The sequence below is a fragment of the Hymenobacter terrigena genome, from assembly GCF_054776515.1.
The window spans coordinates 632,698-690,368 of the sequence record NZ_BAAHBU010000002.1 but is presented as its reverse complement, the minus strand read 5'-3'; the positions used below and the strand labels follow the sequence as shown (position 1 = coordinate 690,368).

At 62.6% G+C, this 57,671-nt stretch carries 36 protein-coding genes (2 of these 36 only partly in view); 26 read left to right on the top strand and 10 right to left on the bottom strand.

The annotated features are described in order from the left end of the window. Together ACYU7Q_RS09735 and ACYU7Q_RS09730 are read right to left on the bottom strand one after the other, a co-directional pair. Positions 1-425, bottom strand: the 5' portion of a protein-coding gene (locus ACYU7Q_RS09735; protein WP_460609261.1) for an NUMOD4 domain-containing protein. It extends 253 nt beyond the left edge of the window; 425 of the gene's 678 nt are visible here — the first part of the coding sequence; it begins with the start codon at positions 423-425; the stop codon falls past the left edge of the window. Positions 426-474: 49 nt separating this feature from the next. Next, positions 475-1,107, bottom strand: coding sequence for a response regulator transcription factor (locus ACYU7Q_RS09730; RefSeq protein WP_460609260.1), 633 nt, complete (start codon positions 1,105-1,107; stop codon positions 475-477). A gap of 1,008 nt (positions 1,108-2,115) precedes the next feature. Here ACYU7Q_RS09730 and ACYU7Q_RS09725 point away from each other — a divergent pair. From ACYU7Q_RS09725 to ACYU7Q_RS09710, 4 genes are all read left to right on the top strand, one after another. Further along, positions 2,116-10,020 carry a T9SS type A sorting domain-containing protein gene (locus ACYU7Q_RS09725; protein WP_460609259.1) on the top strand — a complete coding sequence of 2,635 codons (7,905 nt, stop codon included), beginning with the start codon at positions 2,116-2,118 and terminating at the stop codon, positions 10,018-10,020. A 725-nt stretch (positions 10,021-10,745) separates the two neighbouring features. Next, a complete protein-coding gene (locus ACYU7Q_RS09720) occupies positions 10,746-11,060 on the top strand; it encodes a hypothetical protein (RefSeq protein ID WP_460609258.1) in 315 nt (104 codons plus the stop codon). Between the two features lie 218 nt (positions 11,061-11,278). After that, positions 11,279-14,257, top strand: a complete 2,979-nt coding sequence (locus ACYU7Q_RS09715; protein ID WP_460609257.1) for a right-handed parallel beta-helix repeat-containing protein — start codon at positions 11,279-11,281, stop codon at positions 14,255-14,257. Between the two features lie 28 nt (positions 14,258-14,285). Beyond that, on the top strand, positions 14,286-16,973 hold the full coding sequence (locus ACYU7Q_RS09710) for a T9SS type A sorting domain-containing protein (RefSeq protein WP_460609256.1): 2,688 nt from the start codon (positions 14,286-14,288) through the stop codon (positions 16,971-16,973). Between the two features lie 112 nt (positions 16,974-17,085). Here ACYU7Q_RS09710 and ACYU7Q_RS09705 read toward each other — a convergent pair whose 3' ends face one another. Next, positions 17,086-17,718, bottom strand: coding sequence for a response regulator transcription factor (locus ACYU7Q_RS09705; RefSeq protein ID WP_460609255.1), 633 nt, complete (start codon positions 17,716-17,718; stop codon positions 17,086-17,088). On the opposite strand from ACYU7Q_RS09705, the gene ACYU7Q_RS09700 reads away from it, so the two are divergent. The 7 genes from ACYU7Q_RS09700 to ACYU7Q_RS09670 all read left to right on the top strand — a co-directional run bounded on the left by ACYU7Q_RS09700 (position 17,717) and on the right by ACYU7Q_RS09670 (position 29,549). Further along, positions 17,717-17,995: a hypothetical protein gene (locus tag ACYU7Q_RS09700; protein ID WP_460609254.1), complete on the top strand. Its 279-nt coding sequence runs from the start codon at positions 17,717-17,719 to the stop codon at positions 17,993-17,995. The genes ACYU7Q_RS09705 and ACYU7Q_RS09700 overlap by 2 nt on opposite strands. 396 nt (positions 17,996-18,391) lie before the next feature. Then, positions 18,392-20,938 (top strand): PAS domain S-box protein, encoded by a 2,547-nt coding sequence (locus ACYU7Q_RS09695; protein WP_460609253.1) that lies wholly within the window; start codon positions 18,392-18,394, stop codon positions 20,936-20,938. Positions 20,939-20,948: 10 nt separating this feature from the next. After that, complete coding sequence (locus ACYU7Q_RS09690) at positions 20,949-21,389, top strand: response regulator (RefSeq protein WP_460609252.1); 441 nt, start codon at positions 20,949-20,951, stop codon at positions 21,387-21,389. Positions 21,390-21,605: 216 nt separating this feature from the next. After that, positions 21,606-22,943 (top strand): NHL repeat-containing protein, encoded by a 1,338-nt coding sequence (locus ACYU7Q_RS09685; protein WP_460609251.1) that lies wholly within the window; start codon positions 21,606-21,608, stop codon positions 22,941-22,943. Positions 22,944-23,048: 105 nt separating this feature from the next. After that, positions 23,049-24,308, top strand: coding sequence for an ice-binding family protein (locus ACYU7Q_RS09680; protein WP_460609250.1), 1,260 nt, complete (start codon positions 23,049-23,051; stop codon positions 24,306-24,308). Between the two features lie 164 nt (positions 24,309-24,472). Beyond that, positions 24,473-28,084 (top strand): nidogen-like domain-containing protein, encoded by a 3,612-nt coding sequence (locus ACYU7Q_RS09675; RefSeq protein ID WP_460609249.1) that lies wholly within the window; start codon positions 24,473-24,475, stop codon positions 28,082-28,084. Between the two features lie 562 nt (positions 28,085-28,646). Further along, the gene (locus ACYU7Q_RS09670) at positions 28,647-29,549 is read left to right on the top strand and encodes a histone deacetylase family protein (protein WP_460609248.1); all 903 of its coding nucleotides are present in this window, start codon (positions 28,647-28,649) and stop codon (positions 29,547-29,549) included. Here the strand turns inward: ACYU7Q_RS09670 and ACYU7Q_RS09665 are convergent. The 3 genes from ACYU7Q_RS09665 to ACYU7Q_RS09655 form a co-directional block, all read right to left on the bottom strand. Further along, complete coding sequence (locus tag ACYU7Q_RS09665; RefSeq protein WP_460609247.1) at positions 29,542-30,243, bottom strand: methyltransferase domain-containing protein; 702 nt, start codon at positions 30,241-30,243, stop codon at positions 29,542-29,544. The two genes, ACYU7Q_RS09670 and ACYU7Q_RS09665, sit on opposite strands and share 8 nt — an antisense overlap. After that, on the bottom strand, positions 30,236-31,408 hold the full coding sequence (locus ACYU7Q_RS09660) for a type III polyketide synthase (protein ID WP_460609246.1): 1,173 nt from the start codon (positions 31,406-31,408) through the stop codon (positions 30,236-30,238). The genes ACYU7Q_RS09665 and ACYU7Q_RS09660 overlap by 8 nt, the downstream gene beginning before the upstream one ends. Before the next feature lie 187 nt (positions 31,409-31,595). Then, complete coding sequence (locus ACYU7Q_RS09655; RefSeq protein ID WP_460609245.1) at positions 31,596-32,714, bottom strand: NAD(P)/FAD-dependent oxidoreductase; 1,119 nt, start codon at positions 32,712-32,714, stop codon at positions 31,596-31,598. A gap of 226 nt (positions 32,715-32,940) precedes the next feature. Between ACYU7Q_RS09655 and ACYU7Q_RS09650 the strand changes: the two genes are divergently transcribed. Continuing rightward, complete coding sequence (locus tag ACYU7Q_RS09650; protein ID WP_460609244.1) at positions 32,941-33,273, top strand: T9SS type A sorting domain-containing protein; 333 nt, start codon at positions 32,941-32,943, stop codon at positions 33,271-33,273. Positions 33,274-33,556: 283 nt separating this feature from the next. Here ACYU7Q_RS09650 and ACYU7Q_RS09645 read toward each other — a convergent pair whose 3' ends face one another. From ACYU7Q_RS09645 to ACYU7Q_RS09635, 3 genes are all read right to left on the bottom strand, one after another. After that, positions 33,557-34,633 (bottom strand): flavin-containing monooxygenase, encoded by a 1,077-nt coding sequence (locus ACYU7Q_RS09645; protein ID WP_460609243.1) that lies wholly within the window; start codon positions 34,631-34,633, stop codon positions 33,557-33,559. Between the two features lie 17 nt (positions 34,634-34,650). Continuing rightward, the gene (locus ACYU7Q_RS09640; protein ID WP_460609242.1) at positions 34,651-37,455 is read right to left on the bottom strand and encodes a PAS domain S-box protein; all 2,805 of its coding nucleotides are present in this window, start codon (positions 37,453-37,455) and stop codon (positions 34,651-34,653) included. Between the two features lie 180 nt (positions 37,456-37,635). Further along, positions 37,636-38,994, bottom strand: coding sequence for a sigma-54-dependent transcriptional regulator (locus ACYU7Q_RS09635; RefSeq protein ID WP_460609241.1), 1,359 nt, complete (start codon positions 38,992-38,994; stop codon positions 37,636-37,638). Positions 38,995-39,370: 376 nt separating this feature from the next. Here ACYU7Q_RS09635 and ACYU7Q_RS09630 point away from each other — a divergent pair, with 376 nt between their 5' ends. From ACYU7Q_RS09630 to ACYU7Q_RS09565, 14 genes are all read left to right on the top strand, one after another. Beyond that, positions 39,371-41,614 carry a T9SS type A sorting domain-containing protein gene (locus tag ACYU7Q_RS09630; protein ID WP_460609240.1) on the top strand — a complete coding sequence of 748 codons (2,244 nt, stop codon included), beginning with the start codon at positions 39,371-39,373 and terminating at the stop codon, positions 41,612-41,614. Positions 41,615-41,956: 342 nt separating this feature from the next. Continuing rightward, the gene (locus tag ACYU7Q_RS09625) at positions 41,957-42,844 is read left to right on the top strand and encodes a DNA/RNA non-specific endonuclease (RefSeq protein WP_460609239.1); all 888 of its coding nucleotides are present in this window, start codon (positions 41,957-41,959) and stop codon (positions 42,842-42,844) included. A 344-nt stretch (positions 42,845-43,188) separates the two neighbouring features. Continuing rightward, positions 43,189-43,398 (top strand): hypothetical protein, encoded by a 210-nt coding sequence (locus ACYU7Q_RS09620; protein WP_460609238.1) that lies wholly within the window; start codon positions 43,189-43,191, stop codon positions 43,396-43,398. Positions 43,399-43,631: 233 nt separating this feature from the next. Then, a complete protein-coding gene (locus ACYU7Q_RS09615; protein ID WP_460609237.1) occupies positions 43,632-44,483 on the top strand; it encodes a dihydroorotate dehydrogenase in 852 nt (283 codons plus the stop codon). A 114-nt stretch (positions 44,484-44,597) separates the two neighbouring features. Beyond that, entirely contained in the window at positions 44,598-45,377 is a 780-nt protein-coding gene (pyrF, locus tag ACYU7Q_RS09610) for a beta/alpha barrel domain-containing protein (protein WP_460609236.1), read from the top strand. Positions 45,378-45,429: 52 nt separating this feature from the next. Then, positions 45,430-46,056, top strand: coding sequence for a type I phosphoribosyltransferase (gene pyrE / locus ACYU7Q_RS09605; RefSeq protein WP_460609235.1), 627 nt, complete (start codon positions 45,430-45,432; stop codon positions 46,054-46,056). A 54-nt stretch (positions 46,057-46,110) separates the two neighbouring features. Next, complete coding sequence (locus tag ACYU7Q_RS09600; RefSeq protein ID WP_460609234.1) at positions 46,111-49,164, top strand: phosphoribosylformylglycinamidine synthase subunit PurL; 3,054 nt, start codon at positions 46,111-46,113, stop codon at positions 49,162-49,164. A 119-nt stretch (positions 49,165-49,283) separates the two neighbouring features. Then, positions 49,284-50,141 carry a phosphoribosylformylglycinamidine synthase subunit PurQ gene (locus tag ACYU7Q_RS09595; protein ID WP_460609233.1) on the top strand — a complete coding sequence of 286 codons (858 nt, stop codon included), beginning with the start codon at positions 49,284-49,286 and terminating at the stop codon, positions 50,139-50,141. Between the two features lie 19 nt (positions 50,142-50,160). Next, entirely contained in the window at positions 50,161-51,579 is a 1,419-nt protein-coding gene (locus ACYU7Q_RS09590) for a phosphoribosylaminoimidazolesuccinocarboxamide synthase (protein ID WP_460609232.1), read from the top strand. A gap of 10 nt (positions 51,580-51,589) precedes the next feature. Beyond that, positions 51,590-51,973 (top strand): nuclear transport factor 2 family protein, encoded by a 384-nt coding sequence (locus ACYU7Q_RS09585; RefSeq protein WP_460609231.1) that lies wholly within the window; start codon positions 51,590-51,592, stop codon positions 51,971-51,973. Between the two features lie 29 nt (positions 51,974-52,002). Continuing rightward, the gene (purD, locus tag ACYU7Q_RS09580) at positions 52,003-53,292 is read left to right on the top strand and encodes a phosphoribosylamine--glycine ligase (RefSeq protein WP_460609230.1); all 1,290 of its coding nucleotides are present in this window, start codon (positions 52,003-52,005) and stop codon (positions 53,290-53,292) included. A gap of 23 nt (positions 53,293-53,315) precedes the next feature. Then, positions 53,316-53,984, top strand: a complete 669-nt coding sequence (purN, locus tag ACYU7Q_RS09575; protein WP_460609229.1) for a phosphoribosylglycinamide formyltransferase — start codon at positions 53,316-53,318, stop codon at positions 53,982-53,984. Between the two features lie 38 nt (positions 53,985-54,022). After that, complete coding sequence (gene purF, locus ACYU7Q_RS09570; protein ID WP_460609228.1) at positions 54,023-55,519, top strand: amidophosphoribosyltransferase; 1,497 nt, start codon at positions 54,023-54,025, stop codon at positions 55,517-55,519. A 102-nt stretch (positions 55,520-55,621) separates the two neighbouring features. Then, complete coding sequence (locus tag ACYU7Q_RS09565; protein WP_460609227.1) at positions 55,622-56,713, top strand: phosphoribosylformylglycinamidine cyclo-ligase; 1,092 nt, start codon at positions 55,622-55,624, stop codon at positions 56,711-56,713. A gap of 116 nt (positions 56,714-56,829) precedes the next feature. On the opposite strand, the gene ACYU7Q_RS09560 is transcribed toward ACYU7Q_RS09565, so the two are convergent. Next, positions 56,830-57,671 carry the end of a fibronectin type III domain-containing protein gene (locus ACYU7Q_RS09560; RefSeq protein WP_460609226.1) on the bottom strand. The gene runs 2,383 nt beyond the window's last position, so 842 of the gene's 3,225 nt are visible here — the last part of the coding sequence; its start codon lies off the right edge, out of view; its stop codon occupies positions 56,830-56,832.

Below are 57,671 nucleotides of genomic sequence, written 5' to 3'. Positions count from 1 at the left end.
CCGTCGCGGGGAAGCACGAAGGTCCGACGGGCATCATCAGGGGCGGGCAAGAAGTGCTGGGCAACCAGGCGATTGAGGCCGACTTGCGCTATTGTAGCCTCACAGCACAAGGTAACGGAGGGGTAACGAGTTGCCCCTGAGGGCCGTAGCAGGCGCTCCCGGGCGGTTCGCTTGTATTGCAAACTGACCACTTTGCCATGGGAGGAAACCCGGTAACGGTCGGCAAACCCAGCTACTGGCAGCCATACCTCGCCATTGGCAACCGGAACGAGCACATTCGCCAACAGGGTATGGCCATTGTCCAGCTCGACGGTTCCATCGGCTAACATCTCGACTACCACCGCATGTTCAGGCAAGCCTGCACGAGCATGCGCAAGTATGGCGACGGCATCGCCGGCGCGCAGCGTAGGAGTTACAAAAGACATGAAAAGCTAGAAAATACGGATAGGATGCGCGGCTGTCAGGCTGCAGCCGTTAAATAACTCCTCTCAGGTGCTGGGCGAGGAGTTGCGTACGGGAATTGACGTGCATTTTTCGGTAGACGTGCTTGACGTGAGTTCGGACGGTGAGGGTGGAGAGGTCGAGGCGGGTGGAGATTTCCTTGTCGCTGAGGCCGTCGACGATGCCCTGCAGGACCTGCTGCTCGCGGGGGGTAAGCAGGGCCGTGTGGGTGGCGGGGGTGGGGCGGAAGTGGCCGAGGACCTTGCGGCTGACCTCGCGGCTGAGCGGGGCCCCGCCGCGGGCGACCTCGCGCACGGCCGGGGCGAGCTGGTCGAGGGGGGTGCCCTTGGTCAGGTAGCCCGTGGCCCCGCAGCACAGGGCCTGGTAGATGTGCTCGACCTGGTCGTGGGCGGTGAACATGATGACTTCGAGGGCGGGGTACTTGTCCTTGAGCAGGGGCAGGGCCTGCGTGCCGCTGAGGCCGGGCAGGCCGATGTCGAGCAGCAGCACGCGGGGCAGCAGGCCGAGTTCGAGCTCGGCCAGCAGCTCCTCCACGCCGGCGGCCACGAGCACGAGGCGGATGTCGGGCTGCTGGGCAAAGTACGCCCGCAGCACCTTCACCAGCACCCCATCGTCCTCCACAACACCCAGCGTAATTAAGTCCATGTATTGCTTGTGTAAAATCTGATTTCAACCTAGGCCAACGTACTGGGAAAAGGAAGCCGCTGACTCTGAAGCCCGTGCGCTGGCCTGCGCGTAGTATCACCCTGAAATGATGATTCAAAAGTAGACGTTTTCAAGATGGCAATTGGCTTCGGAACTACCCAATTTGCGGGTGGTATTAGCCGAATTATCCTAGTTCGTCTTTGAAATAAGAATAATTGTTTTTGTATATTAATTTGTAATTCAAGCAAATATAGACTAATTATTGTTTATCCAGCGTAAAAAAAGCTGAAAATAATTCGGCTACTGCTGCCGCTTAATGGGCCTTTTCGCGGTAAAAGGTTGGCCAACACCCGCATATAGGGTAGGACTTTTGGAAGATATGCTGTTTTTGATTCGGAATTTTACAGGCTGATTATTTAGACCTTGTCTCTGTTGGATGCCTACGGGAGTTGAGCTGTTATTATTTGATTTATAAACCTGTGATTATAAGGATTTTAAATTATGCTGTATGAGGTTGCCCTTGCAGGTTTCTTGGTCATTAGCACACTTATTTCATTGTCTTGCGCCGCAAAGCAGTTAGTAACTACGCAAGCCGGCGGGTGCGCTGGCTATGCTGGCCGGGCAGAGGGCGCAGCTCGGAGTCGGACCTGCCTGTCAGCTTGTTGCCCTCAGTCCGGGTTTTTCATTCAGGTAGGGCATACCAGCCAGCATGGTGCTGGCGGTGCCGCTCGTCGCCAGCCGCCGCTCGCAGATGTTGCTAGCGCTAACGCTTGTAACTGCTAGATTACGAATTACTTGGTTGTCAATAGATTGATGTATTTAATGGAAATGATTGCCTTTTTTACTAAATAACCAATATTAAGTATTATGGGAAAAGCAATACCCTCCTCCGGCTTGCAAACAGGGGCGTACGCGAGTGCGGACTGTGGCTTCGGGCCACATCCGGCCGGCCGCCCGTTGCAGCCCACTCGCAGTGAGCGAGTTTGGCGTCCAGTTTTCACCTCGGCATTGCGCGTCTTGCTCCTGCTGCTGGGCTGGCTGGCCTTGGGTGCTGGCCCGGCGTGGGCACAGTGCAACCAAAGCAACCTGCTGAACTACGCTACCGCGGCCACCGGCAGCCGCAAAACCAGCACCGAAACAATCAGCAACACCAGTTTTACCTACAGCGGCTACACCTCGACTTCGCCCACCACGCGCACCTTTGCCGTGCAGACGATAGCCAACCTCAGCGGCACGTCGCTGGTGTGGCAGGAGGACAACCAAAACGTGCCCCTGCCCAATCAGGCATCTATTACACTGGCGTTTACGCGGCCCGTTGATAACCTGACCCTGCGCCTGCAGGACCTGGATGCCGACGCCAGCGCGTATTTCCGCGACAACCTGAAGCTGGATGGCTACCCCACGGCCACCGGCGGCAGCCCGGCTACCCTGGCCGCCAGCAACTTCACGCTGGGCAGCAAAAATGCCTTCGCCGGGGCAGGCACCAATACCGTGCGCGGCACGGCCGCGGCCGCGGCCGGCGACGCTACCGCCAACGTGACGGTGACTTTCACGACCCCGGTGCAGCGCCTGGTGCTCACCTATTCCAACGACTACGCCTACACGGCAAACGTCTCGCGGCAGCAAACCGTCGGCATCAATTCCATTGCTTGGTGCGCGCAGGCCGATGTGCAAACCAGCCTGACCGGCCCGACGCGGGCTCAGGCGGGCAGCACCGTGGCCTACACGGCCACTACGCGCAACGTGAGCGGCGACCAGGTAACCACCGTGCGCCCCACCGTGCAGCTGCCCACAGGCCTGACCAACGTGACGGGCGGCACCTACGTCTCCACGACCGGCGTGCTGACCCTGCCGGTTATCAGCAACCTGGCCAGCGGGGCTTCGGTAGCCCAGCCGATTGGCTACACCATGCCCGTTACGGTAGCCGTGACGGCGACGGCGAGCTTTACGTCCACGGCCAACGACCCGGTGACTGCCAACAACACCTCGGCCATTACCACGGCCCAGAACCGGACCCCGGTGGCCAGCAACGTGACCAACGCGCCGGCCATCCTGAGCAGTACCGTCAGCCAGACCAATCTGCTTTCCTTCAACGCCAGCGACCCGGACGCGACCGCCGGCAACACCACCATCACCTCGTTCACTATCCTGTCGCTGCCCACGCCTGCCCAGGGTACGCTGTATGTGAATGGCACGGCCGCCACGCTGAACCAGGTTATTGCGGTGCCCACCTCGGCCACCGCCGGTGCGCCGGGCTACCAGCTTTCCTTCGTGCCGAACGGCACGTTTGCCGGCAGCGCCAGCTTCACCTACAAGGCCACCGACGACACCAACACCAGCTCGAATACGGCTACTTACTTCGTGCCCGTGACCGCCGGGGCCGACCTGGTAACGACCGTGAACGGTTCGACCGCGGGCGTAGAAGGACAGTCGAAAACCATCAGCGTGACGACTGCCAACAATGGTCCTGCCGCCGCCACCAACGTGGTGCCGACCATCACGCTGCCGCACAAGCCGCCTTTCAGCACCGTGGCAGTTACCAACGGCAGCTACGACCCGACCACGGGCATCGTGACGTTTAATTCCATTGCCTCGCTGGCCAGCGGCGCGTCGAGCTTCAACACGGTAACCTTAACAGTACAGGCCGCTCCGGCGTCGTTTACCGTGACGGGGGCCAGCACCAGCAGCACCGCCGACCCCACGCCCGCCAACAACAACGGCACGGCGGCAGCGGCCATGCTCACGGTAGCAGTAGCCCCCATTGGGCCGGCCGGCGTGGCCAGCGCCTGCGCCACCCCCGGCTACGACGGCTCGCCTACCCTCACCACCAACCCCAATACCTACTACCCGGCTACCAACCAGACGGTGGCCCCGGGCGCTACCGCTTTCATGGTAGGCGCGGCCACGGGCAGCGTCCTCACGCCCATTGTAGCCGGCGACCTGCTGCTGGTGATGCAAATGCAAGGCGCGGAAATTGACGCGACCAATACCGATTCGTACGGCGACGGCGTGGCGGGGGGCTTTGCCTCCAATACATTGGCCAACAGTAATTTTACGGCCGGTCGATATGAATATGTAGTGGCGGCCGGCCCGGTGCCCGTGGGCGGCGGTACCGTCACGGTAACCACGGGCCTGAAAAACGGCTACGACAATGCCAACGCTACTTCGGCGGTGGGGCAGCGGCGCTTCCAGGTGGTGCGCATTCCGCAATACCAGAACGTGACCGTGAGCGGCACGCTGACTCCCCGCGCCTGGGACGGCAGCACGGGCGGTGTGCTGGCCCTGGACGTGACGGGCCAACTCACCTTCGCCAGTGGGGCCAAAATAGACGCCACGGGCAAGGGCTTCCGGGGCGGCGCGGGGCAGATGCTGACCGGTGCCACCGGCCTGAGCGGCACCGACTACCGCGCCGTGGCCCCCGCCTCGGCCGGCACAACAGTCGGGGCTCATGCCATGAAGGGCGAAGGCACCGCCGGCACGCCGCGCTACGTGAATACCGGCACCAGCCTGCTTGATACAGGCACCGATGGCTACCCCAACGGCAGCGCCGGCCGGGGCGCGCCCGGCAACGCCGGCGGCGGCGGCACCGATGGCAGCCCCACCCCGGCCGGCTCTGGCAACACCCAGAACTCCGGCGGCGGTGGCGGCGGCAATGGCTCACGCGGCGGCCGGGGCGGCAACGCGGCCAGCAGCAACGCGGCCGTGGGCGGCGAAACCGGTGGCGCCTTCAATCCGCCCAGCAGCAGCCGCCTGATTATGGGCGGCGGCGGCGGCGCGGGCGTGAGCAACGACGGCACCGGCGGCGGCCCCACGCCCGGTTACGCCAGCAGCGGGGCCGCGGGCGGCGGCATCGTGCTGGTGCGCGCGGGTTCGGTGGGCGGCTTTGGCTCCATTCTGGCCGACGGTGCTACAGCTGCCAGCACGGTAGTGCAGGACGGCAGCGGCGGCGGCGGTGCCGGCGGCTCCATACTCGTGACGGTGAACAACACTGCTACGCTGAGCCGGCTCAACCTGACCGCTAACGGCGGCAACGGCGGCAGCAACAGCGCCTCAACGGCGCACGGCCCCGGCGGTGGCGGCGGCGGCGGCATTGTGCTAACCAACGCCGCGCCCGCCAGCCTAAGCGTGGCGGGCGGGGCCAACGGCACCACTACCGACGGCTCGGCCTACGGTGCGAGTGCCGGCGTTGCCGGTATTGGCAACAGCCAAATCAGCAGCAGCATTGCGGGCAGCACGGCGGGCATTGCCTGCAGTGTGGATGTGACGGCCGTGATGACGGCCCCAGCCCAGGCCACGGCCGCCCAGACCGTGAGCGTGGCGGCCATTTTCGCCAACAATGGCGGCGTGGCAGCCAGCAGCGTGACGCGCATCGTCACCCTGTCCTCGGGCAGCAACGCCAGCGGCGGGGTGGTGACCAACGTGGTGGCCCCCGGCAGCACCAGCATCAGTGCCAATGCCACGACCGGCGATGTGACCATTACCTACCCAGGGGTGTCGCCGCTGAGCGCCGGTGCCAGCAGCCAGTTCAATATCTCGTACACCGCGCCCGGCACGGCCACCGTGGTGGCCACGGCCAGCATCACCACCGCATCGGGCGAGCCGGTGACGAGCAACAACACCAGCTCGGCCACCACTACCATCACCGGTTTTGCCGATGTGGTTGGGGTCATCTTCGGCCTGGGAACATCTACTACCGGACGGGCTTCGGCCACCTACGGCGTGCTGTTCGCCAACAACGGCCCGGCCGCCGCGCTCAACGTGACGCGTACCGTGACCCTGCCGCCGGGCTCGTCGCTGACTGCGGCTCAGCTGAGCGCCCTCACGGCGCAGGGCGCTACTTTCGACAGCAACACCCTGGTCATCGATTTCGGCAGCCTGGCTACGTGGAACAGCCGGGATGTCAGTGTGTTTCGCGTTGCCTACACCGCGTCGAACACGAGCGGCAGCACGGCCATTGTTTCCCGCATCACCACCACCTCGCCGGAAGATGGGGTAGGAGGGACCGGTGCCCCTACGGCTCCCGATACGTTCTCCTTCGCCATTGCCAACAATGCGGCGGCTGATGCGGCAACCGACGGCATCACGGTTTCGGCCGCTACGGTGGGACCGGGCCAGCAGGCGTCGTTTACGTTTAACTTCCGCAATTTTGGCCCCGGCGATGCCGTCAATGTTACCCGTTCGGCTCAGCTCACGCCGGGGCTCAGCATCGTGTCGGTGACTGGCGGTGGCACGTACGATGCTATCACGGGCCTCGTGACTTACCCCATGCTTGCCACTTTGCCCAACGGCAGCTCGGCACCCTCCACCGTCACTTTTCTGGCCCCGGCCATTGGCCCGGTCAGCAGCAGCGCCAGCATCACCTCCGGCGTTGGCGCGGTGTCGTCGGGCATTTTCAATAATAACGAGGCGACTGCTTCCATTGCCGTTACGCCCCTTGCCGACGTGGCCACGGCCATCAGCGGCCCGGCTTCGTCGCTCGTTGGCAATCTGGTAACATACAGCCTGATTGCTACCAATAATGGGCCATCGCCGGCGGCCGGCGTGGTACAAACCGTGCAGCTGCCCACGGGCCTGGCAGCTAACGGGGTATTTCTCTCCAACCAGGGCACTTATGATACGACCACTGGCATAGCCTCTTTCCCACCCGTAGCCGTACTGGCCAGTGGGAGTAGCATCAATAATACCGTCAGCTTTCTCATGCCGGCCAGCAGCTTCACGGCCACGGCGGGCATCAGCACCTCCACCGCCGAAGGTGGCGCGACGGCCAACAACTCGGCGACGGCTGCGACCGGGGCCGCCGCTGTTGCCACCTCCGACCCTCGGGCCAACGTGTATAATACCCTCGACCTTTCGAGCAAGAGCGTGGCCCCCGGTGCCTCTGTCACGTTCACCGTGGTTACGGGCAACAACGGCCCCAGCCCCGCCCAGAATGTGGGGCAGCAGCTTTCGCTGCCCACTGGCCTGAGCATTCCTGGCGGCAGCATTTCGGGTGGCGGCACGTACAATTCGGCCACGGGCATCGTAACGTTTCCGTCCCTGGCCAGCTTGGCCAGCGGCAGCAGCGTCACCAACACCGTGACGCTGACGGCCCCGGCCGCCGGCCCTTTGGTAGCCATAGCCAGCGTGACAGCCACCACCGCCGACCCGGTACCGGGCGATAACCAGGCCATACGCAACGTCGACATCATCAGCACCGCCGACGTGGCGACGACCATCATCGGGCCCGCTGTGGCTTCGGCTACCGAGGTTACGGTGTTCACGGTAAGCACCCGCAACAACGGCGCCGCCGCTGCCACCAACGTGGTGCAAACGGTGAGCATTCCGGCCGGCCTGGTGCCGGCCGAGGTGACCACGACGGGCGGGGGCGTGTATGCGCCTGCCACGGGCCTCATTACCTGGCCCGCCGTGGCGCAGCTGGCCGTGGGCGAGGTGCGTACTTACTCGTACAGCTACGTAGCCCCCGCTTTTAAATCGACCGATGCCAACAACCCGCGCGTGGTGGTGAGCCAGGCCGCCGTATCCAGCAGCACCCCCGATGGAGTTGTTGCCAACAACTCGTCGCAGGTGGCGACCCTGGTTAAGTGGAATTCGGATGTATCGGTGGCCATTTCCGGGCCGTCCCTTAATGTGGTGGGCAACCCGGTGGTCTTCACGGTTTCAACAACGAACAACGGACCAGCCCCGGCGGCGGTTGTCAACACCAGCGTGCGCATTGCCACCGGCCTCAATGTGGTGGCCAGCGGCGGCGGCATTTATGATAGCAGCACGGGCATTGTCACCTTCCCAACCATTACCAACCAGGCCGCCGGCGTGACGGGCGTGGTAACGAACACCATCACCGTGATTTCGCCGTCGAATCCGTTAGTTGGCGCGTCGGCCGCAGTTGATGTTCCGGGTACGACCAACGATACTAACCTGACCAATAACGCGGTTACTACCTACCTGCTGGTGTCGCCCATCTCCACGGCTCAAACGGACTTCCAGACCACCATTGTGGCCGACCGCACGTCGCAGCAGGCCGGCCAGCCCATCGTGCTGACCGTGACGGCTACCAATGCCAACGCCAGCGGCACCGCAGCCGACATGCAGGCGCAGGTGAGCCTGCCCGGTGGCCTGAGTGGCGTGCTCGTGTCGGGCGGCGGCACCTACGATGCCGCCAGCGGGGCCGTGACATTCCCCTTAGCCTCGGCCCAGCCGGCCAATACCACGCTCACCTACACCATCACGGTGAGCAACCCCGGCAACGACCCGCTGGTGGCCACGGCCAGCGTGGCCGGCAATGTGTCGGACCCCACGCCGGCCAACAACAGCCAGGTGGTGAGCGTGACGATTGTGCCGGTGGCTGACATTGCCACCTCCGTGAGCGGCCCGGCCACCATGCTGCCCGGTGCCCTAACTACCTACACGGTGGTAACGCTGAACCAAGGCCCCTCCCCAGCTAATGCCGTGGCCCAAACCGTGCAGCTGCCCACCGGCCTGAGCGGCGTCGCGGTATCGGGCGGCGGCAGCTACGATGCGGCGTCCGGCGTTGTCACGTTCCCCACCATTGCCAGGCAGGCCGTGGGCAAGGCGGGCGAAGTCATCAATACCATTTCTTTTGTATTTCCCACCACCGCTTCGACCGTGGTAGGCACCGTGAGCAGCGGCACTGCGGAGCCTGCCGGCACCACCGCTAACAATAGCTCCTCGCTGACTACGACCCTGACTAACCAGGTGCCGTTGGCCAACACCGTGACCAACATTCTGCAGGCGCCAGAGGGCAACACCGCCGGGCCGCTTGTGCTCACGGCCATCAAAGGCCTTGACGCCGATGGCATTGTGGCCTCCTTCACCATCACGGCGCTGCCGGCCGTGGCGGCCGGGGTGCTGGCGCTCAATGGAACCCCGATTACCGTTGGCCAAGTAATTAGCAACAGCGATGCGGCTGGTCTCACCTTCGACCCCGCTGCCGCCTTCGTTGGTAATGCGTTTTTTGCCTACTCGGCTACTGATAACCAAGGCGCTACCTCTGCACCGGCCCTCTACACCATTGCCGTGGCCCAGGACAATGCCGCCCGCTACACCAGCACGCCCCTCAAGGGCGGCACCAATCAGTACCAGAACGGCGACGTCATCGCCAATGTATTCGACGACAACAGCGGCGTTTATAATGCCGCCGCTGTCGTGACCGATAACGGCGTGCGCACCGCCACCGTGACTGGCGGCATCACCCTGCCCGCCGGCCTGGAGCTGGACCCCATCACCGGCCAAGTGCGTGTGCTCGACCGCACGCTGCTGGTGAGCGGCAACTACCCGGTCACCATCACTACCATCGACGCCAACGGCGGCGTGACCACCCAATCCGTACCGCTGCGCATCGGTGATTATCCGTTGCCGGTGGAGCTCACGGGCTTTGTAGCCACGGCGGTAGGGGCCGATGCTCAGCTGAGCTGGACCACGGCCCAGGAACTGAACAACAAGGGCTTTGGGGTGGAACGCTCGTTTGATGGGAGCAGCTTCGTGCCGCTGGATTTTGTGACTGGCGCGGGCACTACCACCCAGCCCCGGCAATACACTTACACGGAGGCAGGCGTGGGCCGGCAGCACCCCGGCACGGTGTACTACCGCCTGCAGCAGCTCGACCTTTCGGGCAAAGCCACCTACAGCCCCGTGTGGGCGGTGGTATTTGCCCCGGAAGCGCCCAGCCTTTTCCCGAACCCGGCTTATGCCTATACCACGCTCAATCTGAGCAGCTTTCCCGCCGCTACGTACGATGTAGCCTTAGTCGATATGGCCGGCCGGGTGGTGCAAGCCTATACCCTGGCCGGCGGGCAGGCGCACGAGCTGCCGCTGAGCGGCTTGCCCGCCGGCGCGTACCAGGTTATCATTCGCCGGGGCAGCCTGAAACTGGTGTGCCACTTGCTAAAGCAGTAATGCCGGCGATTCGGGCTGCCTCCTGCCTTATTCGTGCCAGCCCAACGTTGTCCGTACAGCACAGCGCCAAGAGTAAGCACCGATAGCAACTTGTTGATTAAGAGCAGCAGAACCGAGGCCTCGTGCATTAGCAGGGGCTTCGGTTCTGCTGCTCTTTTTGCATAAAGGAGGGCAGGGCCTGATGAAAGAAGCGGAGTGCGCTGGAGCATTGTCGTCACGGCTAAATTAAACCGGCAGCGGAGGAGCCTACTACCGCATTTAAGGTAGGACTTTTTCTATAAATGGGGATGCAGGCGCAATAGTTTTGTTTTTCTGCTTTCACCGCTTGCTGCCCTAACTCATTGAGCCTGCTAGTGCAATTGTTGGCAGTTTTTAACCTAATGTCAGCTTGATAATTAATTCCCTGAAAAAGCTAAAAACAACCCGTTTTGATATGTTGCGCTAGCCCGGCCGGCGGTTTTAGTTTTTTTCAAACCGGGCCGATGGCTGCCCGCAGTCCTAATAGTGAGCCTGACTGCAGGCCACAAATGACCAGTATTATTGCTTGCCGCCGACGTGGCCTGCGGCAGAAGTAAATAGGCTTATTTATATAAATGCCAACAGTAAGCCGGATATAAGTAGCTCGGCTATTGTCCGGCCGCTACCATCCGGTGGTAGCTCTCACGAAACCGCCAGCATTTTCCTCTTTCCATTGCTAACCAAGGGCCTGCTCCCGACCTAACGCTATGAACCAGTTCCGCATTACCCAGACCCGCCCGCTCACCAATGTGTTGCCCTACGAAGTAGAAGAATGCCACCGCGTGTGGTTCCTGCCCTGGTCGGTGTGGCGCCCGCTAAAGGAGCGCAAGTATACCGGCAGCAGCTACCGAATGGCCCCCCGGCGCTTTCAAACTCCCCAGGAGGCCCAGCTTTTCACCGAGCAGATGATAGCCCTGCGCATGAGCCAGGAAGCCGAGCAGTTGCGTGCACAGGACGAACGGCGCCAGCGGCAGCAGTTGCCACGGGTTGTTCAAGTGCTTCAACCCACGGTGTCCGCGTAGCCCCGCCCGAGCCTACCACAGCATGCAGCGCCCGCGATACCACCCGCAAGGGTGATGAAGAGCCCGTTTCCACCTCGGAGGCGGGCCATGGCAACGACTTGCTTTTGAACCAAGCCGAATGCCACTTCCGCTGCTATGTCGCGCTATGAATATGACGAAGCTGTTGCGGGTTAAAAAATTGATAATAAATAGGATATAACTACTTCTGCTGCTCTGCCATGAATTCGCAGGTACTACTAACCTCGCTGGCGACGCTGTTGCTAGCGGCCGGAACGGGCGGCAGTTCGGCGGCTCAAACCACTGCTCCGGCCGCCCTTTATGTGAATGACGGCGCCACGACCGGCGATGTTTTCACCGGCGCTGCTGGCAGCGATGCCACCGGCGATGGCTCGGCCGCCGCGCCCTTCGCTACCGTGGCGCGGGCGCTGACCCAGGCCGGCCTGACCACCCAAACCATTTTTATCGACGCCGGCACCTACGCCGAGCGTGTGGTGCTAGATAAGCCCGTGAGCCTGCAAGGGGCCGGCACGGCCACCGCCCGGCCCGCCAGCGCCACCATTTTTGATGGCGGCCTGGTGGCCAGCGGCACCCAAACCAGCGAAGCGGGGCTGCTGATTGCCGCCAATGGCAAGAGCAGCAGCGCCCCGCTCACGGTGGCTGACATCACGTTTCAGGCCTATGACTTCGGCATTCAGGCCACCGGCACCGCTCCCCAGGCCCACATCCTGCTGGAGGACGTGGAAACCGTGCACAACCGTCGCCAGGGTATTTTCTGGAGCAGCCTGAACGGCGTGCAGGACCTGACCTTCCGCCGGGTGCGGGCGGCCTACACCGCCGAAACCGGCAACTCCAACGCCAACGGTGCGGGCCGGGGCCTGTTTCTGACGAACGGCCCCAAGGCCGACATCCTGATTGAAGACGGGGTGTTTGAGATGAACCGCCGCGGGGGGGTTGACATCAACGACGGCAGCGTGAGCGGCCTGACGGTGCGCAACAACCAGATTACCCAGAACGCGGGCGGCGGCCTGATAGTGCTGGGCGCGGCCGGCCCACGCAACAGCAGCGGCGCGTTCACCGGCTTCGCAGCTCTCATTGAAGGCAATGCCCTGCGCAACAACGCCTCCAATGGCATGGAGCTGAAGGCCTGTACCGGCACCGGCCGCCGCAGCGGCGCGGGCAGCTTCGTGGTGCGCCAGAACTACATTGTGCGCACCGTGGGGGCGCCCACCAACCTGGGCGAGGACAATGCCGGGCTGGCTTTCATCGACCGCGACCGCAACGTTATTACGATTGGTGGCGGCCTCACCGGCGATTTGGTCACGGGCGGCGCTTTCATCGAGGGCAATACCGTGCGGGGCTATCTGGCCGATGCCACCAGCACGTCGTTCAACATCAACGGCTTTGGCCTGGTGCTGGAAGGCGCGAATAACAAAGTGTTTGGCAACGTGGTGGCGCAATGCCAGCGGGCCGTGCAGGTGCAGGACCGCCCGGCCAACAGCGCGGGCTACACGGCCTTTTTCGACGTGAGCCGCAACGGGCTGGTGGTGTCTTCGGGCGACAGCATCCGGGGCAACCGCCTCGACAGCTGCGCTACTGCTATCCGGGCGGTCAACCTGACCAACCCGGTCGATGCGTCGCTGAACTGGCTCGGGGCCAGTACGGCCACTGGCGTGCGCGGCACGGCCGGCACCGGCGGCCTGGTCATGACCCTGGGCGGCCCCGCCACCGGCTTCGCCGAACGCTCGGCCCTGGCCCCCACGGGCCTGATTGACTACTCCCCGTTCCTGAACAGTTCCGCGGATGCAGATTCAGCTACCGGCTTCCAGCCTGACCTCAGCTATCTCAATGCGGACCACTACAGTCCCCAAGCCGGTGCTGCCGCTCCTCTGGCGGAGGCCGTGGCCCTGGTAACCGAAAACGGCACGGTAAACCTGGAAGCGGCGGTGTACGATGAAAGCATTCTCATTACCAGAAACCTGACCCTGACCAATACCGGCGTCACCACCCTCCGGGACCTGGCCCTGGACAGCTTCGGCAAGGTGCTCACGCTGAGCGCCCCGATTACGCTGACCGGAACCCTCACCCTTGCCAATGGATTGGTGCACACCACGGCCCGCAACGTACTCACCCTGGGTGGCCAAGCAACCGCCACGGCGGGCACCCCCAATTCCTATGTGGATGGCCCGCTGCGCAAGGTGGGGCGGCAGGCATTTGTGTTTCCGTTGGGTGCTAATGGCCAGTGGGCGCGCCTCGGCATTTCGGCCCCCGCCACAGACTCCTCCGCGTTCACCGCCGAATACGTGAGCATGGCGTTTGCCAACCGCGCGGTTGCTCCGCCACTGAGCGAGGTAAGCCAGGTAGAACACTGGACCCTGACCAGCGCCTCGCCCACCGATGCGGTAAGCGTGCGGCTGTACTGGGAAAGTGCCATTCGTAGCGGCATTGATGATTTTTCGACCGATTTGCAGGTTGCGGCTTTCACCGGAGCCCAGTGGCAAACGGTGGGCAACGGAGGCTTGAGCGGCAGCCTCAATGCGGGGTCGGTGGAGTCGGCGCAGCCCGCCAGTGGGTTTGCGGCCTACACCTTAGGGTCGCTTTCCTCTGCAGTCAACCCTCTGCTCCCGCAGATGGTTGCTTTCTATGCCGTCCAGCCGTGCCCTGGCACCGTGAACCTGACGTGGATGTTCAACAATGAAACCAATACCTACGGCTACGCCGTGGAACAGTGGACGGTGACGGGCACCTGGCAGCAGATTGGCTTTGTGGCCAGCCGAGGCCTGACGGCGCAGCCCCGCACCTATACCTACTGTGACCAGCGCGCCCAGAGCCAGCCCCAGGCCTATTACCGGCTGCGCCAAACCAACGCGGCCGGGCAGGTTCGCTACTCGGTCATCGCCTCGGTGTTCCTGACCAGTGGCCTGCTGGCCACTGCCCCGGTCACGGCCGTGGCGGACCAGTTCACCATGTTCCCCAACCCGGCCCACGGCCGGGTAACCCTGTCGCTCCCAGCCGCAGTGCGTGGGAATGTTGTGGTGGAACTCACGGACCTGAGTGGCCGCCGCGTGCATGCCCAAACCCTGCGCGCGGGGGCGGCCCTGGAAGTGAGTTTGCCGGCAACCCTGTCGGCCGGCATCTACCTGCTGCAAGTGCAGGCCACCGGCTTTTCGGGCCGGCCCCAACGCCTCGTGATTCAATAATTCCCCATCTTATTTCTAATTATCTTCGATGAAAAATAAATACCTGAGTTTATGGGCTGCCCGTTCGCAGCACTTATTCGGCTTCTTTTTGCTGTGCCTGCTGCTGCCGGCGGCCCTGCGGGCACAGTCCGTGGCGGTGCAGCCGGCCCCGGGCAACACCCTGCCGCTGCAAAGCTTTGGCACCGTACCGGTTAACCGCACCTCGGCGCTCCAGTCGTTTTTGGTAAGTGGCGACAACCTGACCGGCAACGTGACGGTGGCCGCCCCGGAGGGTTTCCAGCTTCGCACCGGCAATAATGCTTTTTCTACCAGCAGCCTTGTTTTCAGCCCCGCAGCGGGCACGCTCAGCGCTACGGTGGTTGACGTCCGGTTTGCGCCGGTGGCCTCCGGCACCCGGCCCGGTGGCACGGGCACTTACGCCTCCGACGTGGTGGTTTCGACCCCCAACGGAGGAAGCACGGCCTCCGAAACGGTGGCTGTGGCCGGTACGGCTCCCGCCGGGCCGTATGTGTACGTTGACCCGGCCACGCTGGCCTTTGGCTCGGTATCCCAAAGCGGGTCAGGCCAGGTGCTGACGTTTGTGGTGGGCGGGGGCAACCTCGGCAGCACGGCCCTTACGGTGGCCACGGCGCTCACGGGCGGCACCACTTCGGGCAATGTGCAGATTCGTAACCCGGCGGTGACGAATAGCCCGTTCACGACCTCGCTCACCCTGACCCCGGTGGGCGGCCAGGTGCCCGAAACCACCCTCGAAGCCCGCATCGTGGGCCCGATTCCGAGCCAGAGCAATTTCACGGGCACCATCACGGCCACCAGCGGCGCGGCCGTGGCCGCGCCTAACAACGTGGTGCAAGTGACGGCCAACAACCCGTTCACGGGCACCAATACGTCGTCGACGTTTACCGTGAGCACGCCGCCCAGCACCCCCATCACGCCGGGCTACCCCAGCGGCGGCCAGCCCCTGCTGCCCTTCAATACGGTGCCGGAAAAAGCCTCGGCCAGCCAGACGCTGGTGGTTAGCGGCAGCTTCCTGGTCAGGGATATTGCGGTGAAGGCCCCCAACAACTTTCAGGTGTCGCTCGATGCCGCGTTTACCGGCCTGGGCAGCGGGGCAACGGGCACGGTTACGGGCAATTCCATCAGCATTACGCCGGTGGGCGGCACGGTGAGCAACACGACGGTGTACATCCGCTACGTGCCGCTGGTGGCGGGCACGGAAAGCGGCACGGGCATCACCTTCGACAGCGCCCCGGCCACGTCGATAGCCGCGATTGTGCGGGCCAACAGCATCGGCACCATCGAATCGCGCACCGTGTACAGCCCGGAAGGCCCGCTGGTCATCGGGGACGTCGTGCGCACGGCGCCCCAGCGCATTCGCATTCATGCCGAGCTGCTGCGCAGCCCCACCAAAGTGCTGGTTTCGGGCGAGTCGGTGGGCGCGCTGGGCAACCCCAACGGCTACGCCCAGTTCCAGATTTCAACCGACGGCATCACCTACACCGACCCCACCAGCCCGAGTACCAACTTCATTCAGCTCACCCCGGACCCGGCTACCAACATCATCGACCAGGACATTTACGTGGCCTATGCGCCCAGCCGCGTGGGGGCGGCCCAGGCTGTGCTGCAGTACCTGACGCCGGACGTGACGGCCGCCCCGGCCAACACCGTTACTACCATCGTGAGCAGCCTGCCGGGCCCCGATGCCAACAAGCTGCGCGGCACGGCTATCGACACGGAGCCCACGCGCGACACGCCCTTCACGGCGGCCCGCACCACGGGGGCCGCCTCGGCGTCCATCACTTTCAACCCCGATAGTGGGCTTTCGGGCTACGGCGAGTTTCACATCGTACTGGTGAGCACCACCCCCACCTTGACGCTCCCCGACGTGCTGCCCGTGGATGGCACGGACTACAATGCCGGCAACGGGGCCTACCAGGGCGTCGGCCAAAGCACGCTACAGGACACGCAGGGCAACAAGTACTACGTCGTATTCTCGGGGGGGGCGCCCACGGCCACCATCACCGGCCTGGCGGCCAACACGACCTATTACGCCTACGTGTTCGACTACAACAGCACGAACCTGAACTCGACTACCTTCATCAACAACGCCGAGAACTACAAAGGCCCGGCGCAGTCCACCGTTTTCGGAGCGGCCTTGGTAGGTTCTACGCCGCTGCCCGTTGAGCTGAGCGCCTTCACGGCCAAAGCCGACGGAACGATGGCCGTGCAGCTGGCCTGGGCCACCGCCCAGGAGCTGCACAACAACCACTTCGAGGTGCAGCGCAGCCTGGATGGCAAGACCTTTACGACCCTGGGCACCGTGGACGGAGTGGGTTCCAGCAGCACCGCGCACACCTACGGCTTTCGCGATGCCAAGCTGCCGGTTGGCGCAAGCATTCTGTATTATCGCCTGCGCCAGGTAGACAGCAACGGCCAGGGCAGCTACTCGCCCGTGCGCTCGGTGCTGCTGGGCCAAGCAGACCTTGCCCTGCAGCTGCAGGCCTACCCCAATCCTGCCCATGACCACGTGTCGGTTCGCATGCTCGGGCCGGTGCCCACGGCTCCCCTGCAGGTTTTCGATGCAATGGGCCGCCTGGCGCGCACCCAGCCGCTTGCAGACGCCGGTGCCGACACTTCCATTTCATTACAAGGCCTGCCCGCCGGCCTTTACATCATACACTGTGGTGCTTTGAGCCAGCGCCTGGTGGTACACTAAGAAGGTGGTGCATGTCCACGTTCCAATTGAAAGGGGCTGGCCAATGGCCAGCCTTTTTTTTGCTATTCCGGTTCCGACCACTGGCTGCGCCGTTGAAATGGCCTTGGCTGGGCTATAACAACCCCCTTAGGTGTTGCGAAAGAATTTGCGTACGGGAGTTGACGTGCATTTTTCGGTAGACGTGCTTGACGTGAGTTCGGACGGTGAGGGTGGAGAGGTCGAGGCGGGTGGAGATTTCCTTGTCGCTGAGGCCGTCGACGATGCCCTGCAGGACCTGCTGCTCGCGGGGGGTAAGCAGGGCCGTGTGGGTGGCGGGGGTGGGGCGGAAGTGGCCGAGGACCTTGCGGCTGACCTCGCGGCTGAGCGGGGCCCCGCCGCGGGCGACCTCGCGCACGGCCGGGGCGAGCTGGTCGAGGGGGGTGCCCTTGGTCAGGTAGCCCGTGGCCCCGCAGCACAGGGCCTGGTAGATGTGCTCGACCTGGTCGTGGGCGGTGAACATGATGACTTCGAGGGCGGGGTACTTGTCCTTGAGCAGGGGCAGGGCCTGCGTGCCGCTGAGGCCGGGCAGGCCGATGTCGAGCAGCAGCACGCGGGGCAGCAGGCCGAGTTCGAGCTCGGCCAGCAGCTCCTCCACGCCGGCGGCCACGAGCACGAGGCGGATGTCGGGCTGCTGGGCAAAGTACGCCCGCAGCACCTTCACCAGCACCCCATCGTCCTCCACAACACCCAGGGTAATCAACGCCATGCAGTTTAAAAAAGAAATCAAGACCAGCCAACCTCCACCACCAGACGGCACCAAAGCGCGCTATCGGGCGCTGCCTGGGCATTGGCATGAAGTTGAACTACAAAAGCGGGCGCGTCCTGGAGAAAGAAGAAAGAAGGGTACTCTCGAAAAGGTTCAGCTTACGGGGGAGCCGGCCGAAATGTTTGCGGGTAGCGGCCCAGCGAGTGACAAGCGTGGGACTGATGACGCCTGGCGAGTTGATTTTCAACTGGCTGCGTGCGGAGCTAACAGTGACTAGGTGCAAAATAGTTTAAACGTTTGTTTTGACCAGTGGGAGCAAGCCAGCAATTGGAATTGGCCGAAAAGGCAGCACCCACATCTTGGGTAGGCTTTTCGCGGTAAATTGTGAGTGAAAAGATGGAATTTTGTATTGGCGGTGGGCCCGGCCTGCGGTTTCGGGATAGACGAGGGCATCGGCCCTCTGCTCATGCCGCCTGGCCGCGAAGGCATTCGCCCAGCCATTGGATATTTATTAATTAACAGCTGGATGGTTGAACCCCTTCGGGGTGGCTAGGCTTTCAGTAGTGTTGCACTTAATTCAGGGAACTGGCGTCGGCGCCGTAACCTTGCTAAAATGGGCTGCTCCGCATTAGGGATGTTAGCCCCTGCACGATGATTTCCTTAGCACACTCCGATGAGCACCCCCGAAGACCTCGAAATTTTGAACACCATGATGAGCTATTCCCCGGACCTCATTTGTGCGCTAAGCCCCAACGGCCAGTTTCGGCACGTGAGCGATGCCTGTCGCTGGGCCTTGGGGTATGACACGAACGAAATGATAGGCAAGAATATAGCCGAAATTATCCATCCCGACGACGTTGCCACGGCCCTGAAAAAGTTTCTGGACGCCTTTGGAAATGCCGAGCCCGTGGGGTTCGAAAGCCGCTGCCTGGGCAAAGACGGGCAGGAAGTCCACATCGCGTGGTCGGCACTGCGGGCCGCTACCGACGAACTGCTGATTTGTGTAGGGCGCAGCATGACCCAGCAGGAGTACGCCGCCCAGCAGGCCCGCAAGCAGGAAATGCAGCACCAGGCCATCACCGAGAACGGCTTCGACATGGTGGGGGTAGTGGACGAGCTGGGGGTGTACACGTACGTGGGCGGGGCTACCCAGCGCATCCTTGGCTACCGGCCCGAAGACCTGTTGGGCCGCTGCGGATTTGACTTTTTTCACCCCGACGACCTGGCAAAGGGGCATGCCTGCTTTGGGCTGCTGGCTACTCAGGAATTTGTTTTCATCCCCGAATTTCGCTTCCGCACTGCCAGCGGCGAGTGGCATTGGCTGGAAACATCCGTCAGCACCCATGTGCAGGACGGCATCAAAAGCTACGTGGTGAGCTCGCGCGATATCACGGAGCGAAAACTCAGCAGCTTGGCGCAGGCCGAAAGTGAGCAGCGCTTTCGGGCACTGTTCGACAACGATTCCGCCCTGACTGTCTTTCAAGCGCCCGACGGCCGGATTCTGGATGCCAACCCAGCCCTGCTGGCGTTTCTGAAAAAAGATAAGAAAGACGTGCTCAATCGGCCGCTGCCCGAATTTCTGCCCGAGGTTGTACGTGCGCAGTTCAAGCAGGCTCACCTGGACGCAGGCCAGGGGACCAAAGTGACGTTCGAAACGCAGGTCCAATTTGAGGGCGAAGCCGAAAAAATATTGAAGGTGACCAAAACCCCCCTAGTTGTCAACGACGAACTTATTAGCATCCATACTTCCGTGCGCGACATTACCGAAATGGCCACTGCCCAGCGCCTCATCAAGCACCAGGCTGCGCAGCTCAATACCATGTTGGAAAGCATCAGTGACGCCTTTCTTTCGCTCGACAAAGATTGGAAGCTGACCTATGTTAATAGCCGAGCCGAGCAGCTGCTGGGAATAAGCCGCGAAGGTGCCCTTGGCATTAGCTTGTGGAAATTGTTTCCGGAAGAAGTGGGCGGCATTTATCAGCAACACTACCAGCGGGCCATCGACACGGGCGAAACGGTGCGGTTCGAATCCTATTTTAAGCCCCAGCAGATGTGGGTGGAGGTGAAAGCCTATCCCTTTGCCGACGGCTTGTCGGTGTTCTTTACCGACATTACCAAACGAGTCGAAGACGAAAAACAGCTTAAGTTAATGGCTTTGGTGGCCCGCGGCACCGATAACGGCGTCGTCATCACCGATGCGCAGGGGCGCACCGAATGGGTCAACGAGGCGTTCATCAAGCACACGGGCTATAGCTTGCAAGAGTTGGTGGGGCGCACGCCCGGCTCGGTGCTGCAGGGGCCCGAAACCGACCCCGTCACAGCGAGATTCATCCGGGAGCGCCTGCAGGGGCATGCCCCATTCTCGGCCACCATCCTCAACTACAAGAAGTCGGGCCAGAAGCTGTGGTTTGCCATGGACATCACGCCCATTCACAACGAAGCCGGGCAGCTAACCCAGTACGTGGCCATCCAGCAGAACATCACTTACCGCAAGGAAGTGGAAGCCAGCCAGGCCGCCATGACCCAGGATTTGTACCGCCACAACCGCGACCTGCAGCAATTCACCTACGTGATTTCGCATAACCTGCGGGCTCCCCTGGCCAACGCCCTGGGGCTGGCCACGGTGCTTACGAAGGCGGACAAGAACACCGACGTGTTTGCCACGACCCTGACCCACCTGCGCCAGAGCATGGTGCAGGCCGATGACGTGCTCAAGGATTTGAACCTGGTGCTCTCCATCCGCGACAAGAAGGACATACTGTCGCTGGAGCCGCTGGTGATAAAAGACGTTTGCCAGCAGGCGGTTCGAGACCTGGAAGATACCCTGCACGCGTGCGATGGCCAGGTGGCGCTCGACGTCGAAGACCACCTCATAACCCGGGGCAACCGCGCTTACCTCTACAGCATTTTCTACAACCTGCTGTCCAATTCCATCAAGTACCGTTCCGAGGAACGCACCTTGCAGGTCGACATCGATTGCCGCACCGGGGCGCACGGCGGGGCCACCATCACCTTCACCGACAACGGCTCCGGGTTCGACATGTTCAAGGCTGGTTCCGACGTCTTTCAGCTCTACAAGCGTTTCCACACCAACCAGCGCGGCCGGGGCATTGGCCTGTTTCTGGTCAAGACCCACGTCGAGGCCATGGGCGGCAAGATTGAGGTGGCCAGCGAGGTGAATTTTGGCACCCGCTTCACCATTCATTTGGATAAGCGCTAATTCTGGTCGCATGCTCACCTACCTCATCGACGACGACCCCGTTAGCCTGTTCGTGGCCGAGCAAACGCTGCGCCTGGAGGGCTTCATTGACCCGATTATCTCTTTTGCCGGCGCTGAGGCAGCCCTCGCGTATCTGTTGCCCCGGATAGCATCTGAACCGCCCGGGTTCATCTTTCTCGACTTGAACATGCCCGTGATGGACGGGTGGGCATTTCTGGAAGCGCTGGCTCCCCACGCCGCCGCCCTGAAAAACTGGTGCCGGATTTATCTGCTCACCTCTTCGCTGGCCCTGGCCGATACGGAAAAGGCCCAGGCCCACATGCTGGTGCAGGGCATCATCCACAAGCCGCTCGACGAAGACGCCATCCGGGCGGCCGTTCAGGAAAGGGGCGCGCAGGTCTCGGCGGCCACGCGTAAAGGCATCGCGCCGGTTGGCAAGGGCAGCGCGTAGCGTTGGGGTAGGAGGGCTACCGCATTTCGGGTAGAACTTTTGCGGGATAACGAAAAGGGGAACAGATAATTTTGTCTCTACCTAACTCTGTTATCTATGAACCAACACGTTACTTTTTCTGCTCGTGCCGCTGCCCCCCGGCATTGTGGTGCAACAAGTGCCAAATCAGCTCAAAAGCGGGGGATTAGTTTACTGAAAGGGGCCGTACTGGCCGTATTGTGCTCCTCGCTGCTGGTGGCGCGGCCCAGCCAGGCCCAAAGCCCTAAGTGGCAGTGGGCCGCCCAGTCGACGGGCAGCGGCATTGGCCAGCTCAAAAGTCTGGCGGTAGACGCAGAGGGTAATTCGTATCAAGTAGGATTTTTTACAGAAAGCATCAAATTCGGCAACACCACGTTGGTTAGCCAGGGGCGGAGTGATGTTTTCGTGGCCAAGCTCTCCCCGGCCGGTACCTGGGACTGGGCTGTGGCCGTGGGCGGGGCGGGCAGCGACAACGCTGCGGGCGTGGCCATTGACGCCGCCGGCCGCATCTTCATCGGCGGAAGCTTTAGCGACGAGGTGCACCTGGGCTCGGTGGCGCTCACCAGCCAGGGCAGTATGGACGTGTTTGTGGCCCAGATTAGCCCACAGGGTACCTGGCAGTGGGCCACGGCAGTGGGTGGCAGCGGTCTGGACCGGGCCTGTGCCCTGGCCACCAGCGCCACCGGCGAAGTGGTAGTGGGCGGCCAGTTTGCCGAAACGGCTGCTTTTGGTGACCGTCGACTGGTGAGCCACGGCGGAGAAGATGCTTTCGTGGCCGCGCTCACGCCAAACGGCACCTGGCAATGGGCCATCGGGGCCGGGAGCCCCGAAAATGACGAAACCAGTGCCCTGGCGATTAACGCAGCCGGCGACATCTACGCAACCGGCTACTTCAGCAACAGCGCCCGGTTTGGGGCCTCTGTGCTCACCGGGCAGGGCATGGACGATGCCTTCGTGGGCAAAATCAGCCGCCACGGGCAGTGGCAGTGGGCCACGGCGGCCACCGGTACCAACACGGCCTACGGCAAAGGCATCACCGCCGACCCCGTCGGCGGGGTATTCGTCACGGGTTCGTTCTCGGGCAATGCGCAGTTTGGCGCGACCAAGCTCGCCAGCAACTCCAGCGACGACGGCTTTGTGGCCCGCCTCAACGACGCGGGCCAGTGGCAGTGGGTGGCCGTGCTGGCCAGCGACTACCTGGAGAGCATCGTGGGCATTGCCCTCGACAGGATGGGCAAGCTCTACGTGGCCGGCACGTTTAGCCGCACCATTCAGGGCGGGGCCTTTCAGCTCACGAGCCGGGGCCAGCAGGACGTGTTTGTGGGATATCTGGACCGCCAGGGCTCCTGGCTGGGCCTGGCCGCCGGTGGCGGGGCCGCCGCCGACGAGACGCAGGCCCTGGCCCTGGCACCAAGCGGCGAGGTCTTCGTGGGCGGCGATTTTAGCTCGGCGGCCACGTTTGGCGGCACGCAGCTCCAGTCGGGCACCCCGTCCGCGCAGGTCTGCGTTGGGCGGGCCACCGTGCCGCAGCCCTAAGCCAGCAACATCATTACAACGGGGCACGAAGGTTTTGCGATGGCAAATGCCACCGGAGTGCCTCGCTATGCGCCACTACATAAGACTATTACAATTCGGATTGACATGAAAAAACTACTGCTATCTGCTCTGGTTTCAATCGGCTTGCTGGCCGGTGCTCAGGACGGCTTTGGACAAACTGTTTCTTTGGGAGCGGCCGGCTCTTTTGCTTTATTCACGGCCATTGGCAATTTCAGCAGCACGGGCGCAACTACTATTACGGGGGATATTGGCACCAACGCCGGAACCCTGACCGGCTTTCCGCCCGGAGTCCTGACGGGTAATTCCCATGTCATGGACCTTGTTTCGGAGGACGCGGCCAAAGATGTAGACGGCGCCTACACGTATTTGGCCGACTTTAATACCGGAAGCGTGCCCGTAACCCCCCTGGGCCAGGGCCAGGTGCTTACCGCTGGCACGTATCGCGTGGGAGCCGGCACCACGCTGGCGGGCAATCTGAACCTGGACGGGCAAGACAACCCCAACGCGGTATTCATCATTAAAATCGATGGCCCGCTTTCCGTTGCGGCCGCTTCCAATGTGCGACTCATCAATTCCACGGCGTGGCAAAACGTGTATTGGGTGGTGAATGGGCAAGTCGATATTGGCGCTAATGCGGCCTTCAAAGGCATTATTCTCGGCAATGGCGGCATCAACTTAATGGCCAATGCCTCGCTGCAGGGCCAGGGCCTCACCCGGACGGGAGCCATTACGCTAGACAATAATGCCGCTACAACTTCTTCGGTAGCAACGCCCCTGCCGGTGCAGCTCACGAGCTTCAGCGCCGAGCGCCGGGAGGGAAATGCCCTCCTGCGCTGGACCACCGCATCGGAGATGAACAACGCTTATTTCGCGGTCCAGAGCAGCACCGATGGCTCCCAATACACCACCATTGGGAAAGTGGACGGCCATGGCAGCACCAGCATGGCGCAGGCCTACACCTGGACCGATGCGCGCCTGAACCACTCCCCGGCGGCGGTCATTTATTACCGGCTGGCGCAAGTGGATGCGGACAGCTCCAGGCACTATTCGCCGGTGCGCACCCTGGCCACTGCCCCAGTGAGGGGCCAGGGCCTGCAGGTGCAAGCTTATCCGTCGCCCTCGCAGTCGCCGTGCAGCCTGCGCATCGACGGTGCACAAGAAGGCCCGGTCACCCTGCGCCTGACGGACGCCCTTGGGCATAAAGTAGCCGAGCACCAGCTTCTGCTGGTAGCCGGGAGCAACTCGCTCCCGTTGGCAGAAGCCAATGGCTTGCTCCCGGGCATCTACCTGGTGCAGGTGGAGCAAGGCACCGTGCGCCGGACCGTCCGACTGGTACGCGAGTAATTCCGGCCGTTCAGGTCGGGTGTTGCGGCTGCCAAAAGTCGGCCGCAACACCCGAACAGACCGAGCGGATTTTGCGGGTCAGTCAGCTGACAAGCCGCTTTGAGTGAGCATTGCCTACAACATCAAGATTCAGAATTCCCAACCCCTCACTGCTTCTGGTACTCATGAAAAAAAATGTACTACACGCTGCAGCGCTATTGGTGGTGCTGCTTTTCGGCACACTGACCGGCGCAGGACAAACGGTCACGGACCCGTCTGGTACTCCAGGGTATGACGCTGCCAAGGTTGCGGCCGCAACGGCCAGCCACCGCGCGACCGGCGCTACCCCAGCTACCGGCAAAACCAAGACCCCGGCACACCGAACCGGTGCCGGCTGCTTCATTCCTTTCGACGCTTCGTACGATACACTGCCTCGCAACGACGACGGTTCCTTTGGGCCCATTGCGCTGCCCTTCGACTTTCACCTGTACGGCACCGTCTACAACCAGGCGTGGATTAATACGAACGGCAACCTGACGTTTGCGGGGCCTTACAGCCGGTTTTCGTCGTCGGGCTTTCCCTCGACGGTGCCCATGGTGGCCCCGTTTTGGGCCGACGTAGATACGCGCAACCCCGCCAGCGGGCAGATTCACTACAAGCTCAGCGCCACCAACCTGATTGTGACCTGGGACAGGGTGGGCTACTACGGCAACATGGCCGACAAGCTGAATACCTTCCAAGCCATTATTGGCTCTGACACCGATGTCCTGCTCGGGCCGGGCCAGAACGTGAGCCTGCGCTACGACGACATGCAGTGGACCACCGGCTCGGCGTCGGGCGGGGCCAGCGGGTTTTTGGGAGTGCCGTCTACGGTAGGCGTCAACAACGGCAACAACGTGGACTACGTGCAGGTAGGGCGCTTCAACCTCAACAACTCGGATTACGACGGCCCCGGCGGCGCGTACGACGGAATAAACTACCTGGATTACCAGTGCTTCGGGTTCAACGTGAGCAATGCGGGCAACGTCCCGCCCTCGGCCAACAACCTGCCGCTCAACAACACCGTGAACGTGGCCTGCGGCCAGACCGTGACGCTGGACCCCCAGTTTCTGGGCCCGGAGGTAAACCAGAACGTGACTGTGGCTGTGAACACGGGCGGCCTGTGCAACACCACCGTGACCACCACCGACGGCACCACGGCCAGCGCGCACATTGTGATAACGGGCAGTGCCTGCAACGCGGGCTCTCACCCGCTGGTGCTCACGGCCACCGACAACGGCAGCCCCACCGGCGTGACCACCGTGACGCTTAACGTGGTGGTGGCCAGCTGCTGCAACCTGCAGCTTAGTGTTTCTCCCACCCCCGTGGCCTGCCCCGGCGGCAGCGACGGCGCGCTGGACCTGGCGGTGAGCAACGGCGTGGCCCCGCTCACCTACCGCTGGAGCAATGGCGCGACCACCCAAGACCTGGCCAACGTGCCCGCAGGCAGCTACACCGTGACCGTTACCGATGCCAATAACTGCTCGGCTACGGCTACTTACACCCTGGGCCAGCAGGACGATGTGGCCCCAACCGTGCTAACCCGGAACATCACGCTGCCGCTGAATGCCGCCGGTACCGCTACCCTGACGCCCGCCGACGTGGACAATGGCAGCACCGACAACTGCACCTTTGCCCTGGCCCTCGACCGCACGGCCTTCGACTGCTCCAACCTGGGCCCGAATACCGTGACCCTGACCGCAACCGATGCCGCCGGCCATGTCTCCTCGATGCCCGCCACCGTAACCGTGGTGGATACCTTGCTGCCCACCATTACCGCCCCGGCGGCCGTAGCCGCCACCACCGATTCGGGCCAGTGCTCGGCATCGGGGGTAGCATTGGGGAGCCCCATTGTCGGCGACAATTGTGCCGGGGCCGTGGTCACCAATAATGCCCCGGCCGTTTTCCCCAAAGGCCTGACCACTGTAACCTGGACGGCGACCGATGCTTCCGGTAACGTAGCCACTGCTACCCAGGCCGTGACGGTGACCGATACGACGGCCCCCACCGCCGTGGCCCAGAACGTGACCGTGCAGCTCGATGCTACCGGCAGCGCCAGCATCACGGCCGCTCAGGTGGATAATGGCTCGGCCGATGCCTGCGGCATTGCCACCGTCACGGTTTCGCCCAATACATTCACTTGCTCGAACATTGGCCCTAATACCGTAACGCTAACCGTGACTGATACCGATGGCAACGTGAGCACGGCCACCGCCACTGCCACGGTCGTGGATAATGCAGCGCCCACGGTGCGCACCCGCCCCGTTACCCTCTACCTCAACGCCGCTGGCCAGGCCACCCTGACGGCCGCGCAGGTCAACAACGGCTCCTCCGACGCCTGCGGCGTGGCTGCCGTTTCGGTAGGTACTACCTCGTTCGGCTGCGCCAACCTGGGCGCCAACAATGTAACTGTTACCGTCACCGATACGCACGGCAATGTGGCGAGCGGCTCCGTGGTGGTAACCGTGGCCGACACCATTGCCCCAACCATGACTAAGCTGCCGGCTAATATCTCCACCATGGCGATAATAAACAACTGCTCGGCCATTGTGCGCTGGACCAATCCGCTGATTGCCGACAATTGCGGCGCAACCCTGACCTCCTCGCATCCGAGCGGTTCGGCCTTCCCGGTGGGCACCACCACGGTTGTTCTGACGGCCACCGACCTTGCGGGCAACCGCACCAGCCGGTCATTCCTGGTAACAGTGCTGGGCTGGCCGATGCAGGCCAGTGTGAGCAGCCCCACCACCGGGCAGAGCGACGATGATGACCACGGCAGCTGCGGCAGCCATGACGACGACAACTCCTCTACCGGCTACAACGTGGGCTGCTTTGGCGGGCGGACCGGCACCGCCACGGTCAGCGTGAGTGGCGGCTGCCAGCCGTACCGCTACCTGTGGAGCAATGGCCAGACCACGGCCACAATAAAAGGACTGGCCGCCGGCAAGTACACTGTCACGATTACCGATGCCAACGGTGCCCAGGTAGTCCGTACCATTACCCTTACGCAGGCACCGGCCATTGTGGCCACGGCCAGTGCCAGCCCGCTCACTACTTTTAGTGGAGCCCAGTCGCGCACCATCTACCGCGGCTATGGCACCCAGAGCCTGACGCTTCAGGCAGCTGCTACCGGTGGCGTGGGCGGGTACACCTACACCTGGGCCCCGGCCACGGGCCTGAACCGTACCACGGGTAGCACCGTTACCGCCAGCCCCACCGTGACAACGACTTATACCCTCACTACCCTCGACGCGAATGGCTGCACGGCGGCCACGAGCACCATCACCGTGAACGTGCTGGATGTGCGCTGCGGCAACAAGAATGACAAGGTTATCGTGTGCCACAACGGCAACGAAATCTGCATCGCGGCCAGTGCCGTACCCGCCCACCTCAACGGGCACCCTGGCGACAAGCTGGGCTCCTGCGTAATTCTAGCAAACCGGAGTGCCGGTGCCGGTGCTAATGCCCCTGACGCCCGCCCCGCTGACTTGTTGCAGGCCCCGGTTCTGGAAGCTTACCCCAATCCGCTTAGCACTGGCACAACCATTCGTTTCCGCCAGGTGGAGACGGCTCCGGCCCAGGTTCGCCTCTACGATGGACAAGGACGTATGGTAACCGTACTCTTCAATGAAGTGGCAGAAGCCGGCCACGACTATTCACTCCCGCTAAACGCGGAAGGGATGCCCACCGGCATTTACCTCTGCCGATACGAAAGCGCCGGCCAAACCTTGGTTCAACGGCTGACCATCGTCAAATAAAGCAAGGCAACGGCTGAGATACCGGCTCCCAGACCACAACCTGACATTAGCATATGGACAGGTTACTTGCCAAATAATTAAGCATCCGACCAGATATTCATTGACAAAGCCTCGCCAGATTCTGGTGGGGCTTTGTTGTTTGGATGAGGATGCCTAGTGCGGGTTAATAACTTAGGAGGATGCTTTGATTGGCCTTAACGAGCATTAAATAGGCAAATGCGATATAATGAATGCCTTCGAGGGTGGTGAGCCGTTCGTAGTCGCGCGCTAATCGTCGGAAACGAGCGGCACGGGCAAAGCCTGGACCGGCCAAGTGGGGGTGGAGTGGCCAGGAATTCAGGCCAGCCAACCCAACCCAGAGACATCAAAAAATGCCCCGACTTCTGCAGCCGGGGCATTTTTTGATGTCTCTGGGGTTTCCTCAGCTTTGCCAGCAGCTGGTGGCCGTATTCGCATTGGCAAGAAGCACACCGGCGCGCACAAAGACAAGAGTTTAGGGGCGGTTTGACGTTATAAAATGGCATAGCCAATTCCGCCGCCCGTCCTCCCGACTTTTGCCCCAATGCTTTCCATTGCTTTCGCGCCCTGCTACGCCCACCCGCTGCCCACCGGCCACCGCTTTCCCATGCTCAAATACGAGCTGCTGCCCGAGCAGCTCCTGCACGAAGGCACCGCCACGGCCGCCGATTTCTTCGTGGCCCAGCCGCCGCCCGACGAGGATATCCTGCGGGTGCATGATGCCGATTATTTCCACCGCCTGCGTACCGGCCAGCTCACCCGGCAGGAGGAGCGGGCCACCGGCTTTCCGTGGTCGAAGGCATTGTTTGAGCGCGAAATCACCATCCTGGGCGGCACTATTGAGGCGGCCCGGCGCGCGCTGCTGCACGGCGTGGCCTTCAACATTGCGGGCGGCACACACCACGCGTTTCGGGCGCGGGGCGAAGGGTTTTGTTTGCTGAACGACCAGGCTGCGGCGGCCGCCTGGCTGTTGGCTCACGGCCACGCGCAAAAAGTCCTCATCGTGGACCTCGATGTGCACCAGGGCAACGGCACGGCCGCCATCTTCCAGCACGAACCCCGGGTGTTCACCTTTTCCATGCACGGCGGCCGCAACTACCCCGCCCGCAAAGAATCCTCCGACCTCGACCTGCCCCTGCCCGATGGCACCGACGACGCCCATTACATCCAACTGCTGGCCGAAACACTCCCGCGTCTTCTCGACGAAGTGCAGCCCGATTTCGTGTTCTACCTGTCCGGCGTGGACGTGCTGGCCACCGACAAGCTCGGCCACCTGGCCCTCACCCGCGAAGGCTGCCGCCGGCGCGACGAGCTGGTACTCGGCCTCTGCCATCGCCACCGCCTACCCGTAGTAGTGTGCATGGGCGGCGGCTACTCCGAGCGCATCATCGACATCGTGGAAGCCCACGCCAACACCTACCGGGTGGCGGCTGGACTATTCACTTGATGATAATCACCTGCCAGCGAAAGGCCCAGCGCCAGCGCAACTCGTACTTCGTGATGCCGGCCCGCGCCAGCAGTGCCACCCAGTCCTGCCGCCGAAAGGCCCGAGCCACCGACAGCGGCGCATCGTGCCGCACGAGGTAGGAGCCGCCCAACAGCCGCGTCAGCCACTTGATGCTGTGGTAAGCCAGCCAGTGCCGGTGCAGGTCGTTAATAATGACGGCAAGCCCGGCCTGCTGGTGCCATTGTTGTAGCAGCGCCACCAGCTCCTCATCCGTGAAATGGTGGCAGAACAGGCTGCACGTCAGTACATCGTAGGGCTGAGCCTGAAATTCAGGGGAAAAAATATCGAACTGCCGGTAGCTGATTTCGGGATATTCCCGGCTTTTGGCCGTGGCGTATTCCAGCATGAAGGCATTGGCATCAATGCCCGCCAGCTCAACGGAAACGCTGCTTTTGCGCGCCCAGCGGGCTATGTGGCGCAGCGTGTCGCCGCCGCCGCTGCCCAGGTCGGCCAGGCGCAGGGACCGGCCGGTTGGAAACCGGTTTTTCAGGCGTTGCAGCGCGTTCAGCACCGGCGCATAGCCGCCCAGCCAGGTATTGATGGTTTCCAGTTCGTCGAGGTTCTGGCGCAGGGCGTCATTCGCCAGCGTCAGGTCATCCATCAGTTCCGGGCCTGAAGCTCGTTCTTCAAACATTCGCCGCGAGCAGTTGGGCCGTTTCTACTGCCGCGGCTTCCCGTTGCTGGGGGCTCACGGCCAACTGCAGGAGCATGGCCTCCATCGTCAGGCCTGGACCGAAGGCGAAGCTGAGTACGGGCGCGCCGTTGTCGGCCGGGGTGGCGTGGGCCAGCACATCGCGCAGCACATACAGCACCGTGGCCGACGACATGTTGCCGTAGTCGCGCAGCACGCGGTAGGCGTGGCAGTTGTCGTCGTGGGTCAGCCCCAGCTCGGTTTCGATGGTTTCCAGAATCTTGCGCCCACCCGGGTGGATGGCGAAGTGCCGGATGTCGCCCAGCTCCACGGGCAGGCTGGCCAGCAGCCCATCCGTCAGGCTGCGGATGCCGCGCTGAATCAGCTTCGGCACGTAGCTGCTCAGCGTCATTTCAAACCCGAAATCGTTGATGTGCCACGCCATGTCGTCGTGTCCATCGGGCTCCAGGCCGCAGTGGAAGGCCTGCAGGGCCAGGCTGGGCACGCCATTTGGCAGTGGCGCGGCCTGCACCAGGCAGGCTGCCGCCCCGTCGCCAAACAGCGCGTTGCTGACGAGGTGGTCTTCCTCGGGGCTTTTCTGGAAGTGCAGCGTGCACAGCTCCACGCTCACAATCAGCACGCAGGCCTCGGCCTCGGCGCGGCAGAAGGCATCGGCCAGCTTCACAGCATTTACAGCGGCGTAGCAGCCCATAAAATTCACGCAGGTGCGGCGCACGTCGGGGCGCAGGCCCAGGGCCTGCACCAGCTCAATGTCCAATCCCGGCGCGTACATGCCCGTGCAGCTCACCGTCACCAGGTGGGTGATGTTGGCTGTTGCTACGTCGGGTACCTGGCGCAGGCACTCGCGCACGGCTTCGGTGGCCAGCGGCAGGGCTTCGCGGCGGTACACGGCCATGCGCTGGCCCACGCTCGGGAAGGGCTCCAGGGTGGGCGTGTTGGGGAAAAACGTGTAGTCGCCGTTGGCCCGGCCGTAGTCGGGCAGCACCGAGTAGCGCTGCGCAATGCCCGAAACCCGGTACAGCGCCCGCAGCTTGCGCGTGTCGGCCTCGCCAAATTCCAGGGCCTGGGCCATGAAATCGGCGATTTGCGGCTGCGCGATGCGGTGGGCGGGATTGGCAGTGCCAATGGCACCTAAGTAACTCGGCATTCCGGAAAGGATTTTCGGATTCGGATAATCGGATGAGGCCAACGCGCCTACCGGTTGAAAGTACGGGCGGGCCCGCACATTGGCTCATTACTTACGGAATAAGGCATGATGTTGCACATTCGGCCCTCAAAAAAGGCCAATAACATTTCGGCCTCCGTCCTGCAACCCACCGCGCCGCCAGCAGGTTTTAGAACGGCTGGCCGTGGGTGCGGCGCATCAGCGCCCGTACGGCCCCCGGCCAGTGGCGCAGGCCGCCCACCACCGCCTCGCTCAGCAGCGGCCCACCAAAAAGCTGCTGCACCGCCCGGCCCACCCGCAGCCGCGCCCCAAACTGCGCCTGCCAGGCCCGGGCATAGTCCGTTTCCATCTGCGGGCGGCTGGTGTGGCCCGCCAAAAACCCGGTTGCCGCCTCCGCTGCCAGCGCCGCGCCGTGCAGTGCCATGGCCATGCCGTTGCCGCACAGCGGCGTGATGAGGCCAGCCGCGTCGCCGCACATCAGCACGTGTTGCTCCACGGGCTGCTTGGGCGCGAAGGATATTTCGTTGATGACCTCGGGCTGCGGATACAGTACCTCGGCCGCATCCAGAATTTCGCGCAGGCGCGGATTGCGGGCCAGTACTTCCCGTTCCAGCGCCGGAATGGTGCCGTGGTCCTTCAAATTCTGGCGCGTGCTGAGGTAGCAAAAGCACAGCTTGTCCCCCTCAATGGCCGAAATGCCGGCGTAGCCATCGGCGAAATTGTGCAGCGCAATCACATCGCGCGGGAAGCCTGGCAGGCGCAGGTGGTACTTCACCCCGAGGTAGGGCGAGCGCTGCGTGAAAAACGGCCGTTGCAGCTGCCGGTCGAGGTTGGCGCGCTTGCCGTAGGTGCCCAGCACCACGCGGGCCGTGAGGGTGCGGCCGTCGGCCAAGGTCACGGTGTGGCGGTCGGCAGCGGGGTCAAAAGCCACGTCCGTTACCGTGCTTTTGAGGTGAAAGGTGACGCCCGCTGCTAAGCCTTTCTGGTAGAGAAAGTCATCGAGCACGTAGCGGCTCACACCGAACCCGCCCAGGTCGAGCGGGCTGGTGAGCGTGCGGCCGCCCGGCGATGATAGCAGGAATTTAGAAATGGCGGCAGGGACCAGTTCGGCCGGGTCGGCCCCGAGGCGACGCAGGTAGGGCAGTACCTCGTTGCTCACGTATTCGCCGCACACTTTATGGAATGGGTACTGCTTGCGCTCCACCACCGCTACCTGGTGGCCGCGCCGGGCCAGGTCCAGGGCCGCGGCCAAACCGGCCAGGCCACCGCCAATCAATAAAATATCCATTTAACTGGTCGGTGAAATAGGAACAATTGAAGCGAAAGTAGCGTAGTCTATCGAGGTTTTTGGATATTTTGGTGTAGCTTACTGCACAAGCGCCGTATCTTTGTCAACCAAAAGCAACTTTTTCCGTTACTGCAACACCCGCCACTCTTTCTACCCACCACTAATTAATACTATGATGCAACGCCTACTTTTACCTCTGCTATTATTTGTCTGTCTTAGCCTCGGTATGGGACCCTTGCTGCGCACGGTGCCCACTGCTTCGGCTGCTGCTATGCACCGTCACGGCCAGCAAACCCGCCCCGGCGACGACAAAACGCTGCTGGTGTATCCCAACCCCAGCACCGGTATCGTTCACCTCACCATCAACAACTTGCAGGGCAAGAAAGTGGAGCTGAGCGTGCTGAACGTAATCGGCTCGGTCCTGTACCACGAAACCGTAACGGAATTCAACGATAAATACTCGCGCACACTTGATTTGAGCAAATTCGCCAACGGCCTTTATTATGTGCGGCTGGAGTCGGACAACACCAGTCAGATGTGCAAATTGGTTATTCGCTAACCGGGAATTCGGTCAATTATCAGCTAATAAAAAAAGCAGCTTTCGGGCTGCTTTTTTTATTGTCAAAAACGGGGAAATTACTGGGCCCGTACCGGAACGGGCTTGAGCATTTCATCCACGTTAGATACGGTTTTGAGTAAGAGGATGGCGGTGACCAATAAGAGGCCAAGCATGAAAATAAACATAATGCTTCAGAAAAATCTAGTGGACAAAAAGCAGCCCGATTCAGCAAGCTGCATCTGAGGTATTCAACCCCGAAAAGGCTGGCCAGGTTTCAATAAAATTAGGGCATTTGCAGCAGGGCCTGCACCACGCGCCGGGCATCGGCCCCGATGCCGTTGAGTAGGGCCGAGTTGCGGCTGTCGAGCCAGCCAAGTCCCAAAAAAGCCACGCCGGGTGCGGCGGTTATTCCTCGCTGGTGCCGGGGCCGTCCATCGGCCTCAAAAATGGGCAGCTCCAGCCAGTCATAATCTGGGCGGTAGCCGGTGGCCCACACCACGGCATCGAGTGGGGGCGAGGCCGTCCGCTGGCCCTGAATAGCGCCCGTAGGCAGTGCCGCCGTGGCCCGGCCGATGAACGTGGCCGCGGGCAGTCGGCGCAGGCGGGCCAGGTCGCCGCTCACCACGGGCTCGGGTTGGCCCATCATCCAGCGGCCCAGGGCCGTGTGGCGCGGGATGCGCATCATCCCCGTGATGGCCAAAATAACCCACATGAGTTGGTTGTTGGGCATGGCCGGGATGTTGTCGTCGAAGGCCACGAAAACGGGCCGGCCGGTGGCCGCAATGTCGGCCGCGATTTGCAGAGCCGAGTTGCCGCTGCCCACCACGGCCACCGGGCCGGTACCAGATAGCTGGCTGGGGCGGCGGTAGTCGCAGCCGGGCAGCTGGGCCACGGCGGTGGGTAGCTGGGCGGACCAGGCCGGGATGTTGGGGGTGGTATACGGGCCGGTGGCCACAATCACCCGCCGGGCCGCGTAGGTGCGGCCGGTGGCCGAGTGCGCGTGGTAGCCGGGCTGGCCCGGGGCGGCCGTCAGCCGAATTACGCGCTGGTTGGCATCGAGCGGAAACGCGAAATGCGCGGCGTAATCGCGCAGGTAGGCACTGGTTTCGGCCCGGGTGGGGTAGCGGAGCCGGTTGCCGGTCCAGGGCCGGCCGGGTAGGCCGCTGGCCCACGCCGGCGAGAACAACCGCAGGGAATCGTAGCGGGTGTCCCAGGCGTAGCCGGCGGTGGGGGCCGCGTCCAGCACCCGGAAATCGACGCCGTGCCGCTGGAGGTAATAAGCGGCCGCCAGCCCGGCCTGCCCGGCCCCAATCACCAGCGTATCGGTATGAATGAGTGGCATTGAAGCAGCCTTGGGCATGGGCAGGGCCATCAGGGCTAGGCTTGCTGCTCCGGGAATTCCGTGCGGAGGCCGGTCATCACCTGTTCCGTGACGGTGCGGATAAGAGTGACCTGCCGGGCGGCGTGGGCCGGGGCGGGCGGGGCTGCACCGAAGGCTTCGGCCTCCCGGATGACGTGGCGCAGGCTTTCCACACCCAGGCCATCGAGGGAGCTTTTGAGGTGGTGGGCGGCGTCGCCGAGGGATTCCCAGTCGCCTTTGGTCAGGGCTTCGTCGAGGGCGGTGAGGATGGCGGGCGTGGTTTCGATGAAGGCCCAGGCCAGGCGGCGCACGATGGTTTCGTCGTTGCGCACCAACTGGCGCACATTGCTCAGGTTGTAGAGGGGGGAGGCAGAAGGCATAGTCGTGGTAAAGTAAGTAGGCGCAGGTTCGCTGACTTGGTTGTGGCGCGCCAGCACGGTCTGCATGGTTTCGAGAAGTTGCTCTTCGCGGTAGGGCTTGGCAAGGTAGCCGGCAAAGCCAGAGGCTTGCAGGCGCTCGGCCTCGCCGGCCTGGGCGCGGGCCGTGAGGGCGATAACCGGCGTGGCGGCCCGGGCAGGGTCGGGGTGTTGGCGCAGGGCGCGGGCGGCAGTTTCTCCGTCCATGCCCGGCATCTGGATATCCATTAAAACCAGGTCGAAGGTGCGGTGCTCAAACAGCTTGATGGCGGCCGGACCACTGGCGGCGGTGGTTACCTGCCAGCCCCAGTTGCGCAGCACGGTTTCGGCCAGCAAGCTGTTCACCAGGTTGTCTTCTACCAGCAAAATACGGCCGGCATCGGCCTGGGGCGCGGCTTCGGCCGGGGTTTCGGGGGCCATTGGGCTGGCAGCGGCCACGGGCTGGAAGGCCAGGGTGAAGGCAAACGTGCTGCCTTGGTCTACCTCGCTGCACACGCGTAGCGCGCCGCCCATAAGCTTCACCAGGCCTTCCGAAATGCTCAGGCCCAGGCCCGTACCGCCGTACTCGCGGTCGGTGCTGGCGGTGGCCTGGGTGAAGGGCTCGAAGATTTTATCCAGCGTGTCAGGGGCAATGCCCGGGCCAGTGTCGCTTACCATGAATTGCAGCCACACGGTGCCCGCCGGCTCGGCGTGCTGGCGGGGGCCGGGCACCACCTGGCAGCGCAGGCGGATATTGCCGGTTTCGGTGAACTTGATGGCGTTATTGACCAGGTTGAGCAGTACCTGGCGCAGGCGGTGCGCGTCGCCCAGCACCGGCACGGCCAGCGTAGGCTTTTCGATGCGCAGGCGCAGGCCTTTTTCGCGGGCGCGGGGCCGCAGCAGGGCCGCGCAGCCGCGCAGCAGGTCCACGGGCGCAAAGGGCATGGCCTCGGGCTGGAGCTTGCCGGCACCGAGGCGGGCGGTGGTCAGCACGTCGTTCAGCACGTTGAGCAGGTGCTCCGCCGATTCGCCCAGCAGGCGCAGGTAGTCGTGCTGGCTACGGCTGAGGGTGGTTTTCACCAGCACCCCCGTCAGGCCCAGAATGCCGTGCAGCGGCGTGCGGATTTCGTGGCTCATATTGGCCAGAAAGTCCTCTTTGGCCTGGGCGTCCACCTGGGCCGTGGCAATGGCGCTTTCCAGGGCCTGCTGCGTGCTTTTGAGCTCGGTGATGTTGCTGTCTATGCCCAGCACCTGGGCGGTGCCGTCGTCCTGCACGAACAGCCGCTTCACGCTGCTGAACCATTCGATGCGGCCATCCGGGTTCGTGAACGATTCCTCTCGCGTGAGGTCCTGGCCGGTGGCGAGCACCTGCAGGTCCTGCTGCCGGTAGCGGGCGGTATCCTCCGTGGCCGGAATATCCGGCTTGCCGGCGCGCACCAGCTCTTCTGGCGTCAGACCATACAGCGCGGCCAACGCCTGGTTGGCCAGCAGGTAATTGCCGTGCTCGTCTTTTAAATAAATAGGATGCGGCAGGGCATCAATCACCTGCCGGAATAGGCGGTGCTGCTCGGTGAGGCGGGCGGTGGCCAGGCGGTGCTGCTCGTCGGCCGCCCGCTGCTCGGTAATGTCTTCGGTCACGCTGATGATGCTGGTGGTCTGCCCCTGGGCATCGCGGCCAAAAGGGGCATGGGCACTGTGCAGCCAGCGGAGGGAGCCGTCGCGGTGGCGGGCCGTGAATTCGATGGTCCGTACCTCGCCCTCGGGCAGTTGGGCCACGGCCTGCATGGCGGCCTGGTAGCGCGCCAGCGACTCGGCCGGCAGCAGGTGCGGAAGCAGGCGACCGGGCAGAAAAGCCAGAATTTCTTCGCTGGTATAGCCCAGCAGGGTTTCGATGCGGCGGTTGGTGTAGGTGGTGCGTTGCTGCGGCAGGTCGAAAACCGCCACCAGATTGGGTACCAGGTCCAGCACCTGCCGCAGCAGGTGGCGGTTCTGGCGCAGCTCATCCACGGCGGTGCGGTGGCGGGTCACGTCCTCGGCGCTGCCCGTAATCTCCCAGGCCTGGCCTTCGGGGCCCAGCACGCTGGCCCGCATCCGCAGGCGCAACAGGCGCCAACTGCCATCGTGGTGGCGCACGCGGCAGTCCCAGGTGGCGGCCTTGTTGCGCGCCAGCAGCTGCTTGATATCGGATGTTAGGAGCTGAGCCAGGGAATCCGGGTGCATCACCTGCTGGGGCAGGCCCGTTCCCATGGCCAGTAGTGCTTGGGCCGTATAGCCTATCACGCTGTGGCAATGCCGGTTGCAGTGCAATAGCTTGCGGTGGCGCAAATCGTAGCTGAACAGAATCAGGGGGACACCATCGGCCAGTACCTTCGTCGGCAGCCCCTGGCCTGGTTGAGCGGTGGCATTGTCGGCGGGCAGGGGTGACACCGGCTGCGTCGCGCGTTCGGCTACCCGCCGGGTCGCCGGCGCAGCTGCCCGGCGAGGCAGACGAGGATAACGGAAGCGACGCATCAAAACAAAGCTAAGCGTAACGTAACATAATGCCGCAAGCAAATAGAATGCGAACCAATAAATTCGGAGCAGCCCCGCTAGCCCGTCAGGCGGTGCTTAGCCGAGGTGCAGCTCCCGTTGCTGTAACATACGATAAATAGTGGACTTGCCGATATTCAGGCGGGCCGCCACGGCCAATACGTCGCCGTTTAGCTCATCGAGGCAGCTCTGGATGATGGCCCGGTTTTGCTCGCGCAACGAAAGCGGACTGCCGGGCCCAATAGTGGCTTTGCCGGGGCGCAGGGGCAGGTCTGCGCCATGAATGAACTCGCCGTCGGCCAGCACGGTGGCCAGTTCCACCACGGCCTTTAGTTCGCGCACGTTGCCCGGGAAGGGGTGCGCCTTCAGCTGCTCGCGCGCCGAGTCGGTGAGTTGGCGCGGCGGCAGGTTGTTGAGCTGGCAGAAATCGCGCACGAACACCTCGGCCAGCAGCAGCACATCGCTTCCGCGCTGGCGCAGCGGGGGCAGGGCAATCGGCAGGCCCAGCAGGCGGTAGTACAGGTCTTCGCGGAAGCGGCCGGCCTGCACTTCGGTCAGCAAGTCGCGGTGCGTGGCCACAATCAGGCGCACATCGAACGGAATGGCCTGGTTGCCGCCCACGCGGGTCACTTCCCGCTCCTGCAGCACGCGCAGCAGCTTGGCTTGCAGGCTCAGGTCGAGGTCGGCGATTTCGTCCAGAAACAGGGTGCCGCCGTTGGCTTCTTCCAGCCGGCCCACCCGCCGCGCCGCCGCGCCGGTAAACGCGCCTTTCTCGTGCCCAAACAGCTCGCTTTCCACCAGCTCGCGCGGAATGGCGGCCATGTTCACCGCCACGAAGGGCTGGCTGGCCCGGCTCGATTGAAAGTGAATGGCCTTAGCTACTAATTCCTTGCCCGTGCCGGTTTCGCCGCTCACGCTCACCGTGATGGTGGTGCGGGCCGCCTTGGTAATAAGTGTCTGCACCGCCTGCATCGACGCGTGCTCGCCGAGAATGGCCTGGCCGGCCCCGTGGCGCGCGCCAATTTGCTGGCGGAGCTGGGTGTTTTCGCGGCGCAGGCTCACCTGCTGCTCCACCTTGCCCACCAGGTTCCAGAGGCGGTCAAGGGTGTTCTCGTCCTTCACTAGGTAGTCGTAAGCTCCCTGCTGCAGCATATTGACGGCCGTGCTCACGTCCTCCTGGCCCGAAATCACCACCACCTCGGTGCCCGGTAGCCGCTCCCGAATCTGGCGCAGCAGCTGCTCGCCCTTCGCATCGGGCAGCGAATAGTCGAGCGTGATGAAATCCGGCCGCTCGCCCAGTTGCTCGAGGCATGCCCGCGCCGTGGTGAAGCGCGAAACGCTATGGTTCGGGTTCTGGCTCAGGCGGTGCAGGAGCAGTTCGCCATACCACTCATTGTCCTCGACGACAAAAATCTTGAAAGGTAGAGCCGGGTTCATGCAGAAGGTGGTATAGGTGCCTGAAATAACATCGCGTCAACCGAAAAACACTAGTTGACTAGCTGATTTACGGCAGATAGATAAAAGGTTTCATTGGAAAAATTATATTGCAAAAATACGTAAAAAATAACACATATGGCAGAAAAAGCCCTTAATAAGGCATATACGAACTCAAAACGGAATCGGATTGCGGTGGGATTATTGATAAATTCCCAATTAAGGACAATATTCCAATAATGGGAGATAAATTAAATATTATATGAATTATATGTAATCGGGTAATAGGCCGGGAAGGGGGTTGGGCGGACATGGCCACGGAATTGCAGGACTGGAGAAGGCACAGGGCCAAAGAGTTAAATATTTTTTGCAAACCGTTATGGAATCCCTTACTCCAACTTCCGTCCCACTGGCCCGGTTACGGGCCTGGCTGATTGCCGCTCTGCTTGTGGCATTGGCCCTGACTACCGCCGGCGCGGCCGGTGCTCCCATTTATTCCACCACCGGGGTGGCCTCGGCCAGCAGCAGCTGTTCGGTGCCCGCGCTGTGCGCCCTGCTGGGCGGTGGGGTCAGCAACCCGGACCAAGCTGCCAACGGCACTTCTACCACCGACTATGCCACCATCACGAAGTTTGCCACGGTTGGCAAAAGCGTAAGCCTGCGCCTGGGGCTCGATCGCCGGGCCGGTGCCGGCGACCGCGCCGGGATGCTGGTAGCGCCGCCGGCCAGCTTAGCCGGCGTGAGCGCGCTGGGCACCTATACACTGCGTACGTACCTGCGCGGCAGCAGCACCGCCCTGGAAACCCAGCTAGTATCGCTGGCCGTGGTGCAAAGCCTGCGGGTAGCGGCGGGCACCGACCGGCCGGTCCAAATGGAGTTTGTGGCCCAGCAGGCGTTCGATGACATTGAGCTGGAGATTGGCGGTACGGTGGATGCGCTGTACCGCCTGAATGTATACTATGGCTACGCCGTACAGTCGCTGGTGCAGCAGCCGGTGCGCGGGCTCACCTCGCACTTCCCGGCCGGCAACCTTTCGCCCTACTACAACACGGCCATCACGCCCGGCGATGTGGTGAGCGTGTGCGGCAACACCAACATCTACAATCCGGAGTACGCGGTTGATAACAGCCTGACCAACCATGCCACTTTTGGCACGTTCATTTCGGCCAATTGCCCCTCGTCGCTCAGCGTCAAACTCGAAAGCTCGAAAACGGCCCCGGCCGGTTACTACGCGGGCTTCGTGCTGGGCAGTTCCGGGGCGATTGATTTGGCGGCGCTGTCGGCCCTGCGCATCACTACTTATAAGACCATCAACGGCGTATCGGTGAAGCAGGAATCGGCCACCGGGGCCAACCTGCTGGATGTGAAGCTGCTGCCCGACGGCAAATATCAAGTGAGCTTCCCCACCAACTATGCGTTCGATGAGGTGAAGATTGAGCAGATTAGCGCCCTGGCGGCCCTGGATAACCTGGATATCTATTATGGCTTCGGCGTAGAGCCCGCGGCGTTTAAGGGCACCACGCGCTACCTGTCGGACTTTGGGCAGCCGGTATCGAACACCAACTACACCACCAATACCACGGGCGTGCTCTGCGTGGGCTGTGGCGTGAGCAACCCCGCCGGCGCGGCCGATAACGACCCCGCCACCAAAGCCGTTATCAACATCGGCGGCGGTCTTGTATCCACCGCCGAGCTGAAGCTGGACCTGCGCGCCCCGGGCAGCACCGTGAAAACCGATGTTGGACAAGCGGGCTACCGCGCCGGCATGATTATCAGCAACAACAGCGGCCTGCTCGATGCCAGCGTACTCGACCGCCTCACCCTGAGCACCTATGATGCGGCCGGCAACCTGCTGGAAAGCGCCGCGGGCTCGTCGCTCCTCTCGCTGAACCTGTTGCCCGATGGCCGGCAGGAAGTCTCGTTTCTCACCACGAAGAACTTCGCTTCCATTCAAATCAGCGCGTCCTCAACGGCGGCCCTTGGAGTGAACATCAACGTGTATCAGGCCTTCGCCGATAACCTGGCCGGGGGCATCATCACCACCATTATACCGCTGCCCGTGGAGCTCACGGCCTTTGTGGGCAAGTGGACCAACGGCGCGGCCGAGCTGAGCTGGACCACCGCCACCGAAAAGGACAGCCGCTACTTTGCCGTGGAACGCTCCACCGGCGGCGAGTCCGCTTTCGAAGCCGTGGGTCAGGTAGCAGCGGCCGGTAACAGCACTAGCCCCCTGGCCTACAAGCTCCGCGATGCCCAAGCTGGCAAGATGGGCGTTGCCACGCTCTACTATCGTCTGCGGCAAGTGGATAACGACGGCACCCAGACCTTCTCGCCGGTGGTAGTGGTGACGGTGGGCAAAGCCATAGCCGTGCCGCAGTTCGAAGCCTATCCCAACCCCGCTCCCGATGCCCAGACCGTGCGCGTGCAGGGCCATAACCTGCCCGTAGGCAGCGTGGTGCAGACTTACTCGGAAATGGGCCAGCTGGTGAGCCAGCAGCCTGTAGGCGAAGCGACCACCACCTTGGTGTTGCCCAAGCTGGCTCCCGGTCTTTACCATGTAGTGCTGCGTGATGCCGCCGGGCAGCGGCTGGCTACGCAACGGCTGGTGGTAAGTGGCCGCTAGCCAAAAGCTGCGGCCGTAAGCAGGAAGTCCCGCTGGTAAGTCAGCGGGATTTTTTGTGCCCAAGCACCCTGACTGGCAGCGGGTTTGACCAGCAGCGCTCCGCAATTAACATGCGCTTCCTAAAATGATGGTAATCCGGAAAAGGCCGGTGCGAAGGGTTTTGCAGAATAATGTTTTGTTAGAATATGACTCTGCGAAGACGAAGCTCAAATGCCAAAATGTTGATGGTCTAAGATTTAGGCGATTGGTAATGTATCGGTAACATTACGGTGCTGGTGAGGCAATTCCAACGAAGGAATTTTGCGGTCACCATTCATCATCTCCCATTCCCCATCCTTTTTTATGAAGCAAACGATTACCCGCATCAGCAGCGCCGCGCTGCTTCTGGCCTTGGCCGCGTCGTGTTCGCGCACCGAGCAAGTGGCCCCGAGCCAGCAGCCCACCGCCGCCACCGCCAACCAGGACGCCACCCGCGACAACAACCTGGCCATGGGCAACCCCAGCGGCGCCGTGACCGACGCCACGAACTCGCCCAACAACTACCTGATGACCAAAACCCAGTACACCATGTCGTATAGCCGCGACAAGGGCAAGCCGAACTGGGTGAGCTGGCACCTGAGCAGCGCCTGGCTGGGCAGCACCGCCCGCCAGGACAATTTCGCCGCTGATGCTTCCCTGCCTTCTTCGTGGTACCACGTGGGCAGCACCAGCTACTCGGGTTCGGGCTTCGACCGGGGCCACAACTGCCCCAGCGCCGACCGCACCGGCTCGGTGGCCGATAACACGGCCACGTTCCTGATGAGCAACATGATGCCCCAGGCCCCCACCAACAACCAGCAAACCTGGGCTGGCCTCGAAAACTATGCCCGCACGCTGGTGGGCCAGGGCTATGAAATCTACATCATTGCCGGTAGCTACGGCAGCGGCGGCACCGGCTCGAACGGCTACGCCACCACCATCGATGCCGGCCGCATCAGCGTGCCCAGCAATTGCTGGAAGGTGATGGTGGTGCTGCCCGAAGGTAGCTCCGACGCCAGCCGCGTAACCGCCAGCACCCGCGTTATCGCCGTGAACATGCCCAACACCAATACCATCGGCACGGCCTGGGGCGCTTACCGCACCACCGTGGATGCCATCGAATCGGCCACGGGCTACAACATCCTCTCGGCCGTGAGCAGCACGGTGCAGGCCACCATTGAGTCGAAAGTAGACACCGGCCCCACCAGCTGATATTGCGCTTGCAGCCCAGTTTTCGGCTGATTTATTACGCTGGTAATAAGTAAGTGAATCGGAAATTGAAAAGCCCATGAAATACACGGTATTTCATGGGCTTTTTGCTGCCTGCTAAATGCGGCTGGGTGCTACACTTACGGAATAAACAGCCAAAGTTACGGCGGGTTGTGCTTGCAAAGCAATTGGTTACGAAGGCCTAATTTTCTTCGGGGCGAAAAAAGACAGTGAAATGTACGCTGATTAGCCAGTTACGGCGGAAACAAAAAATGAAAATAAACGGCGCAATAAAAACGTAACATTACCAAAGTTTGCCTGACGAAATGATTCCGTAATTTTGCCTCGTGCTTCAACCCAAACACCCGTTGATGAAGCGCGGGACTCTGCTCAGCAGCGACCCGCGAGAGGACCAGAAGGCCTTCGCCGCTGTGGGTCTTTTCGATTTTGCCTCCGGTATTTCCGCTGTTTTTTTTGGTTGTTGCCCCGCCACCGTTTCGGATTCCGAGACGGTTTTTTTATGCGCGGTCGGTTCGGTTTGCTTCCCAGCCTTTTAGCCCAAGCCCTTTTTTAACCAATACGTCATGGACACCAACACCCTCGCCCCCAGAGTAGCTGCGGCGACCTTCGCCTCGGCCCATGCCAGCAACCGCGAATGCGTTCCGTTCCTGATTAACCGCGATAACGTAATTTAAGGAATCCTTTTGCCGGTTCGCCGGCCGAGCGTCACCCGTACTTGGTCCAGCCTAAGTGCGGGTGAAAGTTCGTTTTTATTATTTATACGATACCTATGAAACTCGGGGCCATTACGTTACAAAATGCAGTGTGCCTGGCGGCGGCACCTTGGGACCTCGCCGGCGAGGGCTACGAGCACTTGGGCGCGATTTTCACCAAAACCGTGACCATGGAGCCCCGCGCCGGCCTGCCCGGCGACGAAGGCATCCTGCAAGTGGCCGACCAAACCCTGCTCAACCGCACCGACCTCCGCACCGAAGGCGCCGAGTTGCTGGTGCAGGAGCACCTGCCGCGCCTGCGCCGCTTCGGCGTGCCGGTATTTGTGAGCGTGATGGCGCCGGGTGTGCCGGGCTTCCGCAAGATTGCGCGCTACCTGCAGCGCGAGGCCGGTGAGCAATTGGCCGGGCTGGAAGTGTACATCACGGTGCCGCCCGGCGGCTCCGGGGCCGATGTGACGGCGCGCTACGTGCGCGAAGCCACCGAGGCCGTGCGCAACGAACTGCGCGACGACGCGGCCGTGATTGTGAAGTTGCCGCCGTGGCCCGACCACATCCGGGGCCTGGCCCTGGGCGTGCAGGAGGGCGGAGCCACTGCCGTGGCCGCTACCAACACGCTCAAGGTGCTCCACCTGCCCACCGACCTTGCTGCCGCGCCGCTAGTAGGCGGGCTTTCGGGCGAAGCGCTCCGGCCCTTGGCCCTGCGTTGCGTGTGGGAGCTGGCGAATGACGAAAAGCTGACGCTGCCCATCTTTGGTACGGGCGGCATTTTTACGCTGCGCGACGTGCAGGACTACCTGCGCGTGGGCGCCCAGGCCGTGCAGGTGGCCAGCGGCGAATGGCTGGCGCCGGGCCTCACGGCCCGCTTGGCATCGGAAGTGATGCACAATGCTGATGTTAAGAATGGATAGCTCGAACGTCGCGCCGAGCGCAGCGAAGCATCTCGCGTGCTTCAACTAATTATTGATTCTCTCCTGACTCTTCCCCCTCCCCAAAATCCCACCCACACCTCTTCGCGTATCGCCATGCAAAAGCTCCTCACCCGCGTCGAAACCATCAATTCCCTGCTTTGCGTGGGGCTGGACCCTACGGGCGATGACGCCCAGGTGGCCCAGCGGCTGCGCGAAGTCATCACCGAAACCGCGCCCTACGCGGCCGCTTTCAAACCCAACCTTGCTTTCTTTCTGAGCCGTGAAAATGGCGTGGCCCTGCTCAAGGAAACCGTGCGCAGCATCCCGAAGGACATTCCGGTGATTCTGGACGGCAAATTCGGCGACATTGCCAACACGGCCGAGCAGTACGCCCGCTTCGCTTATGACATTATTGGGGCCGATGCCGTGACGGTGAACCCCTACATGGGCGACGATACCATCCGGCCGTTTGCCCGGCCCGGCAAAATGGTTTTTTCGCTCGCCAAAACTTCCAACAAACCCATTCACGGCCTGCAGGACGCGGCCATGACACGCGGCGGCTCCATCAGCGACTGGGCCGCCCGCCTGGCCCGGCTCATGGACGAGGAGCTGACCGAGTCGACTATCGGGCTGGTGGTAGGCGCTACGGAGCCGGCCGCCGTGGCCAAAGTCCGCGCCGCCTGCCCGGACCAGTGGTTTCTGGTGCCGGGCATCGGCGCGCAGGGCGGCGACCTGGCCGCCACGCTGCGCGCCGGGCTGCGGGCCGACGGCAGCGGCCTGCTCATTAATTCCTCGCGGGGAATCTGGCAGGCCAAGGATGCCGGAGCCGCTGCCCGCGAGCTGAAAGACCAAATCAACGAATTCCGGGCCGTGACGAGCCCGACCCACGCCTGAACCAAAAAGCCGCTTCACCGCGGCTTTTTGCATAGTAGCCTTTTTGAATCAGATGACTGAAAACCCCGAAACCCATTCGTCCATTGCCCTCGATGCCGAGCTGCTGGAGCAGCAGCTGCGGCAGGAAGATGCCCTGCTGCGCGGACACTTCCGGCTGTCGTCGGGCCTGCATTCAGATACTTACGTGCAGTGCGCCCGCTTTCTGCGCCGCCCGGAACTGGCCGCGCCGGCCGCTGCCGCGCTGGCGGGCCAGATTCAGGCCGCTAGCTTGCAACCCGACGTGGTAGTGGGCCCCGCCATGGGCGGCGTGGTGATAGGCTACGAGCTGGCGCGCCAGCTGGGCGTGCCCGGCATCTTCACTGAGCGCGACGCGGACGGACAAATGACTCTGCGGCGCGGTTTCACCATCGAACCCGGCGAAAGAGTTGTTATTGCCGAAGACGTGGTAACGACCGGCAAAAGCACCCTGGAAGTGGCTAAAGTGCTGCGCGCTATGGGCGCGGAGGTGCTGGCCGTGGCCTCGCTGATTGACCGCACGGGCGGAAAAGGTGGGCTGGATTTCCCGCATTTTGCGCTGCTTTCGGTGCAGGCCGCGACCTTTGCGCCCGAGAGTTGCCCATTGTGCGCCGCCGGCGTGCCGGTGGTGAAGCCCGGCAGCCGGCCTGAAAAAGCGTTTTAGGACCACGAGGAGAGATTTACGGAGGATAAAGGAGGAACCTAGATTTTGGCAGAATTGGAAAACACCACCCACACCATCCAGCTCACGCTGAAACCCGGCCAGCACGACGGCGACGGCCAGCGCGTGGCCGAAGCCGCCGCCCGTCACCTGGGCCTGGCCACCGGCCGCGTGCGCAGCGCCGCCCTCTACACGGTGCGCTACCCGCTGAGCGAAACCCAGCTGCGCGACTTCGCCACCCGTTGCCTCGCCGACCCGGCGCTGCACGACGTGCGCCTGAACGAGCTGAGCGGCGCCGACGGCTACGCCACTTACATTCTGGTAGCCCGCCGCCCCGGCGTGACCGACGACGAAGGTACCTCGGCCCAAAATGCCCTCGCCGACATCCTAAACGAGCCGCTGGATGTGCACACCCAGCACATTTTCAGCAAGAAGCTCTACCTGCTCGAAAACGACCTGCCCGCCGACGACCTGCGCCGCATCGCGGAAGAGCTATTGGGCAACAAGCTCATCAACTGGCTGGAGGTTGGCCGCGTGGCTGACGGCATCCGCGACTACACGCCGCGCCCCGGCGGCGGCGCCGAAGCCATTACCGAGGTGGTGGCGCTGAACGGCCGTAGCGATGCCGAGCTGCTGCAGCTCTCGAAGGAGAATATCTATGCGCTGAACCTGGAAGAAATGCGCGCTGTGCGCGACTATTTCGCCGCCGCTGAGACGCAACAGGAGCGGAAAGCCGCCGGCCTGCCCGCCGACCCGACTGATTGCGAGCTGGAAATCATTGCCCAGACCTGGTCGGAGCACTGCAAGCACAAGGAGTTTGCGGCCCTCATCAACTACAAGGACACCGAAACGGGCGAGGAAAAGCAGATTGACTCACTCTTCAAAACTTACATCAAAAACGCCACCTCGGAGGTGGACCGGCAGCTGCGCGCCAACGGCAACGACTGGCTGATTAAGGTGTTTTCGGACAACGCCGGCGCGGTGCGCATCAACCCCGAGTCGCTGTTCGTGTGGAAGGTGGAAACGCACAACTCGCCCTCGGCCATCGACCCCTACGGCGGGGCCATCACGGGCATTCTGGGCAACAACCGCGACCCGCTGGCCACCGGCATCGGCGGCGCGCGGCTGCTGTTCAATACCAACGTGCTGTGCTTCGGCAACCCCGAATTTGACGGGCAACTGCTGACCGGGCAGCTGCACCCGCGCCGCATTCTGGAGGGCGTGCGCAAGGGCATCGAGGACGGCGGCAATAAGTCGGGCGTGCCCACGGTGAACGGCGCCATTGTGTTCGACGACCGGTACGCCGGCAAGCCGCTGGTGTACTGCGGCACCGGCGCAGTGATGCCCATGCAATTCGCGGGGCTGGACTCGTGGGAAAAGAAGATTGATGCCGGCGACCGCATCATCATGGCCGGCGGCCGGGTGGGCAAGGACGGCATCCACGGCGCCACGTTCTCCAGCATCGAGCTGGACGAAACCGCGCCCGCTACGGCCGTGCAAATCGGTTCGCCTATCACCCAAAAGCTGGCGATGGATTTCCTGCTGCTGGCGGCCCGCCGCGGCCTGCTAAAATGCAGCACCGACAACGGCGCAGGCGGTCTGTCGTCGTCGGTGGGCGAGCTGGCCGGCATATCGGGCGGCGCAGTGGTGGAGCTGGAGCGCGTGCCGCTGAAGTACCCCGGCCTGCGTCCCTGGGAAATTTTCGTGAGCGAGTCGCAGGAGCGGTTTACGCTGGTGGTAGAGCCGGGCAAAATGGCCGAGCTGCTGGCGCTGGGCCAGGAAATGGAAGTGGAACTGACCGATATTGGCTTCTTTACTTCGGATGGTTTCCTGGACGTGCGCTTCGACGGCGCGCCGGTGGCCCACCTGGATATGCACTTCCTGCACGACGGTGTGCCGCGCAAAACCCTGGAAGCGGAGTGGACCAAACCAGCCGCCGCCGAGCCGGAAATTCCGGCCCAAACCAACTACACCGAAACGCTGACGCAGCTGCTGGGCTCGCTCAATATCTGCTCGCGCGAGTCGGTCATTCGCCAGTACGACCACGAAGTGAAGGGCCGCACGATTGTGAAGCCGCTGATGGGCGCCACCGGCCAGGCGCCGCAGGACGCGGCCGTGGTGCGGTTCAATTTTGAGAGCTGGGAGGGCGTGGCCGTGAGTAACGGCATCCTGCCCCGCTTCGGCGATTTAGATGCGTATGACATGTCGGCCGGCTCGTTTGACGAGGGCGTGCGCCAGATTATTGCGGTAGGAGGGAAGCTGCCCAACCTGACGCCCGGCGACGGAATTTTCTGGTCGGTGAACGACAACTTCTGCGTGCCCGATTCGGTGTACGACCCCGCCACAAACCCCGATGGCAAACAAAAGCTGGCCAAGCTGGTGCGCATGTGCGAGGCCCTGCGCGACGCTACGGCGGCCTACTGCATCCCGCTCACCAGCGGCAAGGACTCGATGAAAAACGACTTCAAGGCCGACGGCGTGAAGATTTCGGTGCCCCCCACCGTGCTCTACTCGATGACGGCCAAGATGGAAGACGTGCGCCGCGCCATCACCTCCGATTTCAAGCAGGCCGACGACGTGGTGTACCTCCTTGGCGAGACTTACGACGAGCTGGGCGGCTCCGAATTCTACGCCCTGCACGGGCAGCTGGGCGCCAATGTGCCGAAGGTGGACTTCGCCCGGGCCAAGGCCCTCTATACCCTCATCGGCCAGGCCAACGACCAAAGCCTCATCCAATCCTGCCACGACCTGAGCGACGGCGGCCTCGCCGTAGCGCTGGCCGAAACCACGTTTGGCTACGGCTACGGCGCAGTAGTGGAACTGCCCGAAACGGGCTTGCCGCTGGCCACGCAGCTGTTCTCTGAGTCGCATTCCCGCTTCCTGGCCACGGTAGCGCCGGAAGACGTGGTGGCGTTCGAGCAGCTGCTCGGCGACCGCGCCACGCGCCTCGGCATTGTGACGGCAGATGGCGAGCTAACCGTGCGCCACGCGGGCAAAACGGTTATCTCGGCCAATACCGCCGCCCTGCGCGCCGTCTGGACCAACGGACCTGTTAACCATCTACTTGGCGTCGTGTCTAACGACAACCTCAGCCATTCCAACTCGCTCTAAAAGCACAAGACCCTTTTCCATTGGCCCAAAAGACTTTTGAAATGGTACAAGACTCGGCTCAAGGAGCACATAAAGTTCAATCGGAGGCACAAACCGCCGCTTCGAATGCGGCTGGCACGGTGCGCGCACTAATTCTGACTGGATTCGGCATCAACTGCGAAGAAGAATTCGCCGCCGCCTACTGCTTGGCAGGCGCGGAAGCCACCATCGTGCACCTCAACCAGGTGCTGCACGGGCAGGTGAGCATCCACGATTTTGATATCCTGAACTTCCCCGGCGGCTTCTCCTTCGGCGATGATTTGGGCTCGGGCGTGGTGCTGGCCAACAAGCTGCGCTACCGCCAAACCAGCGCCGACGGCCGCACGCTGCTCGTCGACATCAAGCAATTCATCGCCGATGGCAAGTTCGTGCTGGGCATCTGCAACGGCTTCCAGGTGCTGGTGAAGCTGGGCCTGCTGCCCAATATGGGCGGCGACGTAACCCCCGAAGTGACCCTGACGCACAACGCCAGCGGCCGCTACGAAGACCGGTGGGTGACGCTCCGCGTGAACCCCGCCTCGCGTACGCCCTTCCTCAAAGGCATCGATAAACTGGAGGTGCCCGTGCGCCACGGCGAAGGCCGCCTCGTGGTGCCCGACGACGCTACCCGCGCCGCCATCGAGGCCGCCGGCCTCAACTGCCTGAGCTACATAGACGCCAACGGCGACGGTACCAGCGAATACCCCCTCAACCCCAACGGTGCCGACCTGAATTGCGCCGGCCTCACCGACCCCACCGGGCAGGTGTTCGGCCTCATGCCGCACCCCGAGGCATTTTTGGCCGCCTACAACCACCCCGACTGGGCCCGCCGCCGCCGGCAGAATCCCACTGCTTCGGAGGAAGGGGAGGGGCTGCAGATTTTCAAGAATATCGTGGCGCACATCGCCCAAAAGAATACCGCCCCGGCCCCGGCTGTGCAACTCGCCAACCAAAACTAGCCTCCCAGAAACGTAGTTAATGAACACCCTCACCCACTTCGCTTCTCCCCAACTTCCATTGCTGCACCGCGGCAAAGTGCGCGACAGCCTGCGTGCGCCCTCCGGCGACCGCCTCATTATCGTAACTGACCGCCTCTCGGCTTTCGATTCGGTGCTCGAAACGGCTATCCCGCACAAAGGCGCGGTGCTGAACGGCTTGGCGAACTTCTGGTTTGAAAAGACGGGCCACATCATCCCCAACCACGTCATCAAGCTCATCGATGCCAACGCCATGCTGGTGAAGGAGGCTGAGCCCATCAAGGTAGAAATGGTGGTGCGACAGTACCTGACGGGCTCGATGTGGCGCGGCTACCAAGCCGGCCAGCGCACGTTCTCGGGCGTGACCGTGCCCGATGGACTGACCAAAAACCAGCCCTTCCCGCAGGCCATTGTGACGCCTACGACCAAGGAGGAATCGGACCGCGAAATCACCCCCGAAAACCTTGAGAGCGAAGGCTGGGTGACCAAGGAGCTATACGACCAGATGGCCGTAAAATCGCTGATGCTGTTTGCCGTGGGTTCGCAGCTGCTGGCCGAAAAAGGCATTATCCTGGTGGACACCAAGTATGAGTTTGGGCTGCTGAATGGCAAGCTGATTCTCATCGACGAGATGCACACGCCCGATTCGTCGCGTTTCTGGAGCGCCGAAGACTACGCCAGGAACCCCGAAACGGCCGAGCAGATGGACAAAGAGTACGTCCGGCAGTGGCTCATTGCCAACAAGAAGGACGGCCAGTACCCCCGCGCCCTCACCCCGGAAGTGGCCCAGGAAGCCAGCCGCCGCTACCTCGACATCTACGAACGCATCGTGGGCGAGCCCCTGCCCACGGCCGAAACGGGTGTCGCCGACGCGCCCCACACCGGCCGCCAGGATGCCCGAGCCCGTATGCTGGCCAATCTCGTGGCCGCTGGCTTGGTTAAGGATGCCTGGGTGAACATCGTGATGGACTCGCCCGCCGACAAGGAGCACTGCGAGAAAATCCGTCAGCAATTCGAGGGCTACGACGTCTTCACCCAACTGCGCGTGACCTCGGCCCACAAAAACGGCGAAGCCATTGCCGGCATGGCCAAAATCTGGAACAACAGCATCGAGCCCGGCGTCCTCATCGCCGTGGCTGGCCTGGGCAACGGCCTCGGCGGCGCGCTGGCGGCCAACGTGAACGTGCCCGTGATTTCGTGCCCGCTCTACAAGGACTACGCCGAGCTGGCCATGAACCTGAACTCGTCGGCCATCATGCCCAGCGGCACGCCCAGCCTCACCGTGGTGCGCCCCGACAACGCCGCGCAGGCCGCCCTCCGCGCCCTGAACCTGCCCCGTCTGCGTGAGCGTTTGAGCAAAGACATCCTCGCCACCAAAGCCGAGCTGCGCGCTGCCGACGAGGAATTTAAAACGCTGTAGTTGAAATCTGATGGAAGCCACCGCACCGAAGCAACTTGTTGAAACCTACATCGAAGCGTACAACCGCTTCGATGTAGCCGGCATGCTAGCACCCTTGCACGAGGAGGTAGTGTTCCGCAACGTTTCCAACGGCGAGGTGAATCTGACCACAACCGGCAAAGCGGCATTTCGGCAGCAGGCCGAGCAGGCCACGCAGTATTTCTCCGAGCGGGAGCAACGCGTCACCGATTGGCAGGTGAATGCCCAACGGGTTGAAGTGGCTATTGATTACCTGGCGGTTGCTGCCATTGAATTTCCTAATGGCCTGAAACCCGGCGACGCTTTGCACCTGCAGGGCAAGTCCGTTTTTGAGATTGAAAACGGCCAGATTATTTCCATCGAAGACATTAGCTAGCCCCGGCGCCGGCCTAATTCTGTATCCCCTTGACTGACTCCAAAACCCTTCTCCTCCTCGGTTCCGGTGCGCGCGAGCACGCCCTGGCCGAAAAGCTGACCCGCGACGGGGCCACGGTGCACGTGCTTCCCGGTAATGCCGGCATCCCCAACAGCCACCCCGAGGTAAATCCGCTGGATTTTGAGGCGGTGAAAAACTTCGCGCAAGCCCACGATGCCGAACTGATTGTGGTGGGGCCGGAAGCTCCGCTGGCGGCCGGTATCACCGATTTTTTTGCAGGGTCAGACATCAAAGTATTCGGCCCAACCCGCTCGGCGGCGCGGCTGGAAAGCTCGAAGGTGTGGAGCAAGGAATTCATGCGCCGCCACGGCGTGGCCACGGCGAAAGCGTGGCCGTTCCGGAGCGACAACATTGCCGCGGCCCGCGCCAAAGCGGCCGAGCTGGGCGGGCACATAGTGGTGAAATACGACGGCTTGGCCGCCGGCAAGGGCGTGTACGTGTGCTCGTCGCCGGAAGAAGCGGAAGCGGCTTTTGATGATTTGCAAACGAGCTATTCGGGCTGGTTCTCCTTCCTGCTGGAAGAAAAGCTGACCGGTCCCGAAATCAGCATCATCGGCCTTACCGATGGCCGCACCATCCGCCTGCTGGCCACCTCGCAGGACCACAAGCAGTTGCTGGCCGGCGACCTTGGCCCCAACACCGGCGGCATGGGCGCCTACTGCCCCGTGCCCTTCGCCGATGCCAACGTGCTGGCCGCCATCCGCCGCGACATTGTGGACCCCACCCTGCGGGGGCTGCAAACCGAGCAGTTCGGGTTCCGGGGCTTTCTCTATTTCGGCGTCATGCTCACGCCCACCGGCCCCAAGCTGCTGGAATACAACGTGCGCCTCGGCGACCCCGAAGCCGAAGTGCTGCTGCCCGCGCTCGACAGCAGCCTGCTAAAACTAATTGAAGCTACGCTCGATGGCACCCTCGCCCAGCAGGGCGTGCGGCAGCGGCCCGGTGCGTTTGTGGGCGTGGTGCTGGCCTCGGGCGGCTACCCGGCCCCGAAATTCCCCACCGGCTTCCCCATCACCGGCCTCGATAATCTGCCCAGCGGCGTGTACGCCTACCACGGGGCCACGAAGCGCAATGAAACCGGCCAAATCGTGACCAACGGCGGCCGTGTCCTCGTTCTCACTGCCCACGGCCAGGACCTGGAAGAAGCTACTGCCCGGGCCTACGAAGCTTGCGCCCGCGTCACGTTCCAGGATGTGTATTTCCGCACTGATATCGCCCAGCGCCCCGCGCCGGTCCTCACCGCCACCGTTGTAAATTGAGACCAGAAGCCCAATTAAAACTGATGAAGCTCCTCGCCTCCTTCGAGCAATTCCAGCAGGATTCCCTCTCTTTTGGCGAGGGAAAGGAGGGGCGTTTGGCACGTTTGGCCATTCTGCTCTCCGGGCGGGGCTCGAATATGCTGGCGCTGCTGGAAGCCACCAAAACCGGCGTGCTACACGGCCTGGCCGAAGTTGTGGTCGTGTTCAGCAACAAGCCCGATGCCTTCGGCCTCGAAGCGGCCGCTGCCCTTGGCTGCCCCATCGCCTCGCTGCCCAGCCAGGGGCGCAAGCGCGAAGCCTACGATGCCGACGCGGCGGCGCTGCTTCAGCAGTACCAGCCCGATTTGGTGGTGCTGGCGGGCTACATGCGCATTCTTTCGCCCGCCTTCATTCAGCCCTTTGCGGGCCGCATCATCAATATTCACCCTGCTGATACCCATCAGCACCAAGGCTTACATGCTTACGAGTGGGCTTTCGAGAACAAGCTGGCCGAAACCAAAATCACTGTGCATTTGGTTGACGAGGGGCTTGACACCGGCCCCATTCTCGCCCAGCAGACTGTGGATTTGCGCGGGGCCGATTCGCTGGCGGAAGTAGAGCGGCGCGGGCTGGCCGTGGAGCATGAATTGTATGCCCGCTCGCTGGCCGAATTGATTCAACAAGCACGTCATGCAGAGCGCAGCGAAGCATGATAGATACCCCTTTAGTTACAAATTAACCACCCCATCCCATGTGCGGAATAGTAGGTTTTCACGGTCCCGATAACGTCGTAGGCGATATGATTATCGGTCTCACCGCCCTCCAGCACCGGGGGCAGGACGCGGCCGGCATCGCCACGTTCGACGACTCGTTTCACCTGTGCAAGGGCCAGGGCCTCGTCAACGACGTGTTCAAGCCCAAGCACGTGAAGAAGCTGAAGGGCAACCTCGGCATCGGACACGTGCGCTACACCACGCAGGGCGCCAATGATTCGGACCTCGCGCAGCCTTTCACCACCAGCTACCCGTTCGGGCTGGCCATGGTGCACAACGGCAACGTCATCAACTTCCGCGACGTGGCCAAGCGCCTGCACGACAAATATCACGTGCTGCCCAAAACCACCAATGACCTGGAGCTCATCATGTACACCTTCGCCTCGGAGCTGCGCGTGAAAGACCTGGACCGCATCTCAGTGGTAGACATTTTCGATGCGGTGGAAACCACCCAGGAGCTGGTGAAGGGCGCCTACGCCACCATCACCATGATAGCCGGGCACGGCCTGCTGGCTTTCACGGACCCGCTGGGCATCCGGCCGCTGGCGCTGGGGCGCCGCGAAACGCCCAATGGCCCGGTCTACGCCTTCGTGTCGGAAAGCACCTGTTTTGATTACCTGGATTTTGAGTTCGTGGAAAATGTGGGCCCCGGCCAGGCCATTTTCATCGATAACAACTACCAGGTCCACTACAAAAACAAATACGCGCTGCCGAAGAACTTCTGCGCGTTCGAGCAGATTTACTTCGCCCGCGAAGACTCCGTGATTCACGGGCGGCTGGTGGCGCGGGAGCGGGTGCGGCTGGGCAAAATCCTGGCCCGTAAGGTGGTTGACGCCGGCCTGAAGCCGGATATGGTGATTGACGTGCCCAGCTCCGGCTACTTCGCGGCCTCCGGTTTGGCCGAGGCCATTGGGGTGCCCTACCGCCGGGCGCTGGTAAAAAACAACCACATGGGCCGCTCGTTCATCGTGCCTACCCAGGCCGGGCGCGAGGACGTGGTGAAGAAAAAACTGAACCCCATCCGCGAGTTTGTGGCGGGCAAAAAGGTGGCCGTCGTCGACGACAGCATTGTGCGCGGCACCACGTCGCGCCGCATCGTGCGGCTGCTGCGCGAGGCGGGCGCAGCCGAGGTATACTTTATTTCCAGCGCGCCGCCCATCGTGTCGCCCTGCATCTACGGCATCGATATGGCCATGAGCACTGAGCTGATTGCGGCCAACTACACGGAGGACGAAATCTGCCGCTACATCGAGGCCGACAAGGTGATTTACCAGGATTTGGCCGATTTGCAGGAGCTGTTTGCCGAGGAGAAAGGCCACGGGGGCAGCTGCTTCGCCTGCTTCTCGGGCAAGTACCCGACGGGCGACGTGACGCACTACCTGCGCCACATTCAGGAGGAGCGCGCCAGCCACCGCGGCGATAAAAAGGAGAAGAAATCGGTGAGTGCGAAAGCGCCCGCACCGACGGAGCACTAAGCCTTTGCCAAAAACAACAAATGAAGAACGTCATGCTGAGCGAAGCCGAAGCATGACGTTTTTTACTCCATTAGCATACCCGTTTCCCGTTCAACGTCCCTCATGTCCACTTCCACCGAAAACCCCGCCGGCTACTCCATCGAAGAAGGCAACGCTGCCTCGCGCAATGCCTACAACTGGTCGAAAAAGACCTTCGCCAACCGCGCGGGCAAGCCCGGCGAGCCCGCCCAGGACCTCGACGGCGGCTTCTCCAACGAAATCCGTTTCGGGGCCGAGCGTCTCGGCATCAGCTCCGACGGCATCGGGACCAAGATTGAGGTGGCCGAGCGTCTGAACCGCTACGATACCCTCGGCTACGACCTCATTGCCATGACGGCCGACGACCTCATCGCCGCCGGCTTTGTGCCCACCAACCTCTCCAACATCATCGACGTGAACCACCTCGACTACGACGTGGTGGACCAGCTGATGCACGGCCTGCACGACGCTGCCAACTTCGCTAAAATCGCCATCACGGGCGGCGAAATTGCGGAGCTCGGCAACCGCATCGGCGGCTGGCCGGGGGCCAAGATGAACTTCAACTGGTGCTCCACCGCCATCGGGGTGCTGCACCCCAGCCTGGCCCAGCCCCTGAGCGGCAAAACCGCCCAGGCCGGCCACGCCGTGGTGGCGCTGCGCTCGCCCTCGTTCCGCTCCAACGGCTACTCGCTGGCCCGCAAAACCCTCACCCGCCTCTTCGGCGAGAACTGGCACGAGGCGCCTTACGACGGCCCCGACCAGTTCGCCAACTGGGGCGAAGCCATGCTGGAGCCCTCGCTCATCTACTCGCCCGGCGTGGCGGCCCTGCTCGATGCCGGCCTGCCGCTGCACGGCGTGGCCCACATAACAGGCGGCGGCGTGGCCGATAATTTCAAGCGGGTGCTCAAAAATGGCCTCGGCGCGGTGCTGGACAATATATTCGAGCCCTTCCCCGCCATGCAGCGCCTCTGCGAAATCGGCGGCATTGATGCCGAAACCGCCTACCTCTACTGGAACATGGGCACCGGTATGCTGCTCATCACCGAAGATGCCTCGGCCGAAGCCGTAGTGGCCTCGCTGCGCGCCAGCGGCTACTTGGCGCAAGTGGCGGGCCACCTCACCGCCGAGCCTGGTGTGACATTGCGCGTGGGCGCGGGCGAGCTGCGGTACGAGTAAATTTTAATAGTTCAGCCAATAGTCTGGCTGTGCATATACCCCCCTACAGCACTACAGCACAACAAAAGGGCCGCCCAAGTAGGCGGCCCTTTTCATTCAAATCAACCTGATGCAGGCTATTCCAGCACCACTTTGCGCGTGTAGGTCTGGCCCGCCACGGTCACCCGCAGGGTGTAGAGGCCGGCGGCCAGCGTGCGGGTGGACAGGGTTTGCTCGGCGGCCGGGGCCAAGGCTTTGCTAAGGACTGCCTGGCCCAGGGCGTTGAACAGCGTGGCCTGGCCGGCCCCGTTCAGGCCATTAAGGCGCAGGGTGAGCTGGCCGGTGTTGCTCGGGTTGGGGTACACCAGCAGGGCGTCGGTATTGGCCTGCACGCGGGCGCTGGTCACTAGGCCGGTGCCGCCCAGCGTGAAGCTGCCCGGCGTATCGGAGCTGGTGAAGCCGCTCACGGCCACGTAGTAGCGGGTGCCCGCCGTGAGGCCGGTCACGTTAACGGTGCCCAGCGCCGTGTTGGCTGTGTTCGAGCCCTGGCAGAATACTTCGTTGAATGGCCCGGCCGAGCAGCTGGGGCTGGTGAACACCCGCAGCGCCCCCGCCGAAGTACCCGTGAAGGTGAGCGTGGTGCTGGTGCCGGTGGGGGTGAAGGTGAACCACACGTCCTTGGGCAAGGCGCCGCCCGCGCAGCTCGGCGTGTTGATGCCGTTCTGGACACTGGTGGTGGCGCCGCTGTTGGACGAGGAAACCGTGGCCGCGCCCAAGGCCAACGCGCCGCAGGGCTCGTCGTTGGCCGGGGCCGTGAGCGGCGTGGTGAAGCAAATCGGCCCCACCAACACGCTGCTGCCATTGAAGCCGCCGCACACCTGCTGTACGTAGAAGCAGTAGTTAGTGGCCGCCGTGAGGCCCGTGAGCGTGGCGCTGGTGCCCGCGATGCCCGTGATGGTGGTGCCACCAGCCGGTGGCG

Coding starts and splice junctions, on each gene's coding strand:
- ACYU7Q_RS09690 (WP_460609252.1), top strand. CDS start 20,949: ATGCTCACCTACCTCATCGACGACGACCCCGTTAGCCTGTTCGTGGCC.
- ACYU7Q_RS09720 (WP_460609258.1), top strand. CDS start 10,746: ATGAACCAGTTCCGCATTACCCAGACCCGCCCGCTCACCAATGTGTTG.
- ACYU7Q_RS09615 (WP_460609237.1), top strand. CDS start 43,632: ATGAAACTCGGGGCCATTACGTTACAAAATGCAGTGTGCCTGGCGGCG.
- ACYU7Q_RS09645 (WP_460609243.1), bottom strand. CDS start 34,633: ATGCCCAAGGCTGCTTCAATGCCACTCATTCATACCGATACGCTGGTG.
- ACYU7Q_RS09625 (WP_460609239.1), top strand. CDS start 41,957: ATGAAGCAAACGATTACCCGCATCAGCAGCGCCGCGCTGCTTCTGGCC.
- ACYU7Q_RS09660 (WP_460609246.1), bottom strand. CDS start 31,408: ATGCCGAGTTACTTAGGTGCCATTGGCACTGCCAATCCCGCCCACCGC.
- ACYU7Q_RS09590 (WP_460609232.1), top strand. CDS start 50,161: ATGAACACCCTCACCCACTTCGCTTCTCCCCAACTTCCATTGCTGCAC.
- ACYU7Q_RS09585 (WP_460609231.1), top strand. CDS start 51,590: ATGGAAGCCACCGCACCGAAGCAACTTGTTGAAACCTACATCGAAGCG.
- ACYU7Q_RS09710 (WP_460609256.1), top strand. CDS start 14,286: ATGAAAAATAAATACCTGAGTTTATGGGCTGCCCGTTCGCAGCACTTA.
- ACYU7Q_RS09715 (WP_460609257.1), top strand. CDS start 11,279: ATGAATTCGCAGGTACTACTAACCTCGCTGGCGACGCTGTTGCTAGCG.
- ACYU7Q_RS09705 (WP_460609255.1), bottom strand. CDS start 17,718: ATGGCGTTGATTACCCTGGGTGTTGTGGAGGACGATGGGGTGCTGGTG.
- ACYU7Q_RS09630 (WP_460609240.1), top strand. CDS start 39,371: ATGGAATCCCTTACTCCAACTTCCGTCCCACTGGCCCGGTTACGGGCC.
- purF (WP_460609228.1), top strand. CDS start 54,023: ATGTGCGGAATAGTAGGTTTTCACGGTCCCGATAACGTCGTAGGCGAT.
- ACYU7Q_RS09565 (WP_460609227.1), top strand. CDS start 55,622: ATGTCCACTTCCACCGAAAACCCCGCCGGCTACTCCATCGAAGAAGGC.
- pyrF (WP_460609236.1), top strand. CDS start 44,598: ATGCAAAAGCTCCTCACCCGCGTCGAAACCATCAATTCCCTGCTTTGC.
- pyrE (WP_460609235.1), top strand. CDS start 45,430: ATGACTGAAAACCCCGAAACCCATTCGTCCATTGCCCTCGATGCCGAG.
- ACYU7Q_RS09650 (WP_460609244.1), top strand. CDS start 32,941: ATGGGACCCTTGCTGCGCACGGTGCCCACTGCTTCGGCTGCTGCTATG.
- ACYU7Q_RS09700 (WP_460609254.1), top strand. CDS start 17,717: ATGCAGTTTAAAAAAGAAATCAAGACCAGCCAACCTCCACCACCAGAC.
- ACYU7Q_RS09665 (WP_460609247.1), bottom strand. CDS start 30,243: ATGTTTGAAGAACGAGCTTCAGGCCCGGAACTGATGGATGACCTGACG.
- ACYU7Q_RS09675 (WP_460609249.1), top strand. CDS start 24,473: ATGAAAAAAAATGTACTACACGCTGCAGCGCTATTGGTGGTGCTGCTT.
- ACYU7Q_RS09680 (WP_460609250.1), top strand. CDS start 23,049: ATGAAAAAACTACTGCTATCTGCTCTGGTTTCAATCGGCTTGCTGGCC.
- ACYU7Q_RS09695 (WP_460609253.1), top strand. CDS start 18,392: ATGAGCACCCCCGAAGACCTCGAAATTTTGAACACCATGATGAGCTAT.
- ACYU7Q_RS09655 (WP_460609245.1), bottom strand. CDS start 32,714: ATGGATATTTTATTGATTGGCGGTGGCCTGGCCGGTTTGGCCGCGGCC.
- ACYU7Q_RS09730 (WP_460609260.1), bottom strand. CDS start 1,107: ATGGACTTAATTACGCTGGGTGTTGTGGAGGACGATGGGGTGCTGGTG.
- ACYU7Q_RS09635 (WP_460609241.1), bottom strand. CDS start 38,994: ATGAACCCGGCTCTACCTTTCAAGATTTTTGTCGTCGAGGACAATGAG.
- ACYU7Q_RS09670 (WP_460609248.1), top strand. CDS start 28,647: ATGCTTTCCATTGCTTTCGCGCCCTGCTACGCCCACCCGCTGCCCACC.
- purN (WP_460609229.1), top strand. CDS start 53,316: ATGAAGCTCCTCGCCTCCTTCGAGCAATTCCAGCAGGATTCCCTCTCT.